This is a genomic window from Sphingobium sp. B2D3C, assembly GCF_025961835.1.
Lineage (GTDB): Bacteria > Pseudomonadota > Alphaproteobacteria > Sphingomonadales > Sphingomonadaceae > Sphingobium.
In genome coordinates this window covers 2,848,623-2,902,601 of the sequence record NZ_JAOQOK010000001.1, presented here as the reverse complement: position 1 = coordinate 2,902,601, position 53,979 = coordinate 2,848,623, and the positions used below count along the sequence as shown (strand labels likewise).

The window sequence follows — 53,979 nt, the reverse complement described above, 5'->3', positions numbered from 1 at the left end:
GCAGGCCAGCGTTTGGTATAATTGCGTGCTGCGGGCGGACATCAACGCCATTCGCGTGGGCACGCGCTCGAACATTCAGGATGGCAGCACTGTCCATGTCGAGAGCGATTTCGGCGATGGCGGGCATCCGGCGATCATCGGCGACGATGTGCTGATTGGGCATATGGCAATCATCCATGGCTGCACGCTGGAGAACCGCGCTTTCGTCGGCATGGGGGCCATCGTGATGGACGGCTGCGTGGTCGAGGGGGATGCGATGCTCGCGGCGGGCGCGATGCTCACGCCCGGCAAGCGCATGCCCTCAGGCCAGCTGTGGAGCGGGCGACCGGCCAAATATATGCGTGAGTTGGGCGAGGCCGACCTGCACGGGATGCGGCGCGGCGTGGAGGCCTATGTCGAGGAGGCGGCGCTGCACACCGCAGCGCTCAAGGCTGCGGAAGCTGGCGCCTGAGGGCGTCGAGCGCATCATTCTGCGCGTCGACCATTGCCAGCACGCGCACCCGGGCCGGATCGATGACGGCGAGGTCTGCGGCGACGCGGGCGGCATCCTCCGCGTCCTGCCGCTCAACAAACAGCGTATCGAGCGCGGCGAGCGCGGCGACGCTTTCATAACGGGCACTGTCGAGCGCGCTGATTGCCGTCTGCGCGGTCACCCAGGATTCGCTGTTCGGCGCCGCGCCTGCGCCTGCCGCCACGCTGGCACGACTGCCGGCGAGCAGGCTCTGAAAGGCCGTGTCGGCGCTGCCCGCATCGCGGGTGAAGCGATCCACCTGCGTGGCGAGCGCCGGGTCCGTCGCGGCGGGCTTGATCGCCGGGGCCGGCGGCACCGTGCGATCGCGGCTTTCCACCGGACGCTTAGCGAGCGACGGGAAGGTGCGCGGGTCGGCCTGCGCGTTGACGGCGGAGCCCAGAATCATCAGGGCGAAAAAGGCGGTGAGTCGGCGCAGCATGATGCCTTTCATTTAGGGTGGCGGGAGAAGCGCTTCAACCATGGCGCGCAGGCGGTGCCCGTTGCAGGTTTGACGGCGCGGCGCGTGAGGTTGCGCGGCGAAAATCCGAGTCTTTCCGTTGACAGGTCCGGCGACCCTCACTAAGGGGCCACATTCCCGCGCGGACAGCTCCAAATGGCTGTGCCATGCCGTTCGCGCCAAGCATTTGATTGATGGAAGTTAAGCCCATGTTCGCTGTCGTGCGTACGGGCGGCAAGCAATATCGCGTCGCCGCCGGAGACAAGATCGTCGTCGAGAAGATCGCTGGTGAAGCCGGCGAAACCGTCACGCTGGACGATGTCCTGCTCGCGGGTGACGGCTCGGAAATCAAGGACAGCAAGGGCCTCACGGTCTCGGCTGAGATCATTGCCCAGGCCAAGGGCGAGAAGGTGATCGTCTTCAAGAAGCGCCGCCGGCACAATTACCGTCGTCGCAACGGCCATCGCCAGCAGCACACGATCCTCAAGATCGTGGCGATCGGCGGCGAAGCGCCGAAGAAGAAGGCCGCCGCCAAGAAGGCCGACGCCGCTCCGGCAGCCGCCGAAGCCTGAGCCTGAATTTGGTTGATTGAGCATTTTCGGACGCAAAACCGGTTTCCACCTTTGCTGAAATGCTCTGAAAGTTTCGAGGAGTTTAGACCATGGCACATAAAAAAGCTGGCGGTTCATCGCGCAACGGTCGCGATTCAGAATCGAAGCGCCTTGGCGTGAAGAAGTTCGGCGGCCAGAGCGTGCTCGGCGGCAATATTCTCGTCCGTCAACGCGGCACGAAGTTCTACCCGGGCCGCAATGTCGGCATCGGCAAGGACCACACCCTGTTTGCGCTCACCGAAGGTCGCGTGGTGTTCCACGACGGCAAGCTCGGTCGCAAATTTGTGTCCGTGGACGTGATGGCGGAAGCCGCCGAATAATCGGACGATTCATGACAGGGATCGTCCAGCGGGACGATCCCTTGGTGAGCCGGTGCCGGTTCATCTGAAACCAAGGGAGAAGGGATCGCCCCTCCTTCCTTTTTTCTTGTTCTCCCTGGACCCTCGATAGACCTCGACGCGTCAGGAGCACGGTTGCTCGCAGCGTTCGCAAGGCTGTCTCACAGGCGTCATCTGTCTGCGGCAGAGCGCCCCGGAACCGGAGACAAGACCATGTTTGCACGTACCCCCCGTTTGCTGCTGCGGCCCGGCTGGCCGGAAGATGCGCAGGCGCTCTATGCCGCCATCGCGGATGAAGCGATCGTGCGGAATCTTGCCCGCGCGCCCTGGCCCTATACGCTGGACGATGCGGTCGATTTCCTCGCCGGCGATCACGATCCGCTGCAGCCCAAGTTCCTGGTGATGAAGCGCACCCAGGGAGTACCGCGTCTTATCGGCTCCTGCGGCATCCATACGCAGGACGATGGCGCGCTGGAGTTGGGCTACTGGATCGCGCGCCCTTACTGGGGCCTGGGTTTCGCGACCGAAGCGGCTTCGGCCGTGATGCAGATCGCCCGCGCGACGGGCGTGCGCAACATTCGCGCCAGCCATTTCACCGACAATCCGGCGTCCGGCCGGGTGTTGCGCAAGCTCGGCTTCCGTCCGGCGGGCCGCCCCGAGCCGCGCCACAGCCGTGGCCGCAATCGCGCCGATCTCTGCCAATTCTACGAAGAGGGCGGCGAAGGCGACATGCGCGAGGACGTGGCGGTGGAAATCTACGCGGATCGCGAGCCAGTCGCGGCCTGAGAGTCGCGCGCCATTTGCGAGTCCGTGGCCGTGCTCACGCCGAGCGCGGCCAGGGACCGGTTACAGCCAGCCGAGCTTGCGGAAGCGCCGATACAGCAGCGCGCAGATGATCGCGATGCCGCCCAGCACGATGAAATAGCCGTAGCGCCACTGCAATTCGGGCATGTTGCTGAAGTTCATGCCGTAGATGCCGGCAATGGCAGTGGGCACGGCCAGAATCGCGGCCCACGCCGCCAGCATCCGGGTGATGTCGCCCTGCCGGCGCTGTTCGAGCAGGCTGCTCGTTTCCGCGACGGAGGTCAGATAGTCGCGCAGCCCCGCGACGCGATATTCGACCCGCCGGACATGATCCAGCACGTCGCGGAAATAGGGCAGCATGTTCTCGTCGATATTCGGCTGGACATGATTGACCATGCGCCCGGCAACATCGCTCATCACCCCGAGGATGCGCTGGAAGCGGACGATCTCCCGGCGGGTCGCGAAGATCTGGCGGATCTGGTCTGAGTCGAGGAAGGCCTCGCCGGCAGCGGCTTCCATCGCCAGCACCTGTTCCTCCAGCGCATCGACGACCGGGAAATAGCCGTCGACGATGAAGTCCATAATCGCGTGCAGCACATAATCCGGGCCGTGGGCCAGGGCGGCGGGCGCGCTCTCCAGCCGGGCGCGCAGCTCCGAATGCGCCCGCGCCGAACCGTGGCGCACGGTGACGATGAAGTCCGCGCCGAGAAAGACGGAGGTCTCCCCATAGCCGATGAGGTCGCCTTCCAGATGCGCCGTGCGCAGGATCAGGAAGAGCTGGTCGCCATACAGCTCGAGCTTGGGCAATTGCTTGCCCTTGCGCGCGTCTTCCTGCGCGAGCGGGTGCAGGCCGAAACAGGTGCCGACCTGAGCCAGTTCTTCGGCATCCGGCTCATGCAGGCCGATCCAGACGAACTCGCCCGCCGGCAGCCGGTCATGGCGGGGGCAGTGGATGTCGACATCCCCCACAACCTTGCCATTGCGATATCGCCGTGCTGCTATGACGGTCACGCGCGTGCCTTTCACCAGTCGAACCCGGCTGAGGTAACGCCTCGCCGGAGAAATGGAAGCATGGGAAGGCCGGACCTTATGAGGCCGCGCTTCACCTTTGCGGGCAAAGGCCTTATGGGCGGCCGATGCATTTCCTAGATCAGGCCAAGATTTTCATTCGCTCGGGTGCGGGCGGGCCGGGAGCGGTCAGCTTCCGGCGCGAGAAATATATTCAATATGGCGGCCCCAATGGCGGCAATGGCGGCAAGGGTGGCGACATCATCTTCGAGGCGGTGCCCGGCCTCAACACGCTCATCGACTTCCGCTACACCCAGCATTTCAAGGCGCCGCGCGGCGGCCATGGCGAGGGTGGCGACCGCACCGGTGCGGGCGGCGATGATCTCGTCATCAAGGTGCCGGTGGGCACGCAGGTCATCTCCGAGCCGGATGAAGAAGGCTATAGCGAGGTGCTGGCCGACTTCACCGAGCCCGGCCAGCGGATCGTCCTGCTGCGCGGCGGCGATGGCGGGCGCGGCAATGCCAGCTTCAAGACCAGCACGAATCGCGCGCCGCGCCAGCACGGCACCGGTTGGCCGGGCGAGGAGCGCTGGGTGTGGCTGCGCCTCAAGCTGCTGGCTGATGTGGGGCTGGTGGGGCTGCCGAACGCCGGCAAGTCGACCTTCATCAATCAGGTGACCAACACCAAGGCCAAGGTCGGCGCCTATCCGTTCACCACGACCAAGCCGCAGCTCGGCGTGGTGCTGCACAAGGGGCGGGAGTTCGTGCTGGCCGATATTCCGGGGCTGATCGAGGGTGCCTCGGAGGGCGCTGGCATTGGCGACCGGTTCCTCGGGCATATCGAGCGCTGCCGGGTGCTCATCCACCTCATCGACGCGACCGGGGACGATCCGGTCGAGGCCTGGCGCATCGTGCAGACCGAGCTGGAGAATTATGGCGAGGGGCTGGAGGACAAGCCGCAGCTTCTCGCGCTCAACAAGGGCGATCTGCTTGGGCAGGAGCTGATGGAAGATGTCGCCAAGGACCTGAAGAAGGCGGGCGCGGGCAAGGCGTTCATCATCTCCGGCGCGACCGGCGAGGGCATGGAGGCGCTGCTCGATGCCGTGCTGCCCATGCTGGGCGAGGTTCACCGCGCCGAGGCCGAGGAGAAGGCCGCGCAGGAAGGTGAGGTGGAGGACAAGCCATGGTCCCCCATTTGAGGATGTATCTCCCCTCCTCTTTAGAGGAGGGGGCGGGGGTGATGATGCGCCGGTGTCGACTGCGCGGCGCTCACGCCCCATCGTTCAGCACCACCCCAACCCCTCCTCTGAAGAGGAGGGGCTTTTCCCCTGTCCCCCGCGCCGTTCGTGTCGAGCGAAGTCGAGACACGGCTGGCACTGTCCTCGCGTGTCTCGACTTCGCTCGACACGAACGGTGGGTTTGTTCTGGGCATGAGAGAAGAGTGCGTTGGGGATACCCATCATGACTGACGCCCTCACCGGTTTCCCGCCCGCCGCCGTTCGGCGCATTGTCATCAAGGTCGGCTCGGCGCTGCTCGTCGCCCCGGACGGCTCCGTGCGGCGCGACTGGCTCACCAGCCTTGTCGACGAGATCGCCGCCCGCCGCGCGGATGGGCAGGAGATCATCGTCGTGTCTTCCGGCGCGATTGCGCTCGGCGCGCGCCGTCTGTGCCTCGCCAAGGGGGGGCGGGCGACGCTGGAGGATGCGCAGGCTGCGGCCGCCGTCGGCCAGATCGCGCTCAGCCAGGTCTGGGCCGACCTGCTTGCCGGGCACGATATTCCCGCCGCGCAGATGCTGGTGACGCTGGGCGACCTTGAGGATCGCCGCCGTTACCTCAATGCCTCCGCCACGCTGGACCGGCTCGCGGGCCTCGGCGTGGTGCCGGTGGTCAATGAGAATGACAGCGTCGCCACCGAGGAAATCCGTTTTGGCGACAATGACCGGCTGGCCGCGCGCATTGGCCAGGCTGCGGGCGCAGATGCGGTGGTGCTGCTCTCGGATATCGACGGGCTCTACACGGCGAACCCCCACAGCAATCCCGATGCCACATTGATCCCGCTGGTGGAGAAGATCGATGCCGCCGTTCTGGCCATGGGCGATGGCAACAGCGCCTCGGGCATGGGATCGGGCGGCATGATCTCCAAGCTGCAGGCTGCGCAGATCGCCACCGGCGCGGGTGCACATCTGGCGATCATTTCCGGCCGCGTCGATGCGCCGCTCGGCCATTGGCAGAGCAGCGGACGCGGCACATTGTTCCGCGCCTCGGCCAAACGCGGCGGGCGCAAGGGCTGGCTGGCCGGGCGCCTCACCGTCAAGGGCAAGCTCAGCGTCGATGCCGGCGCGACGGAAGCCCTGCGCAAGGGCCGCAGCCTGCTGCCGGCCGGCGTCACCGCCACCAATGGCAGCTATGCGCGCGGCGACGTGATCGACATCGTCGGGCCGGATGGCGCTGTGATCGCGCGCGGCCTCGCGCAATATGACAGCCAGGATGCCGAGCGGATCATCGGCAAGCGCAGCGCTGAGGTCGCCGGCCTGCTCGGCGGCACCCCGCGCGCCGCGATGGTCCACCGCAGCTATATGGTGCTGCTCTGAGCACGCTTGCCCTCACCGGCGCCACCGGCTTTGTCGGCAAGGCGACGGTGGAAAGGGCGCTGGCCGCCGGCCATGCCGTGCGCGCGCTGACCCGCCGCCCCCAGCCGCCGCGCGAGGGCGTGAGCTGGATTGCCGGCTCGCTGGAGGATGACGCTGCGCTCGATGCGCTGGTCGCCGGCGCGGATGCCGTCATGCACATTGCCGGCGTAGTCAATGCACCGACCCGTGCCGGGTTCGAGGCGGGCAATGCCACCGGCACCGCTGCCGTTATCGCCGCCATGCAGCGTGCGGGCGTGGTGCGGCTCGTGCATGTCTCCAGCCTCGCGGCGCGCGAGCCGGGGCTCTCCGATTACGGATGGTCGAAGGCGGAAGCCGAGCGGCATGTGCAGGCCAGCGCGCTCGACTGGACGATGATCCGCCCGCCCGCGATCTACGGTCCGGGCGATGCCGAGCTGCTGGAGCTGTTCCAGATGGCGACGCGCGGCTTTGTGCTGCTCCCGCCCGGTGGGCGCCTCTCGGCCATCCATGTCGATGATCTGGCCGATCTGCTGGTGCGGCTGGGCACGCGGCAGGGCGGCGAAACGCAGGGCAAAGTCTATGAAGTGGACGATGGCACGCCTGAAGGCTGGAGCCATGTCGATTTTGCCCGGGCCATTGGCCGCGCCGTGGGGCGTGCCTCGGTGCGGACGATTTCCATGCCGTCCGCCCTGGTCCGCCTCGGCGCCCGTATCGACCGGCTGCTGCGCGGCGACAAGGCGCGGCTGACGCCCGACCGCGCCGCTTATTTCTGCCATGCCGACTGGGTGTCGAAGGCAGCATTGCATCCGCCAGCCGATCTCTGGCGCCCGACCATCGCCGCCGAGGCGGGCCTTGCCATGACCGCGCAGGCCTATCGCGACAAGGGCCTGCTGCCGCGCTGATGCCCGAATCCCGCCTTATTCGCTTGCCATAGGCAGGGCGAAGCGGGCATTCGGCTCGCAACAGGGCCTTATTGGGCTATTACGGAAAGAAAGTCGCAGCCATGTCGGACCGTCAGGACGTCTACGCGCAGATCGCAGCGCAGATCGAACCCTTCAACAAGAAGGGCGTCGCCTTGAGCGACAGCACCACCTTCGCCGGCGACCTGGAGTGGGACAGCCTCACCGTCATGGATTTCGTCGCCGCGATCGAGGACGAGTTCGAGATCATCATCACCATGAACATGCAGGCGGAGATCGAGACGGTCGGCCAGCTCGTCGATGCGGTGATGAAGCTGAAGGCGGAGGGCTGAAGCCATGGCGAGCGTGATCGACGGGGCGGAAACCACCATGCGCGTGGCGGAGGCCGACAAGGACCTGTTCTCCAAGTTCGATCCCCTGATCGCCGAGCGCGAGGCGCTGCTGGCGACCGGCGTGCGCGATCCCTTCGCCATCGTGATGGACGAAGTGAAGTCGCCCACGCTTGCGGTGATCAAGGGCAAGGAGACGATCCTGCTCGGCACCTATAATTATATGGGCATGACCTTCGACCCGGACGTGGTCGCGGCGGGCAAGAAGGCGCTCGACGAGTTCGGATCGGGCACCACCGGCAGCCGCGTGCTCAACGGCACCTACCAGACCCACAAGGCCTGCGAGGATGCGCTCAAGGACTTCTATGGCACCAAGCACGCCATGGTGTTCTCGACCGGCTATCAGGCCAATCTCGGCATGATCTCCACGCTGGCGGGCAAGGGCGATTACATCGTGCTGGATGCCGACAGCCATGCCAGCATCTATGATGGCTGCGCGCTCGGCAATGCCGAGATCGTGCGCTTCCGCCACAACAGCGTCGAGGATCTGGACAAGCGCCTCGGGCGCCTGCCGGCCGATGCGCTCAAGCTGGTCGTGCTGGAAGGCGTCTATTCGATGCTCGGCGACGTGGCGCCGCTGCCGGACATGGTTGCCGCGATCCGCAAGCACCCCAATTGCATGATTCTCGTCGATGAAGCGCATGGCATGGGCTTCTTCGGCCCCAATGGCCGTGGCGTCTATGAGGAGCAGGGCGTCGAGAAGGAGATCGATTTCGTCGTCGGCACCTTCTCCAAATCGGTCGGCACGGTCGGCGGCTTCTGCGTCTCGGATCATCCCAAGTTCGATGTGATGCGCCTCGTCTGCCGGCCTTATGTGTTCACCGCCTCGCTGCCGCCGAGCGTCGTCGCCACCGCCGCGACCTCGATCCGCAAGCTGATGAACGCCGGCGAGAAGCGCGCGCATCTGTGGGAGAACAGCCGCCGCCTGCACAAGGGGCTGATCGATCTCGGCTTCACGCTCGGCACCAAGACGCCGCAATCGGCGATCATCGCCGTCATCCTTACCGACCAGACGCAGGCCGTGGCGATGTGGCAGGCGCTGCTGGAGCTAGGGCTGTATGTGAACATGGCCCGTCCGCCCGCGACACCGGCCGGCACCTTCCTGCTGCGCTGCTCGCTCTGTGCCGAGCATTCGAGCGAGCAGGTCGGCCAGATTCTCGAGATGTTCGCGACCGCGGGCCGGATGACGGGCGCCATCGCTGGCTGATCGAACGACCGGGCCTGTCACGGCTCGGTCAAGCCGTCCGTTGGTCGCACGACCGGGCGCCTTCCCGGCTCCGGCTGGCGCGTGGCGCTATGATCTGGCGGGCGTCCATACACTCTAAGGTTGCGGCGCGGGCGCATCCCGCTTACGGCCTTGCCGTGTCCGGACCTTCCGGCCGGGCCACCTGAACCGGCTCAAGGAACCTGCGGACTCTCATGCTGACCGCTCTGGACCGCTACATGGCGAGGCTGATCGCGGTCCCGCTTTTCGCAAGCCTCATCGTTGCGGCGATGCTTCTGGTGCTGGACCGGATGCAGCGGCTGTTCGTGTTCGTCGCGACCGAAGGCGGTCCGGTGAGCGTGGTGTGGCGGATGCTCGCCAATCTCCTGCCCGAATATCTCGGCCTTGGCATTCCCATCGGCCTGATGCTTGGCATCCTGCTCGCCTTCCGCAAGCTGGCTCTGTCCTCCGAGCTGGATATTCTGCGCGGCGTCGGCCTTTCCTATACGCGCCTGCTCAAGGTGCCGTATATGTACGCCATCGCGCTGGCGATCCTGAACCTGACCATTGTCGGCTTCATCCAGCCGGACAGCAAATATGCCTATGAGCGGCTGCGGTTCGAGCTGCGCTCGGGCGCGCTGGGCGCGTCCATCAAGGTCGGCGAGTTCACCAAGCTGGGCGACGGCATCACCATCCGCATCGAGGAGAGCGAGGACGAAGGCAAGAAGCTGAGCGGCATCTTCGCCCGCATGGACAGTGACGGCGGCCAGTCGCTGGCGGTCACGGCCGCGCGGGGCCAGTTCCTCGCCACCGACGATCCCGATACGATCATCATGCGCCTTACCGATGGCGTGCTGGTGCATAATTCGCCCAGCTTCACCGAACCGCGCATCCTCTCCTTCTCCAACCATGATCTGCCGATCTCGCTGCCGAAGATCGAGGAGTTCCGCACGCGGGGCGATGGCGATGTGGAGCTGAGCCTGCCGGAGCTGTTCCGCGCCGGCCTCACCCGCGATACGGCGCTGGGCCGGGCGCAGGCCTGGTCGAACTTCAATTTCCGCGTCGTGGAAGTGGCGATGATGATGTTGCTGCCGCTCGCGGCGATTGCCTTCGCGATCCCGCCGAAACGCTCGACCTCCGCGCTCGGCGTCTTCCTGTCGATCGTCTTCATCGTCACCTATCACAAGATCAACCAGACGATGCAGTCGCTGGGCGCACTGGGCCGGATCGATCCGTTCCTGGGCCTGTGGGGCCCGTTCCTCATTTTCGCCGGGATCATCGCCTGGCTCTATTATCAGACCGCCTATGTGCCCGGCGGCCAGCCGATCGGTGCGCTGGATCGTCAGTTCGCCAAGCTGCTCGGCCTGTTCAAGTCGCTGCTCAAATGGTTCGGCGACCGGCGTTACCGCAAGGCACATCGGGGATAGGCCATGCTGCTCAACTTCTTCCCTTCCCGCGCGCTGGCGCTGTATCTGGGCAAGACCTTCCTGCTGCGTTGCCTGGCGATGCTGGCGATGCTGGTGCTGATCCTGCAGATGCTCGATCTGCTGAGCGAGGCCGGCAAGGTGCTGGCCTATCCCGGCAATGGCGATGCGCAGCTGTGGCAATATGTCAGTCTGCGCGCGCCGCAGATCATCTCGCGCTTTCTGCCCTTTTCGGTGCTGCTCGGCACGCTGATCACGCTGGCGACGCTCAATGCCAATAGCGAGGTGGTGGCGATGAAGTCCGGCGGGCTCTCGGCCCACCAGATTCTCGCGCCGCTCATATTGGCCAGTCTTGCCGTGGCGGCGATCAGCTATGTGTTCAACGAACGCGTGGTCGTGCGCGCCACCGCGACGCTCACTGCCTGGGAGGCCGCGAAGTTCGGCCCCATCCCTTCGGACCCGGGGGTCAAGGGCAACGTCTGGGTGCGGCACGAGGATGACCTCATCCGGGCCGGGACGATCACTGGTCGCGGCAATGCCGTGCGGCTGCAGGACGTGAACGTCTATGACCGGCATAACAATGCCCTGATCTCGATCGTCTATGCCAAGCACGGGCGCTTTACCCCGGATGGCTGGCTGCTTGAGGATATCCGCGTGTTCGACGTCGTGCGCGGGGTCAGCCGCCATGTCGACCGGATGGTGGTCGGCAAGGGGGTCACGCCGGACCAGTTCACGCTGTCCTCGGTCGATCCCGATGCCATGTCCTTTGCCGACCTGAGCGAGGCGATCGATACCTTGCGCGAGGCGGGGCGCCCGGTTGCATCGCTCGAAGGGTCGCTCTGGCATAAGATCAGCGGGCCATTGTCGGCATTGCTCATGCCGTTGCTGGGCTCTGTCGCCGCTTTTGGTATTGCACGCTCCGGCAAGCTGTTCGTGCGCGCGGTGATCGGCATGGCGTTGGGCTTCGCCTTCTTCGTGGCCGATAATTTCGCGCTCTCCATGGGCAATCTGGGGGTGTACCCCCCGATGCTGGCGGCCTGGGCGCCGTTCCTGCTCTTTCTGGTGGTCGGCGAAGCGGTGTTGATTACCACGGAGGAATAGCGCTCTGCCCGGATGGGCGGGGCGGTCCTTCGATACGCCGCTTCGACAGGCTCAGCAGCTACTCAGGACGAACGGAAGTGGATCCTTGGCACGCCACGTGCTGGATCGGAGCGGAACCGACACTGTTTTCCCAAGCTCGGAATTTTGTCCACGCCGCCTAACCTCCCGTTCGTGTCGAGCCCTTCGACTGCCCGCAGGGCGGGCGCTCAGGATAAACTTCAGCCGAAGGCTGAAGTCGAGACACGGTACGCTTCACCCTTCTCGACTTCGCTCGAAGCGAACGGAGTGGTGGTGCGATGGAAGGGATCATGGCTGGCCACTCCCCTTCTGGCCTCCGCCCATTGCATGTCCGCATGAGCATCAGGCTGGCGAGCGGCGCCTTCATGCGCGCTCCACGTGCCCGATCAACACCTCTCGCTTGTCCGCCGGGGGCCGGCGCCTCGCTCGCCTACAAGAGAAGAAACCCTCCGCCCGGGGGAGCGAAGGGTTTCCATATTCCCTGTTGGGGATGCTGACCCCCGGCACGATGGGGACTCTATGGTGCCGGGGGTCAACCGGGCCGGCGAGTGTGGACCAGTACCCTCGCCGTCCGATCTTAGGTGCTGCCCTTAGCGGAGCAGGCTGAGCACGCCCTGCTGGCTCTGGTTCGCCTGAGCGAGCATCGCCGTGGAGGCCTGGCTGAGGATCTGGTTCTTGGCGAGCGCCGTCGATTCCTCGGAGAAGTCGGCGTCTTCGATCCGCGAACGGGCGTCGGACAGGTTGGTGATCGTGGTGGTCAGGTTGCTGGCAGCCGATTCGAGACGGCTCTGCGTGGCACCGAGATTGGCACGGCCGGTAGCAACCGCTTCGATCGCCGTGTCGATGGCGGTCATCGCCGCACCCACCGTCGTGCCGGCGCCGCCGATGTTCGGCGCGGCGGTGGCGAGCGCCGTCAGAGCCGTCGTCACCGCCGAGGTGTCAACCGAGACAGTGTCGGTCGAGCCGGTGCCGACCTGGATCGAGGTAGCTGTCGCGCTGAACAGCGCCACACCGTTGAACTCCTGGCCCTGCACCTTGCCGATCTGCGTCATCAGCGCGGAGACTTCCGCCTGCAGATTGTCGCGGGCGGCGGTGTCGTTCGTGCCGTTCGCGGACTGCACAGCCAGTTCCTTCATGCGGACCAGCATGTTGGAGATGTCGCCCAGCGCGCCTTCAGCGGTCTGAGCCAGCGAGAGGCCATCATTGGCGTTGCGGCGTGCGGCAGCGAGGCCACGGACTTCGGCGGTCATCTTGGTGGCGATGGCGAGGCCGGCGGCGTCGTCCTTCGCGGTGTTGATGCGCTTGCCGGAGGACAGGCGCTCCATGGCCTGCGACAGGCCCTGATTCGCAGTGGCCGAGGCATTCTGGGCCCGAATCGCGGACACGTTGGATGCAATAACAGTCATGTGGTTTCCTTTCCCGCTTCACTGAGGGTCGCTGCCCTTTGGCGGTGGCGGCCTCGAAACCACAGAACGGATAAGGCCTCATGAGCTTTAGGTGACCGTCTCAAATTTCCCGAAATCACCAATTAATATAATGAAATAAAACGATATATTTTGCAACAAAGTGCGGCGGGATGGTTCGTCGAGAGGGAGAGCGGAGGCTCTGCACGTCAAGCGCGACATGATTTTCGCGCCTTCAGACGGTCGGCAAAATCCTGCCGCACTGCGGCAATGGTTCGCCGTCGTTAACCGAATGCTAAGCATTTTTTATCACTTTTAACGGGCAAGACAGGGGTGGCTCGCAAGAGCCCGGACTGGACCAAAACGGGGGCTTACGCATGTTGCATGTCGACATGAGTCAGCGCGTACAGCGGCTGTTGCCGGATCTGGACGTGTGGCTCGATACTGCCTGCTTTTCTGTACGAACGGTGGGTGCGGACACGCCGCGTGGTAAATCGGTTCAGCGCATTCTCCTCGCCGAGGAAATTGCCGATGCAACCTGTCGCGACCTGCTGATCGAGTGGCGCGAGGGCACGCCGCGCTTCATGCCCGCCTCCAATGGCTTCCCCGCCCGCATTGCCTTCGGTGCGCAGGACAAGGCGATGGCCTTTGCCCTGATCGCCGAACTGTTCCGCCCGGCGCGGATGCCCGCAGTGGGAGACGAGAGCAGCGCCATGCTGATGCGCCTCGCCCAGCGGATCGCCGCCAGCGATGCGACCGTGCTCGTCCAGGGCGAGACCGGCACAGGCAAGGAGGGCATTGCGCGCTTCCTTCATGATATGAGCCCCCGCGCCGACAAGGATTTCATCGCCGTCAATTGCGCCGCGCTGCCGGAAACCATGATGGAAGCCATGCTCTTCGGTCACAAGAAGGGCAGCTTCACCGGCGCCGGCGCGTCGTCTGACGGTCTGTTCCTCGCTGCCAATGGCGGCACATTGTTTCTCGACGAAATCGCCGAACTGCCGCTGGCCCTGCAGGCCAAGCTGCTGCGCGCGCTGCAGGAAGGCGAAGTGCTTCCTGTCGGCGCGACGCATCCGGTGCCGGTCGATGTGCGCGTCGTCGCCGCCTGCAACCGCGATCTTTCGGCGGAAGCCGATGCCGGTCGGTTCCGCGCGGACCTTTACTGGCGGCTCAATGTGATGCCGCTGCACCTGAGCGCGCTCGCAAGCCGTCCGGGTGACATTCCGGCGATCACCGCTTCGTTTCTGCTGCGCCATCAGGGCGGCCAGTCCGGCTTTGTCTGGCCGACGCCCGCTGCCCTGGCGCATCTCGCCGCGCACAGCTGGCCGGGCAACGCCCGTGAGTTGGGCAATGTCCTGCAGCGGGCCATCGTGCTGCGGGAGGGCGACCAGATCGACGTGAGCGATCTCAGCCTTGCCGGCAACGCCATGCCCGCGCCCGTTCCGGCCGAGCCCGCGCCGCTGCCGGCCCGTGCTCGTCTTCAGGATGTCGCCCGCGCCTCGGCGATGGACGCCATTCGCCTCGCCCTGCGTGACACCGGCGGGCATCGCGCCCGCGCGGCGCGTATCCTTGGCATTTCCGAACGTACCCTGCGCTACCGTCTCGCTGAAATGCGTGACCTCGCGCTGGCTAGCTGAGCGCAGGAGGCATCATCATGTCGGGACTTTCGGTCGATAGCGTGCTGGCGCTGCGCCAGAGCATTCTCCAGCGTAACTCCGCGATTCAGGACGCCGCGAAAAGCGCCGCCGGTGCCGCGACGGGCGGCGCGCCCGCCAGCAGCCCTGCAGGTGGTGCCGATTTCGCGGACGCCATGCGCAGCGCCATCGAGGGCGTGAACAAGCTGCAGACCCAGTCGAGCGACGCGACCGCTGCCTATGAGCGCGGCGAGACCACGGACATCGCGGCGGTCATGCTGACCCGCCAGCAGGCGTCGGTGGGCTTCGAGACGACCCTGCAGGTCCGCAACAAACTCCTGTCCGCCTACAAGGACATCATGAGCATGCCGGTGTAATGAGATGAGCGACGCGAACATCACCACCACCACTGGCAACCAGGCGGCGATGCAGCCCGGCTTGCCCGCCCTCTCCGGGTCTGGCGCGGGCTTTGCGGCCGGCGCGCAGGGCATGAAGCTGCGCCTCACGGGCCTGCTCCAGCAGCCCGCCGTGCAACGCAGCCTGCCGATGATCGGGCTCATCACCGTTGCCGCGCTCGCCGCGCTGGCCTGGCTGGCACTGCGCGAACCGCCGCAGCGCGACCTGTTCCGGGGCCTGCCGGAGGCCGACCAGGCCGCCGTGGCCGAGGCACTGGGCAAGAGCGGTATCGCCTATAATTTCGATCAGACGAGCGGTGCGATCACCGTCGCCGAGACCGATTATTTCAACGCCAAGATGAAGCTCGCCGCCGAGGGCCTGCCCCGCAGCGCGCCGACTGGCGACACTCTGATCGATTCCATGCCGATGGGCGCGAGCCGCGCCGTCGAGGGCGAGAAGCTGCGCAGCGCGCGCGAGATGGATCTGGCCCGCACCATCGAGGCGATCGATGCGGTCACCAAGGCGCGGGTCCACCTCGCGGTCGAGGCGCCGAGCATCTTCCTGCGCGAACGCTCGCGCCCCACGGCGTCCGTGATGCTGCAACTGGCCAATGGCCGCTCGCTGTCCGAAGGTCAGGTCGAGGCCATCGTGCATCTCGTCGCCTCCTCCGTGGGCGACATGGCGCCGGAATCGGTGTCGGTCGTCGATCAGAATGGCCGCCTGCTCAGTAATGCGACCGGGGCCGGCGCGGAGACGGATCGGCAGATCCAGATCCAGAGCCGCATCGAAGATCGCTACCGTCAGGCTGTGACCGCGCTGCTCACGCCGATCATCGGTGCCGGCAAGTTCTCGACCGAGGTGCATGCCGAGGTGAACTTCGCCGAGCGGCAGGCCACGCGCGAAACCTATCCGCAGGACGAAGCCCGGCTGCGTGCCGAAACCGGCAGTTGGAACACGGATGCGCAGGGCAATGCGAATGCCGCACCCGGCGGCATCCCCGGCGCGCTGCAGCCCAATCCGCCGGTCAATCCCGCCGATCCGGGCGGACCGCCGCCGACACAGGCCCAGGCCCAGGCCAACGCCATGCAGACGCCGCCCGCACCCGGCATGCCGCCGTTCAAGACGACCGAAACCTTCAACCGCAGCTTCGAGCTGGGCCGCGAAGTCTCCGTGACGCGGGACGCCGTGGGCACCGTGCAGCGCCTGTCCATCGCCGTCGCGCTGGATCAGGGCACCGATGGCAAGCCGCGCACCCCGCAGGAGATTGCCGCGCTCGAGGCGCTGGTCAAAGGCGCGATCGGCTTCGATCAGGCGCGCGGCGACGTGGTGGCGATTTCCTCGCGCAAGTTCGCCGAAGCAGCCGGGGATGCCGCCACCGATGCGACGCCCTGGTATCAGGAAGCCTGGGTGGCGATGCTCGCCCGTAACGTCTCGGCCCTGCTCGTCGCGCTGCTGCTGCTGGTCGGCATCGGCCGTCCGCTGCTCAAGCGCTGGTCCGCCGCGCAGGCGGAGCGTCAGGTGCTCGATGCACAGATCGGCCAGCAGATCGGCACGGAAATCCAGGCCGAGATCGGCCGGGCCTCGGCAGCGGTGCATGACCCCGCCCAGCCGGTGACCCTCGATATGATCAGCGCCACGCATGACTATAGCGATCGCGCCACGCTGATCCGCAACTTTGTGAAGCAGGACCCCGATCGCGCCGCGCTCGTCGTTCGCGATCTCCTCAAGGATGGAGTGAAGGCCGATGGCTGAGGTCGAAGCCGCCCGCCCGCTCACCGGCAGCGCCGCTGCCGCCGTGCTGCTGATGCTCTTCGAGGAAGACGAAGCCGCGCAGATCCTCTCCCGGCTGGAGCCGGACGAGGTGCGCCAGCTCGGTTACGCCATGTATGACGTGGCGGATGTCGAGGTGGATGAGGTGAATGCCGCGCTCGACCAGTTCGTCTCCAAGGCGCGCGGTCGCACCACCATCGGCTACGGCGCCACCCAGCATATTCGCGGCGCCATGCACAAGGCGCTCGGTCCCGACCGCGCGGACAATATGCTCGCGCGCATCACGCCGCCGACGCGCTCGACCAAGCTCTCGATGCTCAAATGGATGGAGCCGGCCGAGATTGCCGCGATCATCGAGCCCGAGCATCCGCAGATCATGGCCATCGTGCTGGCCCATCTGGACCCCGCCGTGGCGGCCGCGACGCTGCAGCTGCTGCCGGCCGAGGTGCAGGACGATGTCGTCTATCGCGTCGCCACGCTCGGCCCGGTGAGCACCGAGGCGCTGGACGAGCTGGAGCAGCTCATCGCCTCCCGCCCGGCGCAGGGCCGCTCGTCCGCCGGCACCACCAAGCGCGGTGGCACCAGCGAGGCCGCCGCGATCATGAACAACATCCGCAAGGATCATGAGCAGCGCATCATCAAGGCGCTGAACAAGCGCGACCGCAATGTCGCGCAGCTCATCGAGGATGAGATGTTCGTCTTCGAAAATCTGCAGGCCCTGTCGGACAAGGATCTCGGCACGCTCATGCGGGCGGTGGACAACGCCATTCTCGTCGTCGCGCTCAAGGGGGCGAGCGACACGCTGCGCACGCGCATCCTGGGCTGCATGTCGCAGCGCGCCGCCCAGTCCATTCAGGACGAGATGGACGAGCGCGGCCCGATGCGCCTTGCCGAAGTGATGGAAGCGCAGAAGGCGATCATCGCCGAGGCGCGCCGCATGGGCGAGGAAGGGGCGATCATGCTGGGCGGAAAGGGCGACGACTATGTCTAGGATCTGGTCGGCCGATAGCGTCAGCGGCGCCGCGCCGCTGGAGAGCTGGGGCAATTTCGGCAGCGTCGGGCGCGATGGCAGGGGCTTTCGCCACCTCTATGCCGAGGAGCAGGGCCATCGGGCCTGGAACGTCACCTTCCCCGGCGGAAGCGGGCCGGGCGGCGACTATGATGAGACGCTGGCCGCTCAGGCGCCGGTCGACCCCATTGAGGAAGCCGCGCGCGATGCCTTCGTGCAGGGCTTTCAGGAAGGCGAGCGCATCACGCGCGAAGCCGCCGAGCAGGACGATGCGGCGCGGCGGGAGCTGGCTGCCGCCGTTCTGGCGCTCGGAAAAGTGGATGAAGGCGCCTTCGCCACGCTGCTGTCCCAGGCGGTCATCCGTCTGGTCGGCCAGATCGTGGGTGAAGTGCCGATCGATGCCGATGTGCTCCGGGCGCGCTGCGAGGCAGTCGCCGCCTGCATCGACACCGAGGATGCCAAGGCCCGGCTGGAGGTCAATCCCGAGGATCTGCCGCTGCTGCAGGCCGAGCCGCTGCGCTTCTCGCTGGCGGCCAGCGCCGATGTGCCGCGCGGATCGGTCCGCCTTGCAACGGCGGAGGGCTGGATCGAGGATGGCCCGGACGTGCGCCTGGCACGCCTCAAGGCGCTGATGGACGATATGGAGGGCCGGCTGTGATCCAGGCGGAACTCGCCCGCGCTACGCGCTTGCTCGATCATATGCAGGTGCCCAATCAGGCGCCGCGCCATGTCGGCCGGCTGGTCGGCCATGATGGCGGGATGCTCGAAGTGACCGGCTTTTCCCGCCCCATCGGCGCCGGCGCGCGTATTCGTGCGGCCGATGGTACGTCGGTGCGGGCCGAGGTCGTCGGCTTCCGGGGCAGCCGCGCCGTGCTGGTGCCGCTCGATCAGGATGCGCCGCTGGAAAATGGCGCGCGCGTCGAGCCGGACAGCGCCGCCAATATGGTGCAGGTCGGTGAGGGGCTGATCGGCCGCGTCATCGATGCCATGGGACAGCCGCTCGATCGCAAGGGGCCGGTGCTTGCCAATGGCCAGTGGCCGCTCGCCGGCGTGCGCGGCAATGTGCTGGATCGCGGCAGGGTGCTGGAACGCTTCGATCTCGGTGTGCGCGCGGTGAATGCGTTGCTCACGGCCGGGCGCGGCCAGCGTATCGCCATCATGGCCGGTTCGGGCGTCGGTAAATCGGTGCTGATGGGCCAGATGATTGCTGGCGCCGAGGCGGACGTGATCGTCACCGGCCTGATCGGCGAGCGCGGCCGCGAGGTCAGCGACTTCCTCGAGACCAAGATCGGCGGCGCGCTCATGAACAAGAGCGTCGTCGTTGCCGTGCCGGCCGATCATCCGCCGGTGCTGCGCCTGCGCGCGGCTGCCCGCGCGACCGCCATCGCCGAATATTTCCGCGCCCGTGGCAAGCAGGTGCTGCTGCTCATCGACAGTCTCACCCGCTGCGCCCATGCCCAGCGCGAGATCGGCCTGTCGCTGGGCGAGCCGCCGGCGATGAAGGGCTATCCGCCCTCGGCGCTGTCGCTCATCCCCCGCCTTGTTGAGCGCGCCGGCGTGGACAGCCGCTCGGGCGGCTCGATCACCGCGATCTACACTGTGCTGGCCGATGGCGACGATACCGACGATCCCATCGTCGATACCGCCCGCGCCATTGTCGACGGGCATATCGTGCTCTCGCGGCATCTCTCCGAGCAGAGCATCTTCCCGGCTATCGACGTCGGGCGCTCGCTCTCGCGCGTGATGGCGGACATCGTGGATGACGAGCATCTGCGCGCCGCCGCCAATTATCGGCGGCTGTGGGCGGCCTATGAGGAAAATCGCGACCTCATTCTGATGGGTGCCTATCGCCCCGGCAACGATCCGACTATCGATGAGGCCGTGGAACGCCGGCAGCAATTGCTCGGCTTCCTGCGCCAGAGCAGCAAGTCCACGATTGACGTCGATACGAGCGCCGCGGCGCTGATCGCGGAGTTCGGGGCATGAGCCGCATGGTCGCCGCGCGCAAGCGCCTCGTCCGGGTGCGGGACGTGCAGCATAATCAGGCCGTCGCCGCGCTCACGCTTGCGCAGGATGAGGCGAGCCAGATCGCCAGCAATGCCCGCCGCATCGCGCAGGTGCGCGAGGAGCTGTGCGGCCAGAGCGGGCAGCAGATTGGTGGACTCTTCGCTGCGCGGCGCGAACTCGCCAGCCGTCTGGAGCGCGCCGGCCGGCAGCTCGATGGCGCGCTGTTCGATGCCAATCGGCGGATCGACGCGCGCGATGCGGAACGGGTGGTGGCGGATCGTGAACGCGAAATTGCTGAGCGCCTCAAGGACAAGGCCAAGGCCGCACGGGAAGCGCAGCGCGAAGCCCGGCTGGCCGCGCAGCCGCGCGTCCGGCGAATGCAGAACAGGGGACTGGAAGAATGATCAACATCACGTCGCTCTTCAGCATGATGACGGGGCGCGCTCCGGCTGCCGATGCGAAGGCCGGGGAACCGGGCCTCGCCACGGGCGGGCAGTTCGCTGCGCTTGTCGAACTGGCTGCGCTGAACGGCAACGCTCCGGCGGCCGGGGGCGCGGGCCTCAGCCTTGTCGTCGACAATGACGGGACTGCCACGACCGGACCGGCCGGTGCCCCGGACGAAGGCTTCAGCGCCGATATCCTCGCGCTGGTCGGCGGCGAAAAGCTGGCTTTGACAGCGCCCGATCGGTTCGCGAGCCAGCCCCAGCAGGCTGTTACCGTCGCGGCTCAGCTGCAGGCGCAGCAGGCCCAGCAGGGCGCTGCGACAGCGCAGCCGCCCCAGGATGCCGCCCTGGCGTTGACCGAAGGCGAGCCGAATGCAGACGCCGAGGCCGGTGACGCGGCCGCAACGGATGAGGGCGCCACCAACGCTGCGGCGCCCGGGCAGCCGCTGCAGGCGCAGGTCATTCCCTTCCCGCTCGCGCCCGGCATGCCGGCCATGGCTGCGCACGTCGCCGCCGGGACCGGGTCCAAAGGAGGTCGCGCCGCCGCTTCATCGCAGGATGGCGCGACGGCAGCCGCCGGCGTGGCAGCGCTCGCTGCCCCCAAGGCGGATGGCGCGGACTCTCCAAACACGGAGGGTGCCAGCCTGGCAGATGCTCTGGCGGCGCAGAGCGCAACGACCGGCAAGGCCACGGCGCCGGCTCCAGACACGGCCCAGCGCTTCGTCATCGATTTGCCCGTCGGCATCTCGACCGAGAGCGGCGCTGTCAGCAGCAGTGGTGGTGCCGGACCGGCGGCGCCTTCTGCAGCCTCGGCGCTGGGCGCACAGGTTATCGACATGGGCGTCTCGGGCCAGTGGATCGATCGGCTGGCGCGGGAAATTGCCGGGCTGGCGGAAGGCGGCGGGCATAGCCGCTTCTCGCTCAATCCGCCGCATCTTGGCCGGCTTGAAGTCGACGTGTTCCAGGGCGCCGGCGCCATGGACATCCGCCTGACGGCCGAAACGGATGAGGCCGCACGGCGCCTCAACGAAGGGCGCGGCACGCTGCAGGCCGATGCACGTCTTGCCACCCTGCATCTCGGGCAGATCACGGTCGAGAAGGCCGGCGCCTCCTCGGATACCGCGCGCGATCAGGGTCAGGCGCAGAGCCAGGCCCAAAATCAGGCGCAAAATCAGGCCCAGGGCCAGGCCCAGCGCGATCTGGCGAGCCAGATGCAGCAGCAGGGGCGCGGACAGGATGGCGATCGCGGGACATCGTTCCCGCGCGTCGCCGGGGAACAATCTCGCCAGCCCGATGAGAGCAGGGTCGCCGCGCGCGACAGTGCCGACGGGCATGTGCGCTTTGCTTAAGGGGATCGATTGATGAGTGATGCACCGGACGCCGGCGCCGCCAAGAAGAAGGGCGGCGGCAAGAAGAAGCTGATCATCATCCTTGGCGCCGTGGCGCTGCTGGGTGGCGGTGGCGCGGCCGCGGGGTTCTTCGCCGCTGGCTCCATGCACAAGGAAAGCGGGCCGGCGGAAGACGCCTTTCGCCCGCAGCTGGTGCTGACCGGCGAGAAGCCCGAGGAGGTCGCCAAGACCTGGGCTGCCAAGGCCGCCGAGCAGCACGCGCCGGAGCGCGAGGGCAAGGGCGTGGATCTGCCCCGCCCGGCCAATGCCTCGGCCTATCAGGCGACCTATTTCCAGATCCCGGCGCCGTTCACCTCCAACCTCGCGGACAGTGACTCCTTCGCGCAGGTCTCGATCGCCGTGTCGACCTATTACGACCAGCGCGTGATCGAGGCGGTGCAGGCGCATGAGCTGCCGATCCGCTCGGCCATCCTGATGATGATGGCGCAGGAGGAGGAGCTCGACCTCTCGACCCCGCAGGGCAAGGAGAAGCTCCAGGCGAAACTTCTGACCGTTATTAACGATGTTTTGAAGGAAAAGACGGGCTACGGCGGCATTGATAACGTTTATTTTACCAATTTCGTTATTCAGTAGCGCCGTGTCCGACGGGGGTCGGACGGGGACAATGAACGATGAATGACGTGCAGCCTTTCGCGCTCGGGCGACAGACCAGCGAGCCGGTCGCCGCGATCAGCGGACTGGAAAAACTCGGCGAGCGGGTGAGCCGCCGGTTGCGCGCGATCATCGAGCCCTATGGGGGCGCGCGTCCGCTGGTCACCGCGCTGCCGCTCGAAGAAACCATGTTCATGATGTGGGATGCGAGCGCGCCGGAGTTCGCCAGCCTCTCGCTCTATCGCCTGCACCCAATCAAGGGGCCGGTGGTGCTGCGCATCGACGCGCCGCTGGTCTCGCTGCTGGTCGACCGCTTCTATGGCGGCAAGGGCGACCGCGCGAGCAGCGACAAGCGCGAGTTCACGCCCACGGAAACGCGGCTCGGCGCCCGGCTTGCCGATGGCATCATCGCGGCGCTGGTCGAATGCTGGGCCGAGATCGCGCCGCTGGAGCCGGTGCTCATCAACCGCGAGACCAATCCGGCCCATGCCCAGCTGATGCCCGGCGAGACGGCCATCGTGGTGCAGGGGTTCGAGGTCGACATGGGCGATCATCGCCCGCGCATCATCGAGTTCATTTATCCCAAGGCCGGCTTTGGCGGGCTGGAGATCGTCGGATCGCCCAAGGCGGGGGACGAGGCGCGGCCGGCCGATCCGGTCTGGCGGACCCGTCTCGCCACCCGGCTGGACGATGTGCGCTTCCCCGTCCGCACGGTGCTGGCGCGGCCCAATCTCAAAATGGCGGAGCTGATGTCGCTGAAGCCCGGCGACGTCATTCCCATTCACATCGCGCGGCAATTGCCGCTGCTCGTCGGTGACCGCGTGTTCGCGCAGGGCACCGTGGGCGAACAGGACGGCAGTGCCGCCTTCATGATCGAAAAACTGGCCTGAGGACCAACATAATGAGCGAGATGAGCGAAACACTCCGGGCTGAGGCCGCCGCACCGGTGGACATGGGTCTGGGCCGCAACATGGCCCTGCTGGCCGATATCCCCGTCCGCATGTCCGTCGAGGTCGGCGCCACCCAGTTGCGTCTGGCCGAGATCATGAATCTGGGCGAGGGCAGCGTCGTGCAGCTCGATCGTCAGGCCGACGATCTGCTGGACATCATGGTCAACGGCACGCTGGTCGCCCGGGGCGAGGTGGTAACGGTGAACGGCCGCTATGGCGTGCGCATTGTCGAGATCGCCTCCACCGAGGCGCGCCTCGCCGGGCTCGAGCGCCGCGCATGAGCGCGCTTGCCTGGTATTTCCTCAAGCTGCTCATCATGCTGCCGCTGGTCGGCGGCATGGCCTATGGCGCGCTGTGGCTGTGGCGCAAATATCAGCCCGGCATGCTGGGCGCCGGCCAGCGCGACCGGATGGTCAAGCTGGTCGATGTGCTGCCCATGGGCACGCTCGGCAAGCTCGCGGTCGTGGAATTCGAGGGCAAGCGCCTGCTGCTCTCGGTCTCGCGCGGCAAGGTCGAGAAGATCGCGGAGAGCGAAACCCGTCATGGTTGACCCTATTCTGGCGACAACCCAAATGCTCCTGCGCAGGCAGGAGCCCAGGGCGCAGTCGCCGTTCCTAGCTGCCCTGGGCTCCTGCTTCCGCAGGAGCACGGGTTTGCTGATCGGCGCTGTGCTGTTCTGCGCGCTGCTTGTGGCGACGCTGAGCCTCACGCAGCCCGCCTTCGCCCAAGCTGCACCCGCCGCGCCGGCTGCACCCGCCGCAGCGTCCGCGCCGCAAGCACAGGCACCGGCGACCGGTGCGCTGCCGCAAGGTGCCGCCGCTGCCTCGGGCGGGCTGACCCGCGCGCTCGACGATGTTTCGGGCGATGGGCGCCCGCTGTCCATCTCGCTGCAGATCCTTGTCCTGATGAGCCTGCTGACGGTGCTGCCGTCGCTGGTGCTGATGATGACCAGCTTCACGCGCATCATCATCGTGCTGTCGCTGCTCCGTCAGGCGCTCGGCCTCGCGCAGACGCCTCCGAACCAGGTGCTTGTCGGCCTCGCGCTGTTCCTCTCGCTGTTCGTGATGCGCCCGGCGATCGACCAGATCACCGCCAGTGCCTACACGCCTTATGGCGAGGGCCAGATCAGCATCGAGGAAGCGGTGAGCCGCTCGGGCAAGGTGCTCCATGGCTTCATGGCCAAGCAGACGCGCCAGAACGACCTCGCTTTATTCCAGAACCTCGCCAACGTGCCGGCCTTCCGCTCGCCCGAGGAAATTCCTTTCTCGATCATGCTGCCGGCCTTCATCACCAGCGAACTGAAGACCGCCTTCCAGATCGGCTTCATGATCTTCCTGCCCTTCCTCATCATCGATCTCGTTGTCGCCTCCACGCTGATGGCGCTCGGTATGATGATGCTCTCGCCGACCATCATCTCGATGCCGTTCAAGCTGCTGCTGTTCGTGCTGGTGGATGGCTGGGCGCTGACGATGGGCTCCCTCGCCGGCTCGTTCGCGACCTGAGCGGGCAGAAAAGGGGAGCACATCGCATGGAAAATGGCGATTTCTTCGTCGGCCTCGCCCAGCAGGCGCTGTGGGTTGCCGCGCTCGCGACCGGGCCGATCCTGATCCCGGCCCTGCTGGCGGGCGTCATCATCGGCATGATCCAGGCCGCGACCTCGATCAACGAGGCGACGCTCTCCTTCGTGCCCAAGCTCATCATCGTCGCGGTCACGCTGGCGCTGTTCGGCGGAGCGATCCTGATGCTCATCGCCGATTTCACGCGCGAGATCTTCGAGCGGATTCCGGACCTGCTCAGATGATCGCACCGGCATTTGCGGGCCTCGAGGCGCAGCTGTGGCTCTGGATGCTGGCGATGATCCGGCCCGGCGCCGCATTGCTCGCCGCGCCGATCTTCGGCGCCGCCGCTGTGCCGGTGCAGTTGCGCATCATCCTCAGCCTCGCGATCGGCATTGCTGCGCTCAACAGCGCCCCCTTTGCGCTGCCCGAGCAAGGGCTGGCCAGCATCGCCGGCATCGCCCTCGTCGCGGCGGAAGTGATCGCCGGCCTCAGCCTCGGCTTCGCCTTGCAGATCGGCTATTCGGCGGCGTTCATCGCCGGCGAGACGATCGCCAACGCCATGGGCCTCGGCTTTGCCTCCATGGTCGATCCGCTCTCGGGCCAGCCGACGCCGGTCGTCGGCCGCTTTCTCTCGATCATTGCTACCTTCCTGCTGCTCGCCATGGATGGGCATCTGCTGCTCATCCAATACGTCGTGATGAGCTACAAGGCGCTGCCCCCGGGCAATCTCATGCCGGCGAGCGCGTTCGAGAGCATCGCGCAGTTCGGCGGCACCATGTTTGCCTCGGGCGTCATCATCGCCCTGCCGGTCACCTTCACGCTCATTCTCGTCCAGCTTGTCATGGGGATGCTCGCGCGCACCGCGCCGTCGCTTAATCTCTTCGCGGTCGGCCTGCCGGCGACGCTGCTCGCCGGCCTCGTGCTGCTCGCCATCGCCGCGCCGGTCATGGGCGAGGCGATCAGCGACGCCTTGCGCCAAGGACTCGACATGAGCCGCTTGCTGGCGGGCGGCTGAACCATGGCGCAGGAAGCCTCCGGCGGCGGCGAAAAGACCGAGAAGCCAACAGCCAAGCGTCTGACGGACGCGGCCAGCAAGGGCGACATTCTCCAGTCCCGCGAACTCTCCACCGCCATGGTGGTGATGGCCGGCGTCGGCTGGCTTGCGATTGCCGGGCCGGCACTGATCGACGCGATCCGCCTGATGCTCGCCGAAGCCCTGCGGTTCGATCAGGGCGATATTGCGGGCTTCGCGCCGGAGCAGCGCGCTTATCATCTGCTCGCCATCATCGCGCTGCCGCTCGCGGGCGTGCTGCTGGCGACGGTCGTCGCGGCGATTGCCGCCCCTGCCGTGCTGGGCTCGCTCGGCTTCCGCACCGGCGCGCTCGTGCCCAAGCCGGAGCGGATGAACCCGATCAACGGGCTCAAGCGCATCTTCGGCATGCAGGGCATTATCGAGCTGGTCAAATCGCTCGCCAAGGTGGTGCTGCTCGGCAGCATCGGCGGCGTGCTGCTGTGGCGGCAGTTCGATGCGATCCACGGCATGGCCAAGACCGGGGTAATGCCGGCGATGAGCGAAATGGGCCACATCTTCGTGGTCGTCACGCTCGCGCTCGCGGCCGCCCTGTTCCTCATCGCGGGCATCGACGTGCCGGCGCAGATCTTCCAGCGCATGAAGCGGCTCAACATGAGCAAGCAGGAAGTGAAGCAGGAGCACAAGGAGACGGAAGGCTCTCCCGAACTCAAGGGCGCGATCCGCCGGCGGCAATATGAGACGCTCAACGGCTCGGTGCGCAAGGCGGTGGAAGAGGCCACGGTGGTGCTCACCAACCCGACGCACTTCGCCGTCGCGCTGCGCTATCATCCGGGGCGAGATGCCGCGCCTGTCGTGGTGGCGCGCGGTTCCGATGAAATCGCCGCGGCGATCCGCACGCTCGCGGCCGATCAGGGCCGGCCGGTGCTGCAATATCCCGAGCTCACCCGCGCCATCTACTTCACCTCGCGCGCTGGGCAGGAAGTGGACGAGCGGCTGTTCATGGCCGTCGCCGCGATCCTCGCCTTCGTCTACCGGATCGAGCACGCCATGGCGACCGAGATGGACCGTCCGCACATCGATCTGCCCGACGCGATGCGATTCGATGCGGATGGGCGCAATATCGTGAATTAAAGCTTAGCCGAACTCGTCCGTCTTTTGTTGATGGGGACACATTAGAAGGCAATGTGTCATGAACGAGTTCTTGCCCCGCGCCGGGGCTGTCACCCCGGTGACCAGCGCAACGGAGCGCAGCCCCTTGGCCGTGCCTGCCGTTTCCCAATCCCGTGCCATGCATGGCGGGGCGGAGGGCGAGACCTCCCGCGCCGCCTTGCTGCGGGATCGCGAACGCTCCGCCGCCGCTGCCGATTATGCCCGCATCCATGCTGAGATCGCGGATGTGCTGGCGCATATCCAGCCTTCCGCGCGCAATGCTGAATCCAGCGTCGAACTGGCCGACCGGGCCATCGTCGCATTGATGCCGAGCCCCGTCGTCATGCTCCCCATGCCGCCCACCGACGAGCAGATGGTCACCTTCGTCGCCAATGTGGCGCAGGCGGTGGCGCGGCAGGCCGGGCTGGCCCAGGCGGCGCAGGCATCGGTCACCTCGCTCATGGTGGAAGCCGCCTCGCACTGAGGGTTCCGGCGTCAAGCGCGCCGCTGTTCGACGACTGAATGCGCCCGCCCTGATTCTTTGCCCATGGCACTAAAGCCGGGCTCGCCGCTGCCGTTCTGAAGCCTTGAAAGGACGACGGATATGGCGACGGATATTGCGAGCGCACTGGGCATCGGCTCCGGGATCAACATCACCCAGATGGTGTCCGATCTCACCAATGCCTCGTTCCAGCCGCGCCAGAGTGCCGTCCAGTCCCGGCTGGATACCGCCAGTGCCCGCGTGTCGGCGCTGGCCTCCGCCAAAAGCTCGCTCGAGACCTTCTCCAAGGCCCTGACCGACCTGCTGCAGGGCACCGGCTATCGTGGCAATCCGGTCTCCAATGATCCGACCATCGCGGCGGTCTCGCTCATTCCGGGCGGCGTGCCCAAGGGCCTGCCGGCGCAGCTTGAGGTGCGCCAGCTTGCCGCCGGGCAGGTACTCCAGTCCGCCGCGCTGGCCGACAGCGCCGCCGTCGCTGGCACCGGCACGCTCAAGCTCACCGTGGGCAGCACCGAGACGATGATCACCGTCGGCGGCACCGGCACGCTGGCTGACCTTGCCTCGGCCATCAATGCCGCGAATGCCGGCGTGACGGCTTCGATCGTCACCGATCAATCCGGCGCGCGCCTCGTGCTCAAGGGCGAGACCGGCACCGCCAAGGCCTTCACGCTCACGGCCGAGGCCGATGCGGATGCCAATCTCCAGCGCTTCGTCTGGGATGGCGCCGCCGGGACGCTGACGCAGAGCCAGGTCGCCGCGAATGCGCTGATCCGCATCGACAATGTCGATATGGAATTCGGCTCGAACAAGATCACCACCGCCATCCCCAACATCCAGATCGACCTCAACAAGGCGGAGCCGGGCAAGACGATCACCCTCGCCACGGACCAGCCGACCAGCACCATGAGCGATCTCGTTCGCGAGTTCGTCACCGCCTATAATCAGCTCAAGGGCGCCCTCAACGATGCGACGGTCGCGCAGGGCGATACGGCCGGCCTGCTCTCGGGCGACTTTGGCGTGCGGGATCTGTCGCGTCGTCTCGCCGGCCTGGTCTCCCAACCGCTGACCGACAGCGGCACCTATCGCACGCTGAGCGATCTGGGCGTGCGCACCGAACGCAACGGCACGCTCACGCTGGATACCAAGCGGCTCGAAGCGGCGCTGGCGGCTGACCCCGAAGGCGTCACCCAGATGCTCAATCCTGCCGTGCCCAGCGCGACGCAGCCGGGCATTGCCGGCGCGCTCAAGGACATCACCGATTATGTGAACGGCAGCGAAGGGCCGCTCGCCAGTTCCGCAGCCATTTACGGGAAGCAGAAGGCCGCGCTGGAGAAGGAGCTGGAGAAGCTGGGCGATCAGCGCAGCACCTACAGCACCCAGCTCACCGCGACCTACGCGAAGATGCAAACGCGCCTGCTGCAGTTCCAGGCGACGCAATCCTATCTTGAGCAGCAGGTCAAGATCTGGAGCCAGAACAACGACTAACAGTCCGGGCGCAGACGCTGGACGCACCAAATAAGGGATACGCTGTATGTACATGGGTTCGCATCCGATGAGGCCGATGGCCGCGCTCCGCCATTATGCGGCGGTGGATAGCGGCAGCCGCGTCGAGGGCGCCACGCCGCACCAGCTCGTGCGCATCCTGTTCGACGAGCTGCTGCTCGCGCTGGATACCGCCGCACTGGCGCTCAAGGCCGGTGACCGCCACAAATGCCTGGACCGGCAGACGCGCGCGCTCGCCATTCTCCACGCGCTGGAGACGAGCCTTGATTTCGATCAGGGCGGCGAGATCGCCATCAGCCTTGCGACCATCTACCGCGAGACGCGCCGCCGGACGCTGGAGGCGACCGTCGCCAATGATCCCAGCCTGATGGAGAGCGCTCACGGCTTCATCGCGGAAATCGCGTCGGCCTGGAAGCAGATCGGCTGACGGCCTACCCGGCCCGTCCGACGCTCCTTTCAACTCGTCCGCTTTTCCGGCATTCGTCGCAAAGCCGGGCACCGGCCGCTCTTCCATCCGTTTCTCTCCCATGCCCATCAAGGGCGACAAGAGAGGATGGACCATGGCAAACCAGAACCAGCAGAATGATCAACAGCGCCAGCCCGGCCAGGGCGGCCAGCAGGACCAGTCCAACACGGACAAGTCCGGTCGCCAGCAGGGCGGACAGGACGATCAGAACCAGCAGGGCGGCGGTCAACGCCAGAACCAGCGCTGATCGGATCAGACATGCGAAGGCCGCCGGTGTTCCGGCGGCCTTTGTGTGTCCACCGCGCGTCAGATCACCCCAAGCGCGTCCATCGCCTCGGCCACGCGGACGAAGCCGGCGATGTTGGCGCCCAGCACATAGTCAGCGGGGGCGCCATATTCCTCGGCGGTTTCCGCGCAGCGGTCGTGGATGTCGTGCATGATGGAGGCGAGGCGGCTTTCCGTCTTCTCGAAGGACCAGCTGTCGCGCGAGGCGTTTTGCTGCATCTCCAGCGCGGAGGTGGCGACGCCGCCGGCATTGGCCGCCTTGCCGGGTGCAAAGAGGATGCCGGCTTCCTGGAACAGCCGCACCGCATCCGGGGTGGAGGGCATGTTGGCGCCTTCGCCCACCGCGATGACGCCATTTTTGAGCAGCGTCTTGGCGTCATTGCCGGTCAGCTCGTTCTGGGTGGCGGACGGCATGGCGATGTCGCAGGGCACGTCCCAGACCGAGCCGCCCTCGACATAGTGGCTCTTGCCGCCCTTGAGGCGCACATAGTCGCTGATCCGGTCGCGGCGGACGAGCTTCACTTCCTTGACCAGTTCGAGGTCGATGCCGTCCTCGTCCATCACATAGCCGTTCGAGTCCGAGCAGGCCGCGATGATGCCGCCGAACTCGATGACCTTCTCCATGGTGTAGATGGCGACATTGCCCGAGCCGGAGACGGTCACGCGCTTGCCATCGAAGCTCTGCTTGCGGGTCGCCAGCATCCGCTGGACGAAATAGGTCGCGCCATAGCCGGTGGCCTCCGTGCGGGCGCGCGAGCCGCCATGGAACAGCGCCTTGCCGGTCAGCACGCCGGCCTCATAGCGGTTGGTGAGGCGCTTATACTGGCCGAACATATAGCCGACCTCGCGCCCGCCCACGCCGATATCGCCGGCCGGCACGTCGGTATATTCGCCCAGATGCCGGAACAGCTCGGTCATGAACGACTGGCAGAAGCGCATGATCTCGCCCTGCGAGCGCCCGCGGGGGTTGAAGTCCGATCCGCCCTTGCCGCCGCCGATCGGCATGCCGGTGAGGGCATTTTTGAAGGTCTGCTCGAAGCCGAGAAACTTGATGATGCCGACATTGACCGAGGGGTGGAAGCGGATGCCGCCCTTATATGGCCCGAGCGCCGAGTTGAACTGGACGCGGAAGCCGCGGTTGATCTGCACCTGGCCATTATCGTCCACCCACGGCACGCGGAAGATGATCTGCCGCTCGGGCTCGCACAGCCGCTCGATCAGGGCATTGTCCAGATAATGGGGCCGCTTGGCGACGACGCGGCCGAGGCTTTCCAGCACCTCGGTCACTGCCTGATGAAATTCCGGCTCGCCGCCATTGCGGCGGATGACGTCATGCAGGACCGGGCGAAGCTTATCGTCAATTCTCAGCAATGTTTGGTCTCTCTTCTCTGGACGTAAATTGGATGGCTGGGGCGGGACGGTGCCGAGAGGGCGCGCGTGGGGCAGGAAGCGGCGAAGCGACCGAACATTGCCGGGCCGAGCAGGACTCGGCGCGCGGCGAAGGCCGGCGGTCGTGCTCTGGTCAGGCCCCGGAAGGGTGGCGGAATGTGATGGAGTGGCGTGGCATCATGCGGACTTTCGGGCGTGGGGCGTGCGCGTCTGGAACGTCGCACGGCGGTTCGGCGAAAGGACCCCGAGCCCGGCGCGCACGGCACCGGGTCCCGGGGCTAGATGCCCGCGAGAAGCTGCCCCGCATGATGGCGGATGGAAAAATGCCTGATGCATATCCGCATGAAAAACCCCATGCGTTTCATCGCCTTGCGTGTCAACCGGCAGGGACGGTCTGCGGTTCGCGCCCTTGCGGCGCGATTTGCCCGGCGCCGCAAATGCTCTAAGCCGGGCAAATGACTGCCGATGCCGAAACCGCCATAACCCCGCCCTCCATCCCTGCCTCGCTCGATGAAAGCTGGCGGGTGGCACTGGCCGATGCGTTCGCCGCGCCCTCCATGGCGCAGCTCAAGGCCTTTCTTCAGGCCCGCAAGGCGGCCGGCGCGCAAATCTTCCCGCGCGGCAGCGACTGGTTCAACGCGCTCGCCCTCACGCCCCTGCCGGATGTCCGGGTGGTGATCCTCGGGCAGGATCCCTATCATGGGCCGGGGCAGGCGCATGGCCTGTGCTTCTCGGTGAAGCCGGGCGTGCGGCCGCCGCCGAGCCTCGTCAACATCTTCAAGGAACTGCGGACCGATGTGGACTTTACCCCGCCCGGCCATGGTCACCTCGTCCATTGGGCGGAGCAGGGCGTGCTGCTACTCAACAGCGTGCTCACCGTCGAGAACGGGAAGGCCGGCGCCCATGCCAATCAGGGTTGGGAGCGGTTCACGGACGCGGTGATCGCGGCCGTCGCCGCGCAGGACAAGCCGGTCGCCTTCCTGCTCTGGGGGGCCTACGCTCAGAAGAAAGCGGCGTTCGTGCAGGATGTGAGCGCGGGGGGGCGACATCTGGTGCTGAAGGCGCCGCATCCCTCGCCGCTCTCGGCCCATAACGGATTTTTCGGCTGCCGGCACTTCTCGCGGGCCAATGCGTTTCTCACCGCGCAGGGGCGGGGGGCGATCGACTGGTCGTTGCCGCCCGAGCCTGCTGCCTGACCTGTTGCCCGATCTTTCCGCCCGCCGGGAAATCAGGCAGGGTGGCTGCACTATCCTGACGAGGAGCATTCCTTATGGCCTCCGGCCTCGCCGCCCTGCTTGACGACGTCGCCGCCATCGCCCGCCTTGCTGCGGCATCCGTCGACGATGTGACGGCCGCTGCCGGCCGGGCCAGCGTGAAGACGGCCGGCGTGGTGGTGGACGATGCCGCCGTGACGCCGACCTACGTCACCGGCTTTTCGCCGCAACGCGAGCTGCCGATGATCTGGCGCATCGCGCTCGGGTCCATTCGCAACAAGCTCCTCATCCTTTTGCCGCTCGCGCTTCTGCTCAGTGCATTTCTGCCGCAAGCGATCACGCCACTGCTGATGGTCGGCGGCACCTTCCTCGCTTTCGAGGGGGCCGAGAAGATCATCGAGATGCTGCGGGGCGGCCATGCGCAGGAGGAGGACATGCTCCCCGCCGATGGCGACGCCGTGGCGCTGGAAAAGGCGAAAGTTTCTGGCGCGATCCGCACCGACCTCATTCTCTCGGCCGAGATCATGGCGATTGCCCTGGCGGACGTGGCAAGTCGCCCGCTGCTCACGCAGGCGCTGGTCCTCGCCGTCGTCGGCCTGCTGGTCACCGTCGCGGTCTATGGTGTGGTCGGGTTGATCGTGAAGCTCGACGATATCGGTCTGCATCTGGCCAAGACCGGTGGTCCTTTGGTCCAGCGGGTCGGTCGCGGGCTGGTGCGGATGATGCCGGGGGTGCTGAGCCTGCTCGAATCGATCGGCATGGTGGCGATGCTGTGGGTCGGCGGCGGGATCATTCTGCACGGGCTGGAAGGCACGCCGCTGGCTGTGCTGCCCCATGGCCAACACGCCATTGCCGAAGCGGTGAGCCACGCGCCGGTGATTGTCTGGACGATCAGCGCGATGCTGGCGGCGCTGTTCGGCTTCCTCGTCGGCTTGGTGGTGGCGGCGGTGGTGCACCTCATCCAGCGGCTGCGCGGCAGGCACTGATCTATCTTAGTCCCTCCTCTGAAGAGGAGGGGAGATATGACGGGCCACCCTACGCCCCTCAGCGCTCGGGCATGCAGCCGAAGCCGGGCTTGAGCCGCGCGGATCGCGTGGCCAGCATGGGTATCTTGGCGGTCAGGCGCCGGGCCTCGGGTGCATCCTCATAGCGCACCAGCGCCATCCACGGCACGCCGGCGAGATCGCTCTGGCAGCTTTCGAGCGGGCGATTCTCGACATAGCGGCACGAGCAGCCCAGGCGCGCGGCGAGGCCGGCGGCCTGGTCGGCCTCCCGCTGCCAGCCGGGCCAGCTCACCGCGACCCAGAAGGCGACCAGAACCACCGGCAGCAGGGCGAACCAGCCGCTCGCGCGCTTCATCATGGCCTTGGGCTTGAGACGATCGCGCTGCCCCCACATCTGATTATCCCCTTTCATCGCGCTGCGTGATAAGGCCGCGCGCCATGAAGATCAAAAGCCTTTCCCGCTGGCTGTGCGTCACCGCCGCCAGCCTGATGCTCGCCGGGGCGGGTGCGTCGCAGGACGTGCCGGCCAGCCGCTATGCCGTGCTGAAGGACAGCCCCGGCCTCTCCGCCATGGCGCTGCGCGAGGCGGTGGACCCGCTGTTCGATCCCGGCGATGGCGCAGACGTGGGCGAAACACGCGCGCTCATCGTGATGCGCGGGGGCGAGATTGTCGCCGAGCGCTATGCCGATGGGTTCACGCCGCAGAGCCGCTTTTTCAGCTGGTCGATTGCCCGCACCGTTACTGGCCTCATCGCCGGCATGATGGTCTCGGACGGGCTGCTGGCGCTCGACGATCCGGCCCCCGTGGCCGCTTGGCGACAGACCGGCGATCCGCGCGCCGCGATCAGCTTGCGGCACCTGCTGCAGATGAGCAGTGGCCTGCAATATCGCGAGGATTGGCAACCGGGCGAGCCGAGCGACACGCTGGCGATGCTCGCGGGGGAGGGCAGCGTGGATCAGGCGGCGTTCGCGGCCGCCAAGCCGCTGGTGCAGGCGCCGGGCGCGACCTTCGCGCCGAGCGCGGGCAGCACCATGATCCTCACCGGCATCATGACCGACAGGCTGACCGCGAGCCATGATCCGCTCGCCCGGCGCGCCGCCATGGCGCGGTTTCTCGATGCCCGCTTCGCGAAACCGCTCGGGCTCAAGGATTTCGTGCCGGAATTTGATGCGCGCGGGACGCTCGAGGGCGCGCTGATGATGCATATGACGGCGCGCGACTATGCGACGATCGGCGAACTCATCCGCCAGCGCGGCCATGTCGCGGGGCGCCAGCTCATTGCCGACCCCTGGTTCGATTTCATGACGGCGCCATCGCCGGCGCATGCCGCATTTGGTGGGCATCTCTGGCTCAACCGGGGTGGCGACCCCTCACCGCTCTTTCCGGGCCAGGCCGGTGCCGGCGTGATGGCGGCGGTGGGCGAGCGCGGCCAGTTCGTGCTGGTTTCGCCCGAGCAGCGACTGGTCATCGTCCGCCTCGGCATCACCCGCGAGGAAGACATGGACGCCCTGCGCGAAGCCATGGCGCGGCTGGTTCGGCGCTTCTCCTGACGCGGGTTGCACTCAGAGCAAAAACTGCCCCTCGATCACGGTGCGGCATCGACCGGTGAGAATGACGCGGTCGCCGGTGCGTTCGCAGTCGACATAGCCGCCGCGCGCGCTGGCCTGATAGGCGGTGAAGCGGTCGCGGCCGAGCCGGTCGCTCCAATAGGGCGTGAGCAGGCAATGGGCCGAGCCGGTCACCGGGTCTTCGTCGATCCCTGCGCCCGGCACGAAGGCGCGGCTGACGATATCGGTCTCGGCGCCCGGCGCGGTGGCGATGATGAGCAAATTGCCGAGCTTGCCGAGCGCCGCGAAATCGGGGCGCAGCGCGCGCACTTGCGCGTCGTCCGCATAGACGAGCAGGCGATAGCCGCCGTCGCGGGCGTGCGTCTCCTGCGGCGCGGGGCTACCGAGCAGGGCAGCGATTTCTGAAAGGTCCGCCGGCGTCATGGCCATGCCCGGCAGATCGAGCCGGTAGGTATCGCCTTCACCGCCCGCCACGCGTTCGACCACCAGATCCCCGGCCTGCTGTGTGCGGAAGCGCAGGCTCTGTCGCGCGGCGCCCATCAGGGCATGACCGCTCGCCAGCGTGGCGTGGCCGCACAGCGCGACTTCCACGGTCGGCGTGAACCAGCGCAAGTCATAGTCCGCCCCGGCGCCGGGCGGGAGCGGCACGGCGAAGGCAGTCTCCGCGAGGTTATTCTCCTGCGCGATCGCCTGCAGCACATCGTCCGCCAGCCAGTGATCCAGCGGCATGACAGCGGCGGGGTTGCCGGTGAACGGCGCATGCGCAAAGGCATCGACCTGGACGAAAGGGAGGATCATCGGCGCTGCCGTCATGGGGCGGGCGTCTCCGGCCCGGGCGTCTTGTCGCTCGCGGCGGCTTCGTTGACGAGCACCGTGCGGGCATCCTGCTGGGTGAGCAGGTCGCTTTCCGGCTGGTCGGCGGGGTCGGGGTGGATGATCAGCTCCAGGCCGGGGAAGTCGGCGGTCAGGTCGCGGGTGATGTCCTCCATCACGTCATGCGCCTGTTTTAGCGACATGTGCGGGTCGAGCCAGATGTGGAACTGGGCGATGTCATGCGATCCGCTGCTGCGGGTCCGCAGATCGTGGATGCCGTGCAGGGCGGGGTGCCGCTCGGCAATGTCGAGGAAGCGCTGGCGCTTTTCCAGCGGCCATTCCTTGTCCATCAGCTCGCCAATGGCGTGCATCGCCGTCCGGCCCGCATTGAGCGCCAGCCACAGGCCGATGCCGAGGCCGAAGAGCGCGTCCGCGCCGCGCAGGTGCAGCGCCGTTTCCAGAACCAGCGCGAGGATGACCGAGCCATTGAGCAGCAGGTCGCTGCGATAATGCAGGCTGTCCGCGCTGATCGCGACCGATCCCGTCGCCCGGATCGCGCGTGCCTGATAGCTGACGAGCAGGATGGTCAGCACGATGGCGAGGATGGAGACGCCGATGCCATATTCGATCGCCGTGGGTGTGCCGGCGCTGCCGAACCGCTCGACCGAGCGCAGGATGATGAGCACGGCGGCAACGCTGATCAGCGAGACCTGAAACAATGCGGCCAGAGCCTCCGCCTTCCCGTGGCCGAACCGGTGGTCGTAATCCGCCGGGCGCGCGGCGAGGCGGACGGCGAAGAGCGTGACGAGGCTGGCAACCAGATCCAGCCCGGTGTCCGCCAATGAGCCAAGCATGGCGATGGACTCGGTGCGCAGCACGGCCCAGCTCTTGGCCGCCGCGAGAATGAGCGCCACGGCGACGCTGGCGAGCGCGGCCTTGCGATTGATCGCGCCGGTCGTGGCGAGATGATCCTCGCGCGCCGGAGGCGTCGCCGCACTCACCGGCCATGCCTCATGGATAGAGCATCTGCGCGGCCCAGCGACCCACGTTGTCGGCCTCATAGCGGCGACGCTCGTGGAGGCGGAAGGCCCGGTCCAGCCAGAACTCGATTGCGCGCGGGGCAAGGCGGAAGCCCGACCAGTGCGGCGGGCGGGGCACGTCGACGCCGGCGAAGCGCGCCTCGATCTCCCTGATGCGATCCTCGAAGGTCTCGCGCGCATCCAGCGGCCGGGATTGATCGGATGCCCAGGCGCCGATTTGCGACACGCGCGGGCGCGAGGCGAAATAGGCGTCCGCCGTTGCGGCATCCACCGGACCAACCGGTCCCTCGATACGGATCTGGCGCCGCAGCGACTTCCAGTGGAACAGCAGGGCCGCCTCGGGATGGGCGAGCAGTTCCCCGGCCTTACGGCTCTCGAAATTGGTGTAGAAGGTGAAGCCTTCCGGTCCATAGCCCTTGAGCAAGACCATGCGGGTGGAGGGTCGGCCCTGCGCATCGACGGTCGAGAGCGCCATGGCCTCGGGATCATTGGGCTCACTGGCGCGGGCGTCGGCCATCCATTGGGCGAAGAGGGCGAAGGGATCGTCCGTCAGCGTGGTCGGCTCGGATGAGGTCGCGGTCTGTGTCATCATGCGCTTCACCTAGCCTGTGCGGCCGCGCGTGGAAACTCTCCTGTCGCTTCGTGCCCCGGAGGCGCGATGCCCATTCATATGGGGGCAAGGCGCGGGTCGATAGACTATGCGGGCCGATGCTGGACCAGTTGGGTGGGCTGGCGCGGAAACAAGCTCTGCGCAAGAGGACCACCATGAACGCCTCCGTCCCTGTCCGCTTCATCGCTGCCCTCTCCCTCCTCGCGATGGCCGCGCCGGGCGTCGCCCAATGGGGTCGCGGTCCGGATCGCTGGGGCGGCTCTCGCATCGATTCGCCGCGTGCACCTTTGGTGAGCAGTGGCCGTGACTCGCGCGAAGGGCAGGTCGATGCCGCACAGTTCACCGCCGAGGGCGGGGCCGCGCGGCTCGGCAGCGGGCCAGTCCAGGTTTCGACGCTGACCGGCGCGGTCGATGACGTCGCGGGCACCGCGCCGTTTGAAGCGGCGGTGATCGATCAGTTGGTGAAGGCTGGCTATGATACGCTGGCGCACAGCGAAGGCGAGAGCGGGCAGGTGACCGAACTGCGCATCCGCCGCGAGGTGCTGGTGCCCGAGGAGACCAAGCGCAAGCCGGTGAGCGGCGAAATGATGGTCGGAACCGGTACCTATGGATCGACAATGGGCATGGCGCTCGCTGTCGATCTCTCCAAACCGCGCAAGGCGCTGGTGTCGACCCGCATGGAAGCGCGCATCCTCGACAAGGCTACCGGCGCGCCCCTGTGGGAAGGCCGGGCCGAGATCGCGACGCGCGAGGGCGATTCGCGCTGGAGCGACCAGGCGATCGCCACGCGCCTCGCCGAGGCGATGTTCGAGCGCTTTCCGAACGGGCCGGCACGCGTCGCCGCGCGCTAGCCGCACGCGCATCCCCACTTGCGGCGCCGCGCCGCAATCGCCAGATGAATGCCATGAGGCATGATATCTTCGTGAACGGGTGGGTAGAACGACATGGCTGATCCCTATTCGCTGCTGGGCGTCCCCCGCAGTGCGGACGAGGCGGCGATCAAGTCCGCCTATCGCAAGCTCGCCAAGGAGCTGCATCCGGACCGGAACAAGGACAATCCCAAGGCCGCGGAGAAATTCTCCGAGGTGACGCGCGCCTATGATCTGCTGTCCGACAAGGACAAGCGTGCCCGGTTCGACCGGGGCGAGATCGATGCCGACGGCAACCCCACGCATCCCTTCGGCTTTGGCGGACAGGGCGGGGGTCGGTCGCAAGGCGGCGGGCCGGAAGGCTTCGAGTTCGGGGCCGGCGGCGCGGACTTCTCGGATATTTTTGAGGGGCTGTTCAGCGGTGGACGCGGGCGACCGGGCGGCGGCTTCGGCTTTGGCGGGCGCGGTGCGCCACCGCCGCAGCGGGGCGCCAACATGGCCTATCGCCTGTCCGTTCCGTTCACCGATGCCGCGACGCTGGCGCCGCAGCGCATCACGCTGGCGGACGGCAAGACCATCGATCTCAAGCTCCCTGCCGGTGTCGAGAACGGCACCCAGATGAAGCTGAGCGGCAAGGGCCAGCCGGGACCGGCGGGCGCGGGCGATGCCATCGTCACCATCGAGATCGGCGATCACGCTTTCTACAAGCGCGATGGCGACAATGTGCGGCTGGACCTGCCGATCAGCCTCAACGAGGCCGTGGCCGGCGCGCGCGTCAAGGTACCCACGGTCGATGGGCCGGTGATGCTCGCCGTTCCGGCGGGCGCCCATTCAGGGCAGACGCTGCGGCTGAAGGGCAAGGGTTTCCATCGCAAAAGCGGTGGTCGCGGTGACCAGCTCGTCACGCTGATGATCGACGTGCCGGGCCATGATGCCGCGCTCAAGGCTTTCGTGGAGAGCTGGAGCGACACGCGGCCGTTGCGGACGCATCTGGGCGTGTGATCCCGGCGCGGGCAAGCCCTGCGCTATGGCCGGCGACGAGGGGCGCATGTGCGCGATTCCCTCGCCTGCCGCTTTGTTCTAGAGATCGGGCGTGCTGACCAATCCCTCTCCGCAATCGCCTGAAGCGCGCCGTCGCCGGTTGCGTGATCGGGGCGAGCGCCTGCGCGCGGAAATCGAGCGGAGCCGCTGGGCGAGCCGCGCTTTGGCCGTGGTCAAGCGCGTCGCGGTCGGTGTTTATAATGACGGCTTCATTCATGCCGGCAATCTCGCTTATCTCACGCTGGTCGCGGTTTTTCCCTTCTTCATCCTTGCTGCGGCAATCGCGCAGATCCTCGGGCGCACCCGCGCCGGCCTCGAAACGGTGAACGGCTTTCTGCTGACGGTGCCGCCGAGTGTCGCGCAGGTGCTGCGGCCGGCGATCGTGGATGTGCTGGAGGCGCGCACCGGGCCCTTGCTCTGGCTTGGCGCGATCATCGGCCTGTGGACCGTCGGCAGCCTGATCGAGACGATCCGCGACATTCTCCGCCGGGCCTATGGCACGCGCTCGACATCGCCCTTCTGGCACTACCGGCTGCGGGCGATGGGGATTATCGTACTCAGCGTCTTCGGCGCGCTGCTGGCGCTTTCCCTGCAGGTTCTGCTGGTGGCGGCGGAGACGATCGTCGAGCAATTGCTGCCCGGCAGCGACCAGGCTTTCGCCATTCTCACCGCCACCCGCTTCGTGCCGGCGATCATCCTTTATCTCGCCCTTTACTTCATCTTCGCGGCGCTGACCCCGAGCCGTTATCGCGCCAAGCGCTTCCCGAAATGGCCCGGTGCGGCGTTTACGGCAGGCTGGTGGTATGTCACCTCGTTGCTGCTGCCGCTCTTCTTCTCGAACATCACCAGCTACAGCCTGACCTATGGCGGTCTGGCGGGCGCGATGATCACGCTCATTTTTTTCTTCATCATTGGGCTTGGCGTGGTAATTGGCGCCGAACTCAACGCCGCGCTGGCTGATTTCCCGGACGGGGAAGAACCGGCGGAAGAGACGGAGGATCCAACATCATGACAGGCCTTATGGCCGGCAAACGCGGCCTCATCATGGGGTTGGCCAACGACAAGTCGCTGGCCTGGGGTATTGCCAAGGCACTTCACGCGCAGGGCGCACACATGGCCTTCTCCTATCTGGGCGAGGCGCTGGAAAAGCGCGTGCGCCCGCTGGCGGCGGAAGTCGGCTCCGATTTTCTGTTGCCCTGCGACGTGTCGGACATGGCGTCTGTCGATGCCTGCTTCGAGGGACTGGCCGCGCGCTGGCCGACCATCGACTTCGTGGTCCACGCCATCGGCTTCTCGGACAAGAACGAACTGCGCGGCGGTTATGTCGACACCAGTCTCGAAAACTTCCTGCTGACCATGAACGTCTCGGCCTACAGCCTCGTCGCCGTGACGAAGCGCGCGGTGCCGATGATGAGCGAAGGCGGGTCGATCGTCACGCTGACCTATTACGGCGCCGAGAAGGTGATCCCCCACTATAATGTGATGGGCGTCGCCAAGGCCGCGCTGGAGACCAGCGTCAAATATCTCGCCATGGACCTGGGGCCGCAGAACATCCGCGTGAACGCGATTTCGGCCGGGCCGATCAAGACGCTCGCGGCATCGGGCATCGGCGACTTCCGCTACATCCTCAAGTGGAACGAGCTGAACTCGCCGCTGCGCCGCAACGTCACCATCGAGGATGTCGGCGGGGCCGGGCTGTATCTGCTGTCTGATCTTGCCTCCGGCGTGACCGGCGAGATCCATCATGTCGATGCAGGCTATAACGTGATCGGCATGAAGGCCGAGGACGCGCCGGATATCGCGCTCGACAAGGGATGAGCGGCAGCGCAGCCGTCTGCGCTGCCCTGGCGGCTGAGCTGGAAAGAATGGCATGAGCTTCAATAGTTTCGGGCGGGTCTTCCGCTTCACCACCTGGGGCGAGAGCCATGGTCCGGCCATTGGCGCCGTGGTGGATGGCTGCCCGCCGGGACTGGCGCTGAGCGAGGCGGACGTGCAGCCCTGGCTGGACAAGCGCCGCCCGGGCACGTCGCGCTTCACCACCCAGCGGCAGGAGCCGGATCAGGTGCGCATCCTCTCCGGCGTGTTCGAGGGGAAGACGACCGGAACGCCGATCAGCCTGATGATCGAGAATGTCGACCAGCGCTCGAAGGACTATTCCGAGGTTGCGCAGGCCTATCGGCCTGGCCATGCCGATTATGCCTATGATGCCAAATATGGCCTGCGCGATTATCGCGGCGGCGGGCGCTCATCCGCGCGCGAAACGGCGAGCCGGGTTGCGGCGGGTGCCGTGGCGCGGCTGGTTGTGCCGCAGGTCCAGATCCTCGGCTATGTCAGCGAGATCGGCGGGGACGCCATCGATCCTGCGGCATTCGATGCCAGTGAGATCGGCAATAATCCCTTCTTCTGCCCCGATCCGGCTGCGGCGGCGCGCTGGGAAGCGCTTGTCGATGCGGCCCGCAAGGATGGCTCCTCGCTCGGCGCCGTGGTCGAATGCGTCGCCATGGGCGTGCCTGCCGGCTGGGGCGCACCGCTCTATGCCAAACTGGACAGCGAACTGGCGGCGGCGATGATGAGCATCAACGCGGTGAAGGGCGTGGAGATTGGCGACGGCTTTGCCGCTGCCCGCCTGCGCGGCGAAGAGAATGCCGACCCGATGCGGCCGGGCAATGACGGTCGCCCCGTCTTCCTTGCCAATCATGCCGGTGGCATCGCCGGTGGGATCGCTACCGGTCAGCCGATCCGGGTGCGCGTGGCGTTCAAGCCGACCAGCTCGATCCTCATTCCGCAGGAAACGGTGACGCGCGAGGGGACGGCAGCGGACATCCGCACCAAGGGTCGCCATGATCCCTGCGTCGGCATTCGCGGGGTGCCGGTGGTCGAGGCGATGATGGCGCTGGTGCTGGCCGATCAGGCGCTGCTCCACCGGGCGCAGTGCGGATGAGGACGGCCCTCGCCATCCTCGCTCTGGCAAGCCTTGCCGCCTGCCAATCCCAGCCTGAAGATCCGGACAATGGCGCGCAGGCGGGTCGCAACGTGGCTGTGCCGGCCAATGACAGCGCCGACGCGGCGAATGCGGCTGCAGAGCCGGCGCAGGCAGAGACGCTCAACCAGGTCGGGCCGATCCGCATCGGCGCGACCCTCGCCGAGCTGGCCGCTGAAGGGCTCGCGGTCGCCGGGCGGGATGATCCCATGCCGGGCTCGACCTGCACCTATGCGCATTTCAAGGGCTGGCCGGAGGCGGCGGTGATGCTGGATGGCGACCATGTCGTGCGGGTCGATGTCTCCGATGCGCAGCATGAGGGACCATTTGGCCTGCGCGTGGGCCAGAGCGAAGCCGAGGCGATCAAGCGGCTCGGTTCAGCCGAGGTGCAGCCGCATCCCTATACCGGGCCGACCGGCCATTATCTGGTGTTCCATCGGGACAATGCGCCGACGGGGCTGATCGCGGAGACGGACGGCAAGACCGTGCAGAGCTGGCGCATCGGCCAGTGGGAGCAGGTCCAGTGGGTCGAAGGCTGCTCGTGATCTTAGCGCCCGCCGGTCATGGCTGATCTGCGGCAGGCCAGCACGGTCCTGCGCATTGCGACGCCCGGGCAGGCCATGGTGGAGATCAGCCGCGAGGTTTCGCGCTGGGCTTTGGCGCAGGGCATGGACGAAGGCCTGCTGACCGTTTTCTGCCGCCACACCTCCGCCTCGCTCACCATTCAGGAAAATGCCGCGCCCGCGGTGCAGAAGGATCTGCTCGCCTGGCTGGCGCGGATGGCGCCCGAGGACCAGCGTTACCTGCATGACGATGAAGGGCCGGACGATATGCCGGCGCATCTCAAGGCCGTACTGACCGGCGTTTCGCTCAGCGTGCCGCTGATCGGCGGGCGGCTGGCGCTCGGCACCTGGCAGGGCATATATCTGGTCGAGCATCGCCGTGCCCCGCATCAGCGCGAGGTGGCGTTGCATCTTCTGGGATGCTGAGTGGCTTTTTGCGTATTTGCGATGCGCTCCCCGCACTGTTAGCCTGCCGCGCAACACCAAAAGGGGATCGAGCATGACCGAAGCCAGCGCGGGCGAAGACCGCAAGGAAACGCGCCTGCAATACTGGATGCTCGGCGGGTTCCTTGCGGGGCTGGTGTTGGGGCTGATCGTCCACAGCGTTGCAGCAGACGCGGCCTGGGTGGCGCTCGTCACCACTTATGTCACGCAGCCCATTGGCCAGATCTTCCTGCGCCTGCTGTTCATGCTCATCATTCCGCTGCTGGTCTCGGCGCTGATCGTGGGCGTGGCGGATATGGGCGAGGCGCGGCATCTCAAGACCGTGGGCCTGCGCACCTTGCTCTACACGGTCGTCGTTTCCAGCATCTCGGTCGCCATCTCTCTGGCGCTCGTCAATCTGCTCCAGCCTGGCGGCGGCATCAATCCGGCGCTGGCCCGGAGCATGATCGCGCAATCCTCGGAAGGGGCGGCCTCCATCGTGGCGCAGGCCGGCGAGTCCAAAACCGGCGTCGAGGCGGTGCTGGCGATCGTGCCGACCAACTTCGTCGCGGCGATGAGCGCGAACGACATTCTGGCGGTGATGTTCTTCGCGCTCTTCTTCGGCGTCGGCTTCCTGCTGGTCGATCCGGCGAAGACCGCGACGATCAAGGCCGGGTTCGAAGGCATTTTCGAGGTCTCGATGCGGCTCATCGGCCTTGTCATCAAGCTCGCGCCCATCGCCATCTTCTGCTTCATGTTCAATCTGGCGGCGCTGTTCGGCTGGGAACTGATCGGGCGCCTCTCCGCCTTCGTCTTTGTCGTGCTGCTGGCGCTCGGCATGCAGATGTTCGGCGTGTTTCCGCTCATCCTCAAGTTCATCGCAGGCAAGAATCCCATCGCCTTCTTCCGCGAGACCCAGGAAGCGAGCGTGATGGCTTTCGCCACGGCCTCTTCCAATGCGACCCTGCCCACATCGTTGCGGGTCGCCGAGGAGAAACTGAAGCTTCCGCGCCCCATCTCCCGCTTCGTGCTCACCATCGGCGCTACCGCCAATCAGAATGGCTCAGCCATGTTCGAGGGCGTGACGGTGCTGTTCCTCGCGCAGTTTTTCGGCGTCGATCTGACGCTGGGCCAGCAGCTCGTCGTGATGCTCATCTGCATCATGGGCGGGATCGGCACGGCGGGCGTTCCGGCCGGTACGCTGCCGGTAATCGCGCTCATCCTCGCCAGCGTGGGCGTGCCCCCGGCGGGCATCGGGCTCGTGCTGGGTGTGGACCGCTTCCTCGATATGTGTCGCACTACGGTGAATGTGGTGGGCGATCTTGTCGCGGCGCAGGTGATCGCCAGCACCTCACGCGATGAGCTGCCGCAGGAGCCGGCCGATATCGTCATCCATTGATCGCTCCGATGGCTGGCGACCTGCAGACAATCGTCGACGAGATCGTCGCGGCCATGGCGGCCGAACGGGATCGCGGCGCCGTCGCGACCTATATCCCCGGCCTTGCCAACGTGTCCCCGGACCAGTTCGGCATGGCCATTGTCGGCGCGGATGGGACCATCGCCATGGGCGGGGATGCGCGCACGAGCTTTTCGATCCAGTCCATCTCCAAGGTGTTCGCGCTCACCATGGCGCTCGGCAAGGTGGGGGACCAGCTCTGGAAGCGCGTCGGCCGCGAGCCTTCCGGCAATGCCTTCAACTCCATTGTTCAGCTCGAGGCCGAGCAGGGCATTCCGCGCAATCCCTTCATCAACGCGGGTGCGCTGGTGGTGGCGGACGTCAATCTTTCCGGCCATCAACCGCGCGAATCCATCGGCGCGCTGCTGCGCTTCGTGCGCTATCTGGCCGATGACGAGAGCATCGCCATCGATGAAAGCGTGGCGCGCGGCGAGGCGGAGACCGGCTATCGGAACATCGCGCTGGCCAATTACATGCGGGCCTTCGGCAACATCCACAATCCCGTCGAACTGGTGACGGGCTGCTATTTCCACCAATGCGCCATTGCGATGGATTGCGTGCAGCTGGCGCAGGCCGGCCGCTTCCTCATGCTGGATGGACGCCAGCCGGCGGGCGGGCGCGTGGTCTCGCCCCGCCGCGCTCGCCGCATCAACGCGCTGATGCTGACCTGCGGCCATTATGACGCCAGCGGCGACTTCGCCTTTCGGGTGGGGATGCCGGGCAAATCCGGCGTCGGCGGTGGCATTCTCGCCGTCGTACCCGGCAAGGCGAGCATCGCCGTCTGGTCGCCCGGCCTCAACGAAAGCGGCAACTCCCACCTCGGCACGCGCGCCCTGGAACGGCTGGCCGAAGCGACCGGCTGGAGCGTCTTCAGCGCGCGGGCGTGAGGAGGGCAGGGCCGCTCTTGCGCATTGGGATGATCACCACCCTTGGCAAGCGGTTGCCGCGCGCCTAACTGGCATCCATGCCACCGGACAATCAGGATAAGGATCTGCCCACGCCGCCCGCATGGGCGACGTTGCGGCGCTTCCTGCCCTATCTCTGGCCGGCGGGCGAACCCAATCTCAAGGCGCGGATCATCGTCGCGCTGGTGCTGGTGTTGCTGGGCAAGGCGATCATCCTCGTCATGCCCTTCGCCTATAAGGGCATTATCGACCGGATGGGGCCGGGGATGCAGGCGGGGGTGGCCGTCGCATTGGGGCTGGTGCTGGCTTATGCGGGCGCGCGCTTTGGCGGCGTCGTCTCTGACAATCTGCGCAATGTCGCCTTCGAGCGGGTCGGGCGCAATGCCCAGCGGCTGATGGCGGAGCAGACGCTGCGCCACCTGCACAATCTCTCGTTGCGCTTCCACCTCAACCGCAAGACCGGCGGCGTCACCAAGGTCATCGAGCGGGGCACCACGTCGATCGAGACGATGCTGCACTTCCTGCTCTTCAACATCGCCCCGACGGCGATCGAGCTGATCGCGGTGTGCATCATCTTCCAGGTCAAGTTCGGCTTCGGGCTGGTGGCGGGCACGCTGGTGATGATCGCGCTCTACACGGCCTTCACGCAGAAGATCACCGAATGGCGCAACGCGCTGCGGCGGGAGATGGTCGATCTCGATACCGGGGCGACGGCCCATGCCGTGGACAGCCTGCTCAACTTCGAGACGGTCAAATATTTCACGGCGGAGGACCGCGAGGCCGCGCGCTACGGGGCTGCGCAGCGCAGCTACATGAACGCGGCGACCAAGAGCAACAACAGCCTTGCGATGCTCAACATCGGCCAGGCGCTCATCACCAATGTGATGATGGGCGGCGCGATGGCGTTTACGGTGTGGGGCTGGGCGCAGGGCCGGTTCACGCCGGGCGATGTCGTGCTGGTGAATGCGCTGCTGATGCAGCTTTTCCGCCCGCTCGATCTGCTCGGCATGGTGTATCGCACGATCCGCCAAGGCCTCATCGACATGGAGGCGATGTTCAGGCTGATCGATACCGAGACCGAAATAAAGGACGTGCCCGATGCGCCGCCGCTTACGGTGACGGCGGGCGATATCCGCTTCGAGGACGTGGTGTTCGGCTATGATCCCGACCGGACGATCCTCAAGGGCGTGAGCTTCCATGTCGCGGCGGGTACGACGCTCGCGGTGGTCGGGCATTCCGGCGCCGGCAAGTCGACCATCGCGCGGCTGCTCTTCCGCTTCTACGATATTCAGAGCGGCCGCATCCTCATCGACGGGCAGGATATCGCCCGCGTGCAACAGACCTCGCTGCGCGCCGCCATCGGTATCGTGCCGCAGGACATGGTGCTGTTCAACGATACCGTCGGCTACAACATCGCTTATGGCCGCGACGGCGCGACGCAGGCGGATATCGAGGCCGGCGCGCGCGGGGCGGCGATCGACCGCTTCATCGACTCCCTGCCCAAGGGCTATGACACGCGGGTGGGTGAGCGTGGCCTCAAGCTCTCCGGTGGTGAGAAGCAGCGCGTCGCCATCGCGCGCACGCTGGTCAAGGACCCACCGATTCTGGTCCTTGATGAGGCGACCAGTGCGCTCGACAGCCGCACGGAAGCAGCGATCCAGACCGTGCTCGATGACGTGGCGGCGCGGCGCACGACGATCATCGTCGCGCACCGGCTCTCGACCATCGTCCATGCCGACAGCATCATCGTGATGGATGACGGCCGCGTGGTCGAGCAGGGCACGCATGCGCAATTGCTCGCGCTCGGCGGCCATTATGCGCAGATGTGGATGCGCCAGCAGGCCGAGCGGATGAACCCGGAGGCGGGATTGGCAGCATCCGAACCCAGCGCCTCGCTGGAGGATGCGGCGGAGTAGCTCAGGCGGCGATGTCCGGCGCGATGCTGTGCTTCATCATGTCCGCCGCGCGGGAGGTCGCGAGGCGCGTATCCCCGGCCAGCTTCTTCACCTCATTGGCGACGACCGCGAAGCCCTGACCGGCCTCGCCGGCGCGGGCGGCTTCAATGCGGGCGTTGAGCGCCAGCAGGTTGGTCTGGTTGGCGATGGCGCCGATCGTGGTCACGATGGCCGCCAGTTCGGCCATGGTGGACTGGAGCCGGGCATTGCCGCGCTGCAATTCACCCTGCAGGCGCTGGCTTTCCTCATAGCGGGCCTGCACTTCCTGTTCGAGCTGGACCTGCCGGGTGACGTCGGAGGCGATCTTGAGGATGCGCACCGGTCTACCCTGACAATCGACAACGGGATTATAGGTGGCCTGAAGATAGACAGAGGCGCCGCCGCGTGAGCGCCGCTCATAGCGGCCGGCGTGGAACGCGCCGGAGGTCAGTGTCCGCCAGAAGGCCGCATAGTCAGTGGAGCGCACGAAGGATGGCGCGCAGAAGATGCGATGATGCTCGCCGACCACCTCATCGAGGCGGTAGCCCAATGCCTCGAGCAGGACGTCATTGGCCCACAAGATGGTGCCTTCCGGGCTGAATTCGATGACGCCCTGGGACCGGCAAATGGCTTGCCATGCTGCGTCGGTCCGCCCGTCTTCGAGATATGCGTTCATGAATCACCTTGTGGTCGTCCCGGCAGGTGAGGCCCCTGTGGTTAAGCGCTGCTTACCATGGGGTGGTTTCGCGACGAGCCGTTGAATGCGGCAGGATGCGCTATCGCAAACGGAGCGTCGTGCCGGGGCGAAGCAGCCCAAGGACGGTGCGCATGTCGTCCGAGGCGATGGCGACACAGCCTTCCGTCGCCTTGGGCTGGCCATTCTCACCGATCACCCATTGGTGGAAGAAGATCGCGCTGCCCATGCCGGGCGTTGGCGGCGCATCATTATGGCCAAGGACGATGATGACGTCATAGGCCTGATCCGCGCGTGCGAGCAGCTCGTGGCTGGTGTGGCGCGGCAGATGGACGGGGCGGTTATAGGCCGGGTCGGCGGGATCGTCGCTCCAGCCATCGTCCGGCCGGACCCAGCGCCACGGGATTGCGGGCGCCTGAGCGGCATCGATGCGACCGGGGCGGAGCAGCGCGGCGCGCACTGGCCAATCACCGATGGGCGAGGCGCCGTCGCCCTCGCGCTTGTCCGCCGCAGCGATGAGCCCGCCCTTGCCGATGACACAGGCGCAGGACCAGTCGCCGATGGTCAGCCGCCCTGCCTTGCCATCGACCAGAATGGCCGGGGCCTCGCTCATAACTGGTGGCCGGTGCGGTCCCGCTTGGTCGCGAGATAGCGCTCATTATGGGGATTGGAGGGCAAAGCCAGCGGCAGCCGTTCGGCAACGCGGATGCCCTGCGATTCCAGGCCCGCGACCTTCTCCGGATTGTTGGTGAGCAGCCGGATTTCGCCGATGCCGAGAAGATCGAGCATCCGCGCCGCCACGCCGAAATCACGTGCATCGATGGCGAAGCCCAGGCGGACATTGGCGTCTACCGTGTCGAAGCCCTGATCCTGCAGCTGATAGGCACGCAGCTTGTTGATGAGGCCAATGCCGCGCCCCTCCTGTCGGAGGTAGAGCAGAACGCCCCAGCGCGCATGGGCGATCTCGTGCAGAGCGCCGTGCAATTGCGGGCCGCAATCGCATTTGAGCGAGCCGAGCACGTCGCCGGTCAGGCACTCGCTGTGCAGGCGGACGACCGGGGCGCTGCCGTCGCGCTCGCCGATGACGAGGGCGATGTGCTCACGCGGATCTTCCGGCGAGCGGAAGGCGATGATCTGCGCATCCACGCTGGCTTCGACGGGCAGCCGCGCGCGGGCGGCGATGGCGAGCCGGGTCGGGTCTGCATAAGTGGCGATGTCGTCCGCGCTCAGCTGCACCTCGGCCTCGGCGTCCTCAGATCCGATGAAGAAGGCGGGCAACATGCCGGCGAGGCGCGCAAGGGTGAGGGCGGCGGCGGCCAGGACCGGGTGCGGAACCGGCAGGGCGCGGAACGGGCCTTTGAGCGGCGTCGCGAGATCGCGCACCGGATCGGCAATGGCCATGGCGGCGGCCGGCGAATCGATCCAGCGCTCGCGGGCGATGAGGGCCGGCGCCTGTGGGTCCGCCGCCTCCCGCTGGTTGGCGAGCTTGAGCGTGACGGCCCGCGCGGCGGAGAGCAGCAGGGGCGCCTCTGCCGCCGGGTCGAACGAGGAGAGGCTCGTCGGCGTCGCGCCTTCCACAGGCAGCAGCGTCAGTGCGCCGCCTGCATCGACCAGCCGGACAGGCCAGCCGCGCCGAAGGGCATCGATGGCGCGAGCCGCAGCGCGCCCGTCCATTATCGCGCGCCCATCAGAAGGCGAATTCCGTAATCAGCGGAGCGTGGTCCGAGGGGCGCGTCCAGCTGCGGCAATCCTCGGCGACTTGATGCGAGACCGCCGTCTCCGCGAGGTCGGGGCTCAGCCACATATGGTCGAGCCGACGGCCGCGATCAGACTTCGCCCAATCCTGCGCGCGGTAGCTCCACCAGGTGTAGAGCCGCTCGGGCGCGGGCACGAAGCGCCGGCCAAGGTCGATCCAGTTGTGCGAGCTTTGGAGATGGCCGAGCAGGTCGCGCTCGATCTGGGTGTGGCTGACGACGTTGATGAGCTGCTTGTGGCTCCACACATCGCACTCCAGCGGCGCGACGTTGAAGTCGCCGAGCAGCAGGGTCGATCCGCCGAGCTTGCCGGACCAATCGATCATACGCTGCAGAAAATCGAGCTTCTGGCCGAACTTGCGGTTGATCGTGCGGTCCGGCTCTTCGCCGCCGGCGGGCACGTAGACATTCTCGATGCGCAGCCCGTTTTCCAGCCGCACGCCGATGTGGCGCGCCTCGCCATTGGCTTGCCAATCGAGTCGCTCGTCCTCACGCACCGGAATGCGGCTGACGATGGCCACGCCATGGTGCATCGGCTGGCCGTGCAGCACCTGATGATTATAGCCGAGCCGGCGGAACAGGCCCTCCGGAAAGGAGCCGTCCACGACCTTCGTCTCCTGCATGCACAGAACGTCGGGCTGATACTCGGTGAGGAAGCGCTCGACGATTTCGAGGCGGGCGCGGACGCTGTTGATATTCCAGGAGGCGATCTTGAGAGTCTGCTTGGTCGACATGGCCAAAGTCCCTAGCCGCCCTCGGCGCCGAACCCAAGCCGCGAAGCGATTATTTTGACTCGAACGGCTGTGCGCCGCGGCACCAGGCCGGGCGGATCGCGCGGACATCGAAAACCCCCGCTCCGGGGGGCATGGAGCGGGGGCTCGAAGAAAGCGCCTGAATTTTTGCGCATGTGGTGCGGGGCGAAGCCCGGGCAACAGGGGGGAATCCCGAGGTCAGTCCCCGCGCCACATCGCTTTTCTAAGTCAGCCCAGATGACCGCCCGATGAATGGACCTGTCAGACTTGGGCAAGATTGTCGGTTTTTACGCACGGGAAAATGCCGCGCGGGGATCACCCGTGAAAAAAATTCCGCCCGGATGGGGCGGGCGCGGGTTTGATGCCGATCAATGTCGGCGGCGCCGTTCGGTGAAAAGAGGGCTCATCACATGGTTTGCAGGAGCATTCGCGATGAACCTTCTTATGCAGTGGCCGGTCCTGACCTTCATCGGCATGGTTGCGGTCTTTGGCGTCATTCTGGCGGCGGTTTCGGTTCTCGATCTCAAGAGCGAGTGACGGTCGGCGGGCATGCGCCGGGACGGACGGGCCTTGCCGGTGAGGCAGGGGCGCCTATCTCGGCTGCATGGCCGTCCCATCCCAGCACATTGGCGCCGTCGATCGGCCGCTGTCCCAGCCGGAGCGCGCGCTGACCGAGCGCATGTTCGGCGATGCGATTGCGCTCGATGAGGTGCGAATTCGCAACCGCAAATGGTGGCCCTTCCAGCCGCGTGCCATCGTCATGGCGCCGCGGGGGCATATTCATTTCCATCCGCAGGGGCGCAGCTATTGCGATTGCTTCGGCGCCGGCGATCTCTCGGCACAAGGGCTGTTCATTCACGAAATGACGCATGTCTGGCAGCACCAGACCGGCATCAACCTGCTGCTGCGACGGCACCCGTTCTGCCGCTATGATTACGATTTCCAGCCGGGCAAGCCGTTCGCGCGCTACGGGATCGAGCAGCAGGCGGAGATCGTCCGCCATGTCTTCCTGATGCGCAGCGGGCGGCAGGTGCCGGGCAAGCCGTCTTTGCCGGAGCTGGAGGCGATCCTGCCGTTCGGCCGGGCGTGAGCCGGTCAGGCGGTGGCGTCTTCCAGATCGATCAGTCGGTGATAGCCACCGCGATAGAAGATCAGCGGCGAGCCCTCCGGCGCGCGCTCCATGGCCTGCACCGCACCGACGACGAGAAGATGGTCGCCCAGTTCGACAACCTTTTCGATCGCGCATTCGATCCATGCGAGCGCACCATCGAGAATCGGCAGGCCGCCGGGGCTGGTGCCATGGGCCATGCCCTCGAACTTGTCATCATGCCGCGAGGCGAATCGCCGGCAGGTCTCCAACTGGGCATTGCCCAGCACATTCACGCAGAAGCGGCCGGTGGTGGCGATATTGGCCCAGCTGCCCGAGCGCTTGTCGGGCAGGAAGCCGACCAGCGGCGGGTCTAGCGAGATCGAAGAAAAAGTGCCGACCGCCAGACCCCAGCGCTGACCGTCCGCATTATTTGAGGTGATGACGCATACGCCGGTGGGATAACTGCCGAGAACGTCGCGGAAATGCTTGGGATCAATCAATGCGCCACCTGTTTCTTTTGGCGCCCGCCTGTTCGTGACGGAGGCCGCATTCCAATACACTGCGGTGAAAACCGCTCACCGGTATGGCGCCCAACCTGCAAGCTGTGACGTGAGCCTGTCAACCGCCCCCTTTTCAACCCGCAGCATCCTCCGCCTGCAGGCGAGTCGCCGTTTCCCGGATCAGCGCGATCATGTTCGGCAGCCCTTGGGTGCGGTTGGACGAGAGCTGGCGCTTGAGGTCGAAGGGTGCCAGCGCCTGTTCGATATCGAACGTCGCGACCTCCGCCGGCATCCGGTCCTGCACGGTGAGGAGGACCAAGGCGATGATGCCCTTGGTGATGGCAGCGTTGCTGTCCGCCAGGAAATGCAGCGCGCCATTGTCCAGCCGTGTCGGGTAGACCCAGACGGAGGCGGAGCAGCCCCGCACGAGCGTCGCGTCCGTCTTCAGCGCGTCCGGCATCAGCTCCAGTTCGCGGCCCAGATCAATCAGCAGCCGGTAGCGCTCATCGCCTTCGAGCAGTTCGTAATCGTCCTGGATGGTCTGCAATGTCGTCATGCCGCCCATATAGGTCGCGGCGCGCGGGAGGCCAGTGAAACTCTGCGGATCAGACGTCGATGCCGGCGGCGATGGCCTCCAGCTTGCGGATGCGCTCCTTGAGGTCGGCCATCTCGATCAGCCCGCCGGCCAGGGGTGCGTCCGGGGTCGGCGCGCGCGGGGCGGCGCGGCTGGCGGCCATGTCCAGCTCCGCCCGCTTGAGCGCCAGCCATCCGTTCCAGCCCTTGAGCGAGGCCAGGGCGACAAGTGCGAATGATAAAGTTAGCGCTATCATGGTCATGGCGTGCTTCACGAGGTCAAGATCGGTCATGACTCTATCTCCTCCTGTCGATGTCTTAGTGGTCGGTCCGCGTGGGGATTTCGTGAGGGGCGGATTCAGCGCCGCCGAGCTGGTCGATTTCATGGGCCAGAGCGGCGCCGCGATCGGTCACGATCCGCTCCAGGACCCGCACCCGCTGCTCCAGCCGCTCGACTTGCGCGGCATATTGTGCGGCCTTTTCTGCGGTCTGTGTGCCGAGCACGTCCAACTCGCGCTCGCGCAGCTTCATCTTCTGCCGCATATATTTGCTCCAGATGCCCCCGATGACCGGGATGCCGACGACAATCATGAAGAATAACAGCATTGAAGCAGGCATGATGGGACTCCCGGCCAGTTGGATGGCGATCAGTTGGAGGGGGTGCGCAGGCTTTCGATCTCGTTGGTCAGATGAAGGGCGCTGTCGGTCACGATGCGCTCCACATTGGCCAGCCGATCCTTGACCGCGCCAAGCTCGGCACGCAGCTGCGCATTCTCTTGGCTAAGCAGCTTGATGCGCTCGCTGAGCTCCTCATTCTTCTGCGGATAGACGGCCTTGCCCCAGCTGTTCTCGAGCGGATAGCCGTGCCGGACGCGCAGCCATGTGTTGAAGACCCATCCGGCGATGGCCAGCAGGCCGATCAGTGAACTGGCGCCGACGATGAGCGGCATCGATTCGACGACGGCGTCTGCGGTGATAGGATCCATGGTTCAAATTTCCCTGTAATCGAGCGCTGTTGCGCCTCTCCCTTGTGTCAGCGCAGGCTGTCGATCTCGTCGGCAAGCCGGGTGTTGCGGCTGGTGTAGAAGGTCTCAATGTCGGACAGGCGCCGGTCGATGTCGCGGAACTTGCTGCGCACATCGCGGGTGGAGCGCGCCGGATTGGTACGCACGCCCTGCCAGAAGCGCTCGTCTTCCCGGTCGGCATAGAGGCCGGTCGGCTTGGGCTCGGCCATCCATGCGGCGAGCAGATAGGCGATCACCGTCCACGGGAAGCCGCCGGCCAGCGTCACGAGCACGGCGC

Annotated in this window: 64 protein-coding genes (2 of these 64 running past the window's edge); 46 read left to right on the top strand and 18 right to left on the bottom strand. The window is 66.4% G+C overall.

The genetic code is table 11. The features are described 5' to 3' along the window. On the top strand, window positions 1-451 hold the 3' portion of the coding sequence (locus tag M2339_RS13380; RefSeq protein WP_264588257.1) for a gamma carbonic anhydrase family protein. The gene continues 107 nt to the left of window position 1, outside the view; only the last 451 of its 558 coding nucleotides appear in the window; its start codon lies off the left edge, out of view; it ends in the stop codon at window positions 449-451. On the opposite strand, the gene M2339_RS13375 is transcribed toward M2339_RS13380, so the two are convergent. Then, window positions 426-950, bottom strand: coding sequence for a hypothetical protein (locus tag M2339_RS13375; RefSeq protein ID WP_264588258.1), 525 nt, complete (start codon window positions 948-950; stop codon window positions 426-428). The genes M2339_RS13380 and M2339_RS13375 overlap by 26 nt on opposite strands. 227 nt (window positions 951-1,177) lie before the next feature. Here M2339_RS13375 and rplU point away from each other — a divergent pair, with 227 nt between their 5' ends. From rplU to M2339_RS13360, 3 genes are all read left to right on the top strand, one after another. Beyond that, a complete protein-coding gene (rplU, locus tag M2339_RS13370; protein WP_181561558.1) occupies window positions 1,178-1,540 on the top strand; it encodes a 50S ribosomal protein L21 in 363 nt (120 codons plus the stop codon). Between the two features lie 89 nt (window positions 1,541-1,629). Then, window positions 1,630-1,899 carry a 50S ribosomal protein L27 gene (rpmA, locus tag M2339_RS13365; protein ID WP_181560913.1) on the top strand — a complete coding sequence of 90 codons (270 nt, stop codon included), beginning with the start codon at window positions 1,630-1,632 and terminating at the stop codon, window positions 1,897-1,899. Window positions 1,900-2,130: 231 nt separating this feature from the next. After that, entirely contained in the window at window positions 2,131-2,703 is a 573-nt protein-coding gene (locus tag M2339_RS13360; RefSeq protein ID WP_181560912.1) for a GNAT family N-acetyltransferase, read from the top strand. Window positions 2,704-2,763: 60 nt separating this feature from the next. Here the strand turns inward: M2339_RS13360 and M2339_RS13355 are convergent, their stop codons facing one another. Then, window positions 2,764-3,732, bottom strand: coding sequence for a magnesium and cobalt transport protein CorA (locus M2339_RS13355; protein ID WP_264588259.1), 969 nt, complete (start codon window positions 3,730-3,732; stop codon window positions 2,764-2,766). Window positions 3,733-3,857: 125 nt separating this feature from the next. Between M2339_RS13355 and obgE the strand changes: the two genes are divergently transcribed. The 7 genes from obgE (at window position 3,858) to lptG (ending at window position 11,377) form a co-directional block, all read left to right on the top strand. After that, window positions 3,858-4,928: a GTPase ObgE gene (obgE, locus tag M2339_RS13350; RefSeq protein ID WP_181560910.1), complete on the top strand. Its 1,071-nt coding sequence runs from the start codon at window positions 3,858-3,860 to the stop codon at window positions 4,926-4,928. 262 nt (window positions 4,929-5,190) lie between these two features. Next, on the top strand, window positions 5,191-6,321 hold the full coding sequence (gene proB / locus M2339_RS13345; protein ID WP_264588260.1) for a glutamate 5-kinase: 1,131 nt from the start codon (window positions 5,191-5,193) through the stop codon (window positions 6,319-6,321). Further along, window positions 6,318-7,241 (top strand): NAD-dependent epimerase/dehydratase family protein, encoded by a 924-nt coding sequence (locus tag M2339_RS13340; RefSeq protein ID WP_264588422.1) that lies wholly within the window; start codon window positions 6,318-6,320, stop codon window positions 7,239-7,241. Before proB ends, M2339_RS13340 begins: the two co-directional genes overlap by 4 nt. 101 nt (window positions 7,242-7,342) lie before the next feature. After that, the gene (locus M2339_RS13335; protein WP_181560908.1) at window positions 7,343-7,591 is read left to right on the top strand and encodes an acyl carrier protein; all 249 of its coding nucleotides are present in this window, start codon (window positions 7,343-7,345) and stop codon (window positions 7,589-7,591) included. A gap of 4 nt (window positions 7,592-7,595) precedes the next feature. After that, complete coding sequence (gene spt, locus M2339_RS13330; protein WP_264588261.1) at window positions 7,596-8,855, top strand: serine palmitoyltransferase; 1,260 nt, start codon at window positions 7,596-7,598, stop codon at window positions 8,853-8,855. A gap of 212 nt (window positions 8,856-9,067) precedes the next feature. Continuing rightward, on the top strand, window positions 9,068-10,279 hold the full coding sequence (locus M2339_RS13325) for an LptF/LptG family permease (protein WP_264577845.1): 1,212 nt from the start codon (window positions 9,068-9,070) through the stop codon (window positions 10,277-10,279). A 3-nt stretch (window positions 10,280-10,282) separates the two neighbouring features. Further along, complete coding sequence (gene lptG, locus M2339_RS13320; RefSeq protein ID WP_264574122.1) at window positions 10,283-11,377, top strand: LPS export ABC transporter permease LptG; 1,095 nt, start codon at window positions 10,283-10,285, stop codon at window positions 11,375-11,377. A gap of 608 nt (window positions 11,378-11,985) precedes the next feature. On the opposite strand, the gene M2339_RS13315 is transcribed toward lptG, so the two are convergent. Continuing rightward, window positions 11,986-12,801 (bottom strand): flagellin, encoded by an 816-nt coding sequence (locus M2339_RS13315; protein ID WP_264588262.1) that lies wholly within the window; start codon window positions 12,799-12,801, stop codon window positions 11,986-11,988. 374 nt (window positions 12,802-13,175) lie between these two features. Between M2339_RS13315 and M2339_RS13310 the strand changes: the two genes are divergently transcribed. The 20 genes from M2339_RS13310 to M2339_RS13215 all read left to right on the top strand — a co-directional run bounded on the left by M2339_RS13310 (window position 13,176) and on the right by M2339_RS13215 (window position 29,466). Next, window positions 13,176-14,435, top strand: a complete 1,260-nt coding sequence (locus tag M2339_RS13310; protein WP_264588263.1) for a sigma-54 interaction domain-containing protein — start codon at window positions 13,176-13,178, stop codon at window positions 14,433-14,435. Between the two features lie 17 nt (window positions 14,436-14,452). Next, a complete protein-coding gene (gene fliE / locus M2339_RS13305) occupies window positions 14,453-14,809 on the top strand; it encodes a flagellar hook-basal body complex protein FliE (protein ID WP_181560903.1) in 357 nt (118 codons plus the stop codon). A gap of 4 nt (window positions 14,810-14,813) precedes the next feature. Next, window positions 14,814-16,580 (top strand): flagellar basal-body MS-ring/collar protein FliF, encoded by a 1,767-nt coding sequence (fliF, locus tag M2339_RS13300; RefSeq protein ID WP_181560902.1) that lies wholly within the window; start codon window positions 14,814-14,816, stop codon window positions 16,578-16,580. Continuing rightward, window positions 16,573-17,589, top strand: coding sequence for a flagellar motor switch protein FliG (gene fliG / locus M2339_RS13295; protein ID WP_264571519.1), 1,017 nt, complete (start codon window positions 16,573-16,575; stop codon window positions 17,587-17,589). Before fliF ends, fliG begins: the two co-directional genes overlap by 8 nt. Continuing rightward, entirely contained in the window at window positions 17,582-18,265 is a 684-nt protein-coding gene (locus tag M2339_RS13290) for a flagellar biosynthesis protein (protein WP_264588264.1), read from the top strand. The genes fliG and M2339_RS13290 overlap by 8 nt, the downstream gene beginning before the upstream one ends. Further along, on the top strand, window positions 18,262-19,593 hold the full coding sequence (locus M2339_RS13285; RefSeq protein ID WP_181560899.1) for a FliI/YscN family ATPase: 1,332 nt from the start codon (window positions 18,262-18,264) through the stop codon (window positions 19,591-19,593). The genes M2339_RS13290 and M2339_RS13285 overlap by 4 nt, the downstream gene beginning before the upstream one ends. Further along, complete coding sequence (locus M2339_RS13280) at window positions 19,590-20,018, top strand: hypothetical protein (RefSeq protein WP_181560898.1); 429 nt, start codon at window positions 19,590-19,592, stop codon at window positions 20,016-20,018. The genes M2339_RS13285 and M2339_RS13280 overlap by 4 nt, the downstream gene beginning before the upstream one ends. Beyond that, window positions 20,015-21,406 (top strand): flagellar hook-length control protein FliK, encoded by a 1,392-nt coding sequence (locus tag M2339_RS13275; protein WP_264588265.1) that lies wholly within the window; start codon window positions 20,015-20,017, stop codon window positions 21,404-21,406. Before M2339_RS13280 ends, M2339_RS13275 begins: the two co-directional genes overlap by 4 nt. A gap of 12 nt (window positions 21,407-21,418) precedes the next feature. Continuing rightward, window positions 21,419-22,039, top strand: coding sequence for a flagellar basal body-associated protein FliL (fliL, locus tag M2339_RS13270; RefSeq protein ID WP_264588266.1), 621 nt, complete (start codon window positions 21,419-21,421; stop codon window positions 22,037-22,039). 38 nt (window positions 22,040-22,077) lie between these two features. Next, on the top strand, window positions 22,078-22,947 hold the full coding sequence (locus M2339_RS13265) for a flagellar motor switch protein FliM (protein WP_181560895.1): 870 nt from the start codon (window positions 22,078-22,080) through the stop codon (window positions 22,945-22,947). Window positions 22,948-22,958: 11 nt separating this feature from the next. Beyond that, entirely contained in the window at window positions 22,959-23,288 is a 330-nt protein-coding gene (gene fliN / locus M2339_RS13260; protein WP_181560894.1) for a flagellar motor switch protein FliN, read from the top strand. Continuing rightward, complete coding sequence (locus M2339_RS13255; RefSeq protein ID WP_181560893.1) at window positions 23,285-23,557, top strand: flagellar biosynthetic protein FliO; 273 nt, start codon at window positions 23,285-23,287, stop codon at window positions 23,555-23,557. Before fliN ends, M2339_RS13255 begins: the two co-directional genes overlap by 4 nt. Before the next feature lie 22 nt (window positions 23,558-23,579). Then, window positions 23,580-24,509, top strand: coding sequence for a flagellar type III secretion system pore protein FliP (fliP, locus tag M2339_RS13250; protein WP_413714912.1), 930 nt, complete (start codon window positions 23,580-23,582; stop codon window positions 24,507-24,509). A 26-nt stretch (window positions 24,510-24,535) separates the two neighbouring features. Continuing rightward, a complete protein-coding gene (gene fliQ, locus M2339_RS13245; RefSeq protein ID WP_181560891.1) occupies window positions 24,536-24,808 on the top strand; it encodes a flagellar biosynthesis protein FliQ in 273 nt (90 codons plus the stop codon). Next, window positions 24,805-25,581 (top strand): flagellar biosynthetic protein FliR, encoded by a 777-nt coding sequence (gene fliR, locus M2339_RS13240; RefSeq protein WP_181560890.1) that lies wholly within the window; start codon window positions 24,805-24,807, stop codon window positions 25,579-25,581. Before fliQ ends, fliR begins: the two co-directional genes overlap by 4 nt. A gap of 3 nt (window positions 25,582-25,584) precedes the next feature. Beyond that, on the top strand, window positions 25,585-26,730 hold the full coding sequence (locus M2339_RS13235) for a flagellar biosynthesis protein FlhB (RefSeq protein WP_264574129.1): 1,146 nt from the start codon (window positions 25,585-25,587) through the stop codon (window positions 26,728-26,730). Window positions 26,731-26,788: 58 nt separating this feature from the next. Beyond that, a complete protein-coding gene (locus M2339_RS13230) occupies window positions 26,789-27,232 on the top strand; it encodes a hypothetical protein (RefSeq protein ID WP_181560888.1) in 444 nt (147 codons plus the stop codon). A gap of 120 nt (window positions 27,233-27,352) precedes the next feature. Next, a complete protein-coding gene (fliD, locus tag M2339_RS13225) occupies window positions 27,353-28,735 on the top strand; it encodes a flagellar filament capping protein FliD (protein WP_264571513.1) in 1,383 nt (460 codons plus the stop codon). Window positions 28,736-28,811: 76 nt separating this feature from the next. After that, window positions 28,812-29,180, top strand: a complete 369-nt coding sequence (fliS, locus tag M2339_RS13220) for a flagellar export chaperone FliS (RefSeq protein WP_264576883.1) — start codon at window positions 28,812-28,814, stop codon at window positions 29,178-29,180. Window positions 29,181-29,313: 133 nt separating this feature from the next. Further along, on the top strand, window positions 29,314-29,466 hold the full coding sequence (locus M2339_RS13215) for a hypothetical protein (RefSeq protein ID WP_264571511.1): 153 nt from the start codon (window positions 29,314-29,316) through the stop codon (window positions 29,464-29,466). A 59-nt stretch (window positions 29,467-29,525) separates the two neighbouring features. Here M2339_RS13215 and gdhA read toward each other — a convergent pair whose 3' ends face one another. After that, entirely contained in the window at window positions 29,526-30,875 is a 1,350-nt protein-coding gene (gene gdhA, locus M2339_RS13210) for an NADP-specific glutamate dehydrogenase (RefSeq protein ID WP_264576881.1), read from the bottom strand. A 473-nt stretch (window positions 30,876-31,348) separates the two neighbouring features. Here gdhA and ung point away from each other — a divergent pair, with 473 nt between their 5' ends. Beyond that, a complete protein-coding gene (gene ung / locus M2339_RS13205; RefSeq protein ID WP_264588267.1) occupies window positions 31,349-32,089 on the top strand; it encodes a uracil-DNA glycosylase in 741 nt (246 codons plus the stop codon). 74 nt (window positions 32,090-32,163) lie between these two features. Next, window positions 32,164-33,093, top strand: a complete 930-nt coding sequence (locus M2339_RS13200; RefSeq protein ID WP_264588268.1) for a DUF808 domain-containing protein — start codon at window positions 32,164-32,166, stop codon at window positions 33,091-33,093. Window positions 33,094-33,151: 58 nt separating this feature from the next. On the opposite strand, the gene M2339_RS13195 is transcribed toward M2339_RS13200, so the two are convergent. Next, window positions 33,152-33,523, bottom strand: a complete 372-nt coding sequence (locus M2339_RS13195) for a hypothetical protein (RefSeq protein ID WP_264606388.1) — start codon at window positions 33,521-33,523, stop codon at window positions 33,152-33,154. A 26-nt stretch (window positions 33,524-33,549) separates the two neighbouring features. Between M2339_RS13195 and M2339_RS13190 the strand changes: the two genes are divergently transcribed. Further along, window positions 33,550-34,662, top strand: a complete 1,113-nt coding sequence (locus tag M2339_RS13190; protein ID WP_264588270.1) for a serine hydrolase domain-containing protein — start codon at window positions 33,550-33,552, stop codon at window positions 34,660-34,662. A 12-nt stretch (window positions 34,663-34,674) separates the two neighbouring features. On the opposite strand, the gene M2339_RS13185 is transcribed toward M2339_RS13190, so the two are convergent. From M2339_RS13185 to pdxH, 3 genes are read right to left on the bottom strand one after another with little or no spacing between them, the layout of a single operon-like run. Beyond that, complete coding sequence (locus M2339_RS13185; RefSeq protein ID WP_264588271.1) at window positions 34,675-35,493, bottom strand: PhzF family phenazine biosynthesis protein; 819 nt, start codon at window positions 35,491-35,493, stop codon at window positions 34,675-34,677. Further along, complete coding sequence (locus tag M2339_RS13180) at window positions 35,490-36,494, bottom strand: cation diffusion facilitator family transporter (RefSeq protein WP_264576875.1); 1,005 nt, start codon at window positions 36,492-36,494, stop codon at window positions 35,490-35,492. Before M2339_RS13180 ends, M2339_RS13185 begins: the two co-directional genes overlap by 4 nt. Before the next feature lie 10 nt (window positions 36,495-36,504). Beyond that, a complete protein-coding gene (pdxH, locus tag M2339_RS13175; RefSeq protein WP_264588424.1) occupies window positions 36,505-37,122 on the bottom strand; it encodes a pyridoxamine 5'-phosphate oxidase in 618 nt (205 codons plus the stop codon). Between the two features lie 176 nt (window positions 37,123-37,298). On the opposite strand from pdxH, the gene M2339_RS13170 reads away from it, so the two are divergent. The 10 genes from M2339_RS13170 (at window position 37,299) to M2339_RS13125 (ending at window position 47,296) form a co-directional block, all read left to right on the top strand. Then, entirely contained in the window at window positions 37,299-37,994 is a 696-nt protein-coding gene (locus M2339_RS13170) for a DUF4136 domain-containing protein (RefSeq protein ID WP_264588272.1), read from the top strand. A 93-nt stretch (window positions 37,995-38,087) separates the two neighbouring features. Beyond that, window positions 38,088-39,014 carry a DnaJ C-terminal domain-containing protein gene (locus M2339_RS13165; RefSeq protein ID WP_264588273.1) on the top strand — a complete coding sequence of 309 codons (927 nt, stop codon included), beginning with the start codon at window positions 38,088-38,090 and terminating at the stop codon, window positions 39,012-39,014. 94 nt (window positions 39,015-39,108) lie between these two features. Continuing rightward, window positions 39,109-40,065, top strand: coding sequence for a YihY/virulence factor BrkB family protein (locus M2339_RS13160; RefSeq protein ID WP_264572320.1), 957 nt, complete (start codon window positions 39,109-39,111; stop codon window positions 40,063-40,065). Continuing rightward, window positions 40,062-40,871: an enoyl-ACP reductase FabI gene (gene fabI / locus M2339_RS13155; protein ID WP_264588274.1), complete on the top strand. Its 810-nt coding sequence runs from the start codon at window positions 40,062-40,064 to the stop codon at window positions 40,869-40,871. Before M2339_RS13160 ends, fabI begins: the two co-directional genes overlap by 4 nt. 52 nt (window positions 40,872-40,923) lie before the next feature. Beyond that, entirely contained in the window at window positions 40,924-41,994 is a 1,071-nt protein-coding gene (gene aroC, locus M2339_RS13150) for a chorismate synthase (RefSeq protein WP_264588275.1), read from the top strand. Further along, window positions 41,991-42,578 (top strand): hypothetical protein, encoded by a 588-nt coding sequence (locus M2339_RS13145; protein ID WP_264588276.1) that lies wholly within the window; start codon window positions 41,991-41,993, stop codon window positions 42,576-42,578. Before aroC ends, M2339_RS13145 begins: the two co-directional genes overlap by 4 nt. A 27-nt stretch (window positions 42,579-42,605) precedes the next feature. Beyond that, window positions 42,606-43,022 carry a secondary thiamine-phosphate synthase enzyme YjbQ gene (locus M2339_RS13140; protein ID WP_264588425.1) on the top strand — a complete coding sequence of 139 codons (417 nt, stop codon included), beginning with the start codon at window positions 42,606-42,608 and terminating at the stop codon, window positions 43,020-43,022. Window positions 43,023-43,095: 73 nt separating this feature from the next. Next, on the top strand, window positions 43,096-44,418 hold the full coding sequence (locus tag M2339_RS13135) for a dicarboxylate/amino acid:cation symporter (RefSeq protein ID WP_264588277.1): 1,323 nt from the start codon (window positions 43,096-43,098) through the stop codon (window positions 44,416-44,418). Between the two features lie 8 nt (window positions 44,419-44,426). Further along, window positions 44,427-45,362, top strand: coding sequence for a glutaminase (locus M2339_RS13130; RefSeq protein WP_413714844.1), 936 nt, complete (start codon window positions 44,427-44,429; stop codon window positions 45,360-45,362). A gap of 77 nt (window positions 45,363-45,439) precedes the next feature. Further along, window positions 45,440-47,296, top strand: a complete 1,857-nt coding sequence (locus M2339_RS13125; RefSeq protein WP_264588279.1) for an ABCB family ABC transporter ATP-binding protein/permease — start codon at window positions 45,440-45,442, stop codon at window positions 47,294-47,296. 1 nt (window position 47,297) lies between these two features. Here M2339_RS13125 and M2339_RS16205 read toward each other — a convergent pair whose 3' ends face one another. From M2339_RS16205 to M2339_RS13100, 4 genes are all read right to left on the bottom strand, one after another. Then, entirely contained in the window at window positions 47,298-47,990 is a 693-nt protein-coding gene (locus M2339_RS16205) for a methyl-accepting chemotaxis protein (RefSeq protein WP_319801027.1), read from the bottom strand. Between the two features lie 100 nt (window positions 47,991-48,090). After that, a complete protein-coding gene (locus tag M2339_RS13110; protein WP_264588280.1) occupies window positions 48,091-48,621 on the bottom strand; it encodes a L,D-transpeptidase family protein in 531 nt (176 codons plus the stop codon). Continuing rightward, the gene (gene ribA / locus M2339_RS13105) at window positions 48,618-49,682 is read right to left on the bottom strand and encodes a GTP cyclohydrolase II (RefSeq protein WP_264588281.1); all 1,065 of its coding nucleotides are present in this window, start codon (window positions 49,680-49,682) and stop codon (window positions 48,618-48,620) included. Before ribA ends, M2339_RS13110 begins: the two co-directional genes overlap by 4 nt. Before the next feature lie 13 nt (window positions 49,683-49,695). Then, complete coding sequence (locus M2339_RS13100) at window positions 49,696-50,496, bottom strand: exodeoxyribonuclease III (protein ID WP_181560868.1); 801 nt, start codon at window positions 50,494-50,496, stop codon at window positions 49,696-49,698. Between the two features lie 285 nt (window positions 50,497-50,781). Here M2339_RS13100 and M2339_RS13095 point away from each other — a divergent pair, with 285 nt between their 5' ends. Together M2339_RS13095 and M2339_RS13090 are read left to right on the top strand one after the other, a co-directional pair. Continuing rightward, window positions 50,782-51,051: a hypothetical protein gene (locus tag M2339_RS13095; protein ID WP_264606387.1), complete on the top strand. Its 270-nt coding sequence runs from the start codon at window positions 50,782-50,784 to the stop codon at window positions 51,049-51,051. 67 nt (window positions 51,052-51,118) lie between these two features. Then, the gene (locus tag M2339_RS13090; RefSeq protein WP_264588283.1) at window positions 51,119-51,604 is read left to right on the top strand and encodes a vgr related protein; all 486 of its coding nucleotides are present in this window, start codon (window positions 51,119-51,121) and stop codon (window positions 51,602-51,604) included. 5 nt (window positions 51,605-51,609) lie between these two features. On the opposite strand, the gene M2339_RS13085 is transcribed toward M2339_RS13090, so the two are convergent. The 6 genes from M2339_RS13085 to pspC all read right to left on the bottom strand — a co-directional run. Beyond that, window positions 51,610-52,104, bottom strand: a complete 495-nt coding sequence (locus M2339_RS13085; RefSeq protein ID WP_264576861.1) for a flavin reductase family protein — start codon at window positions 52,102-52,104, stop codon at window positions 51,610-51,612. A 133-nt stretch (window positions 52,105-52,237) separates the two neighbouring features. Further along, window positions 52,238-52,669: a SufE family protein gene (locus M2339_RS13080; RefSeq protein ID WP_413714843.1), complete on the bottom strand. Its 432-nt coding sequence runs from the start codon at window positions 52,667-52,669 to the stop codon at window positions 52,238-52,240. Window positions 52,670-52,709: 40 nt separating this feature from the next. Beyond that, window positions 52,710-52,970, bottom strand: coding sequence for a hypothetical protein (locus M2339_RS13075; RefSeq protein WP_264571489.1), 261 nt, complete (start codon window positions 52,968-52,970; stop codon window positions 52,710-52,712). Between the two features lie 25 nt (window positions 52,971-52,995). Next, entirely contained in the window at window positions 52,996-53,295 is a 300-nt protein-coding gene (locus M2339_RS13070) for a hypothetical protein (protein ID WP_181560864.1), read from the bottom strand. A 29-nt stretch (window positions 53,296-53,324) separates the two neighbouring features. Then, complete coding sequence (locus M2339_RS13065) at window positions 53,325-53,627, bottom strand: cell division protein ZapB (RefSeq protein WP_264572317.1); 303 nt, start codon at window positions 53,625-53,627, stop codon at window positions 53,325-53,327. Window positions 53,628-53,710: 83 nt separating this feature from the next. Continuing rightward, window positions 53,711-53,979, bottom strand: partial view of an envelope stress response membrane protein PspC gene (gene pspC / locus M2339_RS13060; RefSeq protein WP_181560863.1) — the 3' portion only. Its footprint extends 112 nt past the window's final position; 269 of the gene's 381 nt are visible here — the last part of the coding sequence; its start codon lies beyond the right edge, outside the window — the gene reads right to left on this strand; it ends in the stop codon at window positions 53,711-53,713.

What these genes read in the sequence shown, in the direction of transcription:
- M2339_RS13290 (WP_264588264.1), top strand. Translation starts at nt 17,582, where the DNA reads ATGTCTAGGATCTGGTCGGCCGATAGCGTCAGCGGCGCCGCGCCGCTG.
- M2339_RS13130 (WP_413714844.1), top strand. Translation starts at nt 44,427, where the DNA reads ATGGCTGGCGACCTGCAGACAATCGTCGACGAGATCGTCGCGGCCATG.
- fliF (WP_181560902.1), top strand. Translation starts at nt 14,814, where the DNA reads ATGAGCGACGCGAACATCACCACCACCACTGGCAACCAGGCGGCGATG.
- M2339_RS13280 (WP_181560898.1), top strand. Translation starts at nt 19,590, where the DNA reads ATGAGCCGCATGGTCGCCGCGCGCAAGCGCCTCGTCCGGGTGCGGGAC.
- M2339_RS13165 (WP_264588273.1), top strand. Translation starts at nt 38,088, where the DNA reads ATGGCTGATCCCTATTCGCTGCTGGGCGTCCCCCGCAGTGCGGACGAG.
- M2339_RS13080 (WP_413714843.1), bottom strand. Translation starts at nt 52,669, where the DNA reads ATGGGCGGCATGACGACATTGCAGACCATCCAGGACGATTACGAACTG.
- M2339_RS13255 (WP_181560893.1), top strand. Translation starts at nt 23,285, where the DNA reads ATGAGCGCGCTTGCCTGGTATTTCCTCAAGCTGCTCATCATGCTGCCG.
- M2339_RS13135 (WP_264588277.1), top strand. Translation starts at nt 43,096, where the DNA reads ATGACCGAAGCCAGCGCGGGCGAAGACCGCAAGGAAACGCGCCTGCAA.
- fabI (WP_264588274.1), top strand. Translation starts at nt 40,062, where the DNA reads ATGACAGGCCTTATGGCCGGCAAACGCGGCCTCATCATGGGGTTGGCC.
- fliS (WP_264576883.1), top strand. Translation starts at nt 28,812, where the DNA reads ATGGCCGCGCTCCGCCATTATGCGGCGGTGGATAGCGGCAGCCGCGTC.
- M2339_RS13170 (WP_264588272.1), top strand. Translation starts at nt 37,299, where the DNA reads ATGAACGCCTCCGTCCCTGTCCGCTTCATCGCTGCCCTCTCCCTCCTC.
- M2339_RS13360 (WP_181560912.1), top strand. Translation starts at nt 2,131, where the DNA reads ATGTTTGCACGTACCCCCCGTTTGCTGCTGCGGCCCGGCTGGCCGGAA.
- fliL (WP_264588266.1), top strand. Translation starts at nt 21,419, where the DNA reads ATGAGTGATGCACCGGACGCCGGCGCCGCCAAGAAGAAGGGCGGCGGC.
- lptG (WP_264574122.1), top strand. Translation starts at nt 10,283, where the DNA reads ATGCTGCTCAACTTCTTCCCTTCCCGCGCGCTGGCGCTGTATCTGGGC.
- M2339_RS13375 (WP_264588258.1), bottom strand. Translation starts at nt 950, where the DNA reads ATGCTGCGCCGACTCACCGCCTTTTTCGCCCTGATGATTCTGGGCTCC.
- M2339_RS13230 (WP_181560888.1), top strand. Translation starts at nt 26,789, where the DNA reads ATGAACGAGTTCTTGCCCCGCGCCGGGGCTGTCACCCCGGTGACCAGC.
- fliN (WP_181560894.1), top strand. Translation starts at nt 22,959, where the DNA reads ATGAGCGAGATGAGCGAAACACTCCGGGCTGAGGCCGCCGCACCGGTG.
- fliE (WP_181560903.1), top strand. Translation starts at nt 14,453, where the DNA reads ATGTCGGGACTTTCGGTCGATAGCGTGCTGGCGCTGCGCCAGAGCATT.
- M2339_RS13075 (WP_264571489.1), bottom strand. Translation starts at nt 52,970, where the DNA reads ATGACCGATCTTGACCTCGTGAAGCACGCCATGACCATGATAGCGCTA.
- M2339_RS13200 (WP_264588268.1), top strand. Translation starts at nt 32,164, where the DNA reads ATGGCCTCCGGCCTCGCCGCCCTGCTTGACGACGTCGCCGCCATCGCC.
- fliP (WP_413714912.1), top strand. Translation starts at nt 23,580, where the DNA reads ATGCTCCTGCGCAGGCAGGAGCCCAGGGCGCAGTCGCCGTTCCTAGCT.
- M2339_RS16205 (WP_319801027.1), bottom strand. Translation starts at nt 47,990, where the DNA reads ATGAACGCATATCTCGAAGACGGGCGGACCGACGCAGCATGGCAAGCC.
- M2339_RS13110 (WP_264588280.1), bottom strand. Translation starts at nt 48,621, where the DNA reads ATGAGCGAGGCCCCGGCCATTCTGGTCGATGGCAAGGCAGGGCGGCTG.
- pdxH (WP_264588424.1), bottom strand. Translation starts at nt 37,122, where the DNA reads ATGACACAGACCGCGACCTCATCCGAGCCGACCACGCTGACGGACGAT.
- rplU (WP_181561558.1), top strand. Translation starts at nt 1,178, where the DNA reads ATGTTCGCTGTCGTGCGTACGGGCGGCAAGCAATATCGCGTCGCCGCC.
- fliD (WP_264571513.1), top strand. Translation starts at nt 27,353, where the DNA reads ATGGCGACGGATATTGCGAGCGCACTGGGCATCGGCTCCGGGATCAAC.
- proB (WP_264588260.1), top strand. Translation starts at nt 5,191, where the DNA reads ATGACTGACGCCCTCACCGGTTTCCCGCCCGCCGCCGTTCGGCGCATT.
- M2339_RS13335 (WP_181560908.1), top strand. Translation starts at nt 7,343, where the DNA reads ATGTCGGACCGTCAGGACGTCTACGCGCAGATCGCAGCGCAGATCGAA.
- rpmA (WP_181560913.1), top strand. Translation starts at nt 1,630, where the DNA reads ATGGCACATAAAAAAGCTGGCGGTTCATCGCGCAACGGTCGCGATTCA.
- M2339_RS13195 (WP_264606388.1), bottom strand. Translation starts at nt 33,523, where the DNA reads ATGAAAGGGGATAATCAGATGTGGGGGCAGCGCGATCGTCTCAAGCCC.
- M2339_RS13065 (WP_264572317.1), bottom strand. Translation starts at nt 53,627, where the DNA reads ATGCCGCTCATCGTCGGCGCCAGTTCACTGATCGGCCTGCTGGCCATC.
- ung (WP_264588267.1), top strand. Translation starts at nt 31,349, where the DNA reads ATGACTGCCGATGCCGAAACCGCCATAACCCCGCCCTCCATCCCTGCC.
- M2339_RS13190 (WP_264588270.1), top strand. Translation starts at nt 33,550, where the DNA reads ATGAAGATCAAAAGCCTTTCCCGCTGGCTGTGCGTCACCGCCGCCAGC.
- M2339_RS13325 (WP_264577845.1), top strand. Translation starts at nt 9,068, where the DNA reads ATGCTGACCGCTCTGGACCGCTACATGGCGAGGCTGATCGCGGTCCCG.
- M2339_RS13125 (WP_264588279.1), top strand. Translation starts at nt 45,440, where the DNA reads ATGCCACCGGACAATCAGGATAAGGATCTGCCCACGCCGCCCGCATGG.
- M2339_RS13070 (WP_181560864.1), bottom strand. Translation starts at nt 53,295, where the DNA reads ATGCCTGCTTCAATGCTGTTATTCTTCATGATTGTCGTCGGCATCCCG.
- M2339_RS13265 (WP_181560895.1), top strand. Translation starts at nt 22,078, where the DNA reads ATGAATGACGTGCAGCCTTTCGCGCTCGGGCGACAGACCAGCGAGCCG.
- ribA (WP_264588281.1), bottom strand. Translation starts at nt 49,682, where the DNA reads ATGGACGGGCGCGCTGCGGCTCGCGCCATCGATGCCCTTCGGCGCGGC.
- M2339_RS13100 (WP_181560868.1), bottom strand. Translation starts at nt 50,496, where the DNA reads ATGTCGACCAAGCAGACTCTCAAGATCGCCTCCTGGAATATCAACAGC.
- obgE (WP_181560910.1), top strand. Translation starts at nt 3,858, where the DNA reads ATGCATTTCCTAGATCAGGCCAAGATTTTCATTCGCTCGGGTGCGGGC.
- M2339_RS13145 (WP_264588276.1), top strand. Translation starts at nt 41,991, where the DNA reads ATGAGGACGGCCCTCGCCATCCTCGCTCTGGCAAGCCTTGCCGCCTGC.
- M2339_RS13275 (WP_264588265.1), top strand. Translation starts at nt 20,015, where the DNA reads ATGATCAACATCACGTCGCTCTTCAGCATGATGACGGGGCGCGCTCCG.
- M2339_RS13310 (WP_264588263.1), top strand. Translation starts at nt 13,176, where the DNA reads ATGTTGCATGTCGACATGAGTCAGCGCGTACAGCGGCTGTTGCCGGAT.
- fliG (WP_264571519.1), top strand. Translation starts at nt 16,573, where the DNA reads ATGGCTGAGGTCGAAGCCGCCCGCCCGCTCACCGGCAGCGCCGCTGCC.
- M2339_RS13315 (WP_264588262.1), bottom strand. Translation starts at nt 12,801, where the DNA reads ATGACTGTTATTGCATCCAACGTGTCCGCGATTCGGGCCCAGAATGCC.
- M2339_RS13185 (WP_264588271.1), bottom strand. Translation starts at nt 35,493, where the DNA reads ATGACGGCAGCGCCGATGATCCTCCCTTTCGTCCAGGTCGATGCCTTT.
- M2339_RS13235 (WP_264574129.1), top strand. Translation starts at nt 25,585, where the DNA reads ATGGCGCAGGAAGCCTCCGGCGGCGGCGAAAAGACCGAGAAGCCAACA.
- spt (WP_264588261.1), top strand. Translation starts at nt 7,596, where the DNA reads ATGGCGAGCGTGATCGACGGGGCGGAAACCACCATGCGCGTGGCGGAG.
- M2339_RS13090 (WP_264588283.1), top strand. Translation starts at nt 51,119, where the DNA reads ATGGCCGTCCCATCCCAGCACATTGGCGCCGTCGATCGGCCGCTGTCC.
- fliQ (WP_181560891.1), top strand. Translation starts at nt 24,536, where the DNA reads ATGGAAAATGGCGATTTCTTCGTCGGCCTCGCCCAGCAGGCGCTGTGG.
- aroC (WP_264588275.1), top strand. Translation starts at nt 40,924, where the DNA reads ATGAGCTTCAATAGTTTCGGGCGGGTCTTCCGCTTCACCACCTGGGGC.
- fliR (WP_181560890.1), top strand. Translation starts at nt 24,805, where the DNA reads ATGATCGCACCGGCATTTGCGGGCCTCGAGGCGCAGCTGTGGCTCTGG.
- M2339_RS13215 (WP_264571511.1), top strand. Translation starts at nt 29,314, where the DNA reads ATGGCAAACCAGAACCAGCAGAATGATCAACAGCGCCAGCCCGGCCAG.